At 63.4% G+C, this 54,887-nt stretch carries 59 protein-coding genes (2 of these 59 cut by a window edge); 19 read left to right on the top strand and 40 right to left on the bottom strand.

Annotation, left to right across the window (positions count from 1 at the left end; genetic code table 11):
• Together corA and FJ951_RS19930 are read right to left on the bottom strand one after the other, a co-directional pair.
• Positions 1–609, bottom strand: the 5' portion of a protein-coding gene (corA, locus tag FJ951_RS19935; protein ID WP_140516906.1) for a magnesium/cobalt transporter CorA. Its footprint begins 366 nt before the window's first position; the window shows 609 of its 975 coding nt (coding positions 1–609); it begins with the start codon at positions 607–609; the stop codon falls past the left edge of the window.
• Between the two features lie 267 nt (positions 610–876).
• Positions 877–2,211: a solute carrier family 23 protein gene (locus tag FJ951_RS19930; RefSeq protein WP_140516904.1), complete on the bottom strand. Its 1,335-nt coding sequence runs from the start codon at positions 2,209–2,211 to the stop codon at positions 877–879.
• Between the two features lie 134 nt (positions 2,212–2,345).
• Between FJ951_RS19930 and guaD the strand changes: the two genes are divergently transcribed.
• Positions 2,346–3,710 (top strand): guanine deaminase, encoded by a 1,365-nt coding sequence (gene guaD, locus FJ951_RS19925; protein WP_140516902.1) that lies wholly within the window; start codon positions 2,346–2,348, stop codon positions 3,708–3,710.
• Positions 3,711–3,735: 25 nt separating this feature from the next.
• Here guaD and FJ951_RS19920 read toward each other — a convergent pair whose 3' ends face one another.
• From FJ951_RS19920 to FJ951_RS19900, 5 genes are all read right to left on the bottom strand, one after another.
• Positions 3,736–4,641, bottom strand: a complete 906-nt coding sequence (locus tag FJ951_RS19920; protein ID WP_140517002.1) for an EamA family transporter — start codon at positions 4,639–4,641, stop codon at positions 3,736–3,738.
• A gap of 143 nt (positions 4,642–4,784) precedes the next feature.
• Entirely contained in the window at positions 4,785–5,888 is a 1,104-nt protein-coding gene (gene ychF / locus FJ951_RS19915) for a redox-regulated ATPase YchF (RefSeq protein ID WP_140516900.1), read from the bottom strand.
• 95 nt (positions 5,889–5,983) lie between these two features.
• Complete coding sequence (gene pth / locus FJ951_RS19910) at positions 5,984–6,697, bottom strand: aminoacyl-tRNA hydrolase (RefSeq protein ID WP_140496026.1); 714 nt, start codon at positions 6,695–6,697, stop codon at positions 5,984–5,986.
• A gap of 23 nt (positions 6,698–6,720) precedes the next feature.
• Positions 6,721–7,359, bottom strand: a complete 639-nt coding sequence (locus FJ951_RS19905) for a 50S ribosomal protein L25/general stress protein Ctc (RefSeq protein WP_140496025.1) — start codon at positions 7,357–7,359, stop codon at positions 6,721–6,723.
• 379 nt (positions 7,360–7,738) lie between these two features.
• Positions 7,739–8,773, bottom strand: a complete 1,035-nt coding sequence (locus tag FJ951_RS19900; RefSeq protein ID WP_140496024.1) for a class I SAM-dependent methyltransferase — start codon at positions 8,771–8,773, stop codon at positions 7,739–7,741.
• Between the two features lie 321 nt (positions 8,774–9,094).
• Between FJ951_RS19900 and FJ951_RS19895 the strand changes: the two genes are divergently transcribed.
• Complete coding sequence (locus tag FJ951_RS19895; protein WP_140517000.1) at positions 9,095–11,065, top strand: EAL domain-containing protein; 1,971 nt, start codon at positions 9,095–9,097, stop codon at positions 11,063–11,065.
• Between the two features lie 197 nt (positions 11,066–11,262).
• On the opposite strand, the gene FJ951_RS28510 is transcribed toward FJ951_RS19895, so the two are convergent.
• Complete coding sequence (locus FJ951_RS28510; protein WP_181167704.1) at positions 11,263–11,415, bottom strand: hypothetical protein; 153 nt, start codon at positions 11,413–11,415, stop codon at positions 11,263–11,265.
• A gap of 91 nt (positions 11,416–11,506) precedes the next feature.
• On the opposite strand from FJ951_RS28510, the gene msuE reads away from it, so the two are divergent.
• Genes msuE through FJ951_RS19870 form a run of 5 tightly spaced genes read left to right on the top strand, consistent with a single transcriptional unit; the run spans position 11,507 to position 16,153 of the window.
• Positions 11,507–12,064 carry an FMN reductase gene (msuE, locus tag FJ951_RS19890; protein ID WP_140516898.1) on the top strand — a complete coding sequence of 186 codons (558 nt, stop codon included), beginning with the start codon at positions 11,507–11,509 and terminating at the stop codon, positions 12,062–12,064.
• A 34-nt stretch (positions 12,065–12,098) separates the two neighbouring features.
• Complete coding sequence (locus tag FJ951_RS19885) at positions 12,099–13,457, top strand: LLM class flavin-dependent oxidoreductase (RefSeq protein WP_140516896.1); 1,359 nt, start codon at positions 12,099–12,101, stop codon at positions 13,455–13,457.
• Positions 13,458–13,481: 24 nt separating this feature from the next.
• Positions 13,482–14,330, top strand: a complete 849-nt coding sequence (locus tag FJ951_RS19880; RefSeq protein ID WP_140496422.1) for an ABC transporter permease — start codon at positions 13,482–13,484, stop codon at positions 14,328–14,330.
• Between the two features lie 48 nt (positions 14,331–14,378).
• Complete coding sequence (locus FJ951_RS19875) at positions 14,379–15,377, top strand: ABC transporter substrate-binding protein (RefSeq protein WP_140516894.1); 999 nt, start codon at positions 14,379–14,381, stop codon at positions 15,375–15,377.
• A gap of 17 nt (positions 15,378–15,394) precedes the next feature.
• Positions 15,395–16,153, top strand: coding sequence for an ABC transporter ATP-binding protein (locus FJ951_RS19870; RefSeq protein WP_140516892.1), 759 nt, complete (start codon positions 15,395–15,397; stop codon positions 16,151–16,153).
• A 40-nt stretch (positions 16,154–16,193) separates the two neighbouring features.
• Here the strand turns inward: FJ951_RS19870 and FJ951_RS19865 are convergent, their stop codons facing one another.
• Positions 16,194–17,417, bottom strand: coding sequence for an MFS transporter (locus tag FJ951_RS19865; RefSeq protein WP_140666080.1), 1,224 nt, complete (start codon positions 17,415–17,417; stop codon positions 16,194–16,196).
• Positions 17,418–17,568: 151 nt separating this feature from the next.
• Here FJ951_RS19865 and FJ951_RS19860 point away from each other — a divergent pair, with 151 nt between their 5' ends.
• Positions 17,569–18,438, top strand: a complete 870-nt coding sequence (locus FJ951_RS19860) for a helix-turn-helix transcriptional regulator (RefSeq protein WP_140496018.1) — start codon at positions 17,569–17,571, stop codon at positions 18,436–18,438.
• Positions 18,439–18,554: 116 nt separating this feature from the next.
• Here the strand turns inward: FJ951_RS19860 and FJ951_RS19855 are convergent, their stop codons facing one another.
• From FJ951_RS19855 to FJ951_RS19825, 7 genes are all read right to left on the bottom strand, one after another.
• Entirely contained in the window at positions 18,555–19,490 is a 936-nt protein-coding gene (locus FJ951_RS19855) for a ribose-phosphate pyrophosphokinase (RefSeq protein WP_019860650.1), read from the bottom strand.
• 239 nt (positions 19,491–19,729) lie between these two features.
• Positions 19,730–20,359 carry a hypothetical protein gene (locus FJ951_RS19850; protein WP_140516888.1) on the bottom strand — a complete coding sequence of 210 codons (630 nt, stop codon included), beginning with the start codon at positions 20,357–20,359 and terminating at the stop codon, positions 19,730–19,732.
• A gap of 43 nt (positions 20,360–20,402) precedes the next feature.
• The gene (locus FJ951_RS19845; protein WP_140516886.1) at positions 20,403–21,554 is read right to left on the bottom strand and encodes a Xaa-Pro peptidase family protein; all 1,152 of its coding nucleotides are present in this window, start codon (positions 21,552–21,554) and stop codon (positions 20,403–20,405) included.
• Positions 21,554–22,348 (bottom strand): peptidoglycan editing factor PgeF, encoded by a 795-nt coding sequence (pgeF, locus tag FJ951_RS19840; RefSeq protein WP_140516884.1) that lies wholly within the window; start codon positions 22,346–22,348, stop codon positions 21,554–21,556. The genes FJ951_RS19845 and pgeF overlap by 1 nt, the downstream gene beginning before the upstream one ends.
• A 357-nt stretch (positions 22,349–22,705) precedes the next feature.
• Positions 22,706–23,803 (bottom strand): class I SAM-dependent methyltransferase, encoded by a 1,098-nt coding sequence (locus FJ951_RS19835; protein WP_140516882.1) that lies wholly within the window; start codon positions 23,801–23,803, stop codon positions 22,706–22,708.
• Positions 23,800–24,660 (bottom strand): prolipoprotein diacylglyceryl transferase, encoded by an 861-nt coding sequence (gene lgt, locus FJ951_RS19830; RefSeq protein ID WP_140496012.1) that lies wholly within the window; start codon positions 24,658–24,660, stop codon positions 23,800–23,802. Before lgt ends, FJ951_RS19835 begins: the two co-directional genes overlap by 4 nt.
• Positions 24,661–24,791: 131 nt before the next feature.
• On the bottom strand, positions 24,792–25,031 hold the full coding sequence (locus FJ951_RS19825) for a BrnA antitoxin family protein (RefSeq protein ID WP_031250360.1): 240 nt from the start codon (positions 25,029–25,031) through the stop codon (positions 24,792–24,794).
• Positions 25,032–25,245: 214 nt separating this feature from the next.
• On the opposite strand from FJ951_RS19825, the gene FJ951_RS19820 reads away from it, so the two are divergent.
• The 3 genes from FJ951_RS19820 to FJ951_RS19810 all read left to right on the top strand — a co-directional run bounded on the left by FJ951_RS19820 (position 25,246) and on the right by FJ951_RS19810 (position 26,741).
• Positions 25,246–25,548, top strand: a complete 303-nt coding sequence (locus FJ951_RS19820; protein ID WP_140516880.1) for an accessory factor UbiK family protein — start codon at positions 25,246–25,248, stop codon at positions 25,546–25,548.
• 316 nt (positions 25,549–25,864) lie between these two features.
• Positions 25,865–26,365 carry a YbjN domain-containing protein gene (locus FJ951_RS19815; RefSeq protein WP_127855850.1) on the top strand — a complete coding sequence of 167 codons (501 nt, stop codon included), beginning with the start codon at positions 25,865–25,867 and terminating at the stop codon, positions 26,363–26,365.
• 16 nt (positions 26,366–26,381) lie between these two features.
• Positions 26,382–26,741 carry a tRNA-binding protein gene (locus FJ951_RS19810; RefSeq protein ID WP_140496010.1) on the top strand — a complete coding sequence of 120 codons (360 nt, stop codon included), beginning with the start codon at positions 26,382–26,384 and terminating at the stop codon, positions 26,739–26,741.
• A gap of 13 nt (positions 26,742–26,754) precedes the next feature.
• Here FJ951_RS19810 and FJ951_RS19805 read toward each other — a convergent pair whose 3' ends face one another.
• The 4 genes from FJ951_RS19805 to FJ951_RS19790 form a co-directional block, all read right to left on the bottom strand.
• On the bottom strand, positions 26,755–27,777 hold the full coding sequence (locus tag FJ951_RS19805) for a glycosyltransferase family 1 protein (protein ID WP_140516878.1): 1,023 nt from the start codon (positions 27,775–27,777) through the stop codon (positions 26,755–26,757).
• A gap of 249 nt (positions 27,778–28,026) precedes the next feature.
• On the bottom strand, positions 28,027–29,442 hold the full coding sequence (locus FJ951_RS19800; protein ID WP_140516876.1) for an ATP-binding protein: 1,416 nt from the start codon (positions 29,440–29,442) through the stop codon (positions 28,027–28,029).
• Positions 29,443–29,490: 48 nt separating this feature from the next.
• Entirely contained in the window at positions 29,491–30,210 is a 720-nt protein-coding gene (locus tag FJ951_RS19795) for a response regulator transcription factor (RefSeq protein WP_140496007.1), read from the bottom strand.
• Positions 30,197–30,730, bottom strand: a complete 534-nt coding sequence (locus FJ951_RS19790) for a MarR family transcriptional regulator (protein ID WP_181165219.1) — start codon at positions 30,728–30,730, stop codon at positions 30,197–30,199. Before FJ951_RS19790 ends, FJ951_RS19795 begins: the two co-directional genes overlap by 14 nt.
• A gap of 258 nt (positions 30,731–30,988) precedes the next feature.
• Here FJ951_RS19790 and FJ951_RS19785 point away from each other — a divergent pair, with 258 nt between their 5' ends.
• From FJ951_RS19785 to FJ951_RS19775, 3 genes are all read left to right on the top strand, one after another.
• Positions 30,989–31,882, top strand: a complete 894-nt coding sequence (locus tag FJ951_RS19785) for a branched-chain amino acid aminotransferase (protein ID WP_140496006.1) — start codon at positions 30,989–30,991, stop codon at positions 31,880–31,882.
• 146 nt (positions 31,883–32,028) lie between these two features.
• Positions 32,029–32,343 carry a hypothetical protein gene (locus FJ951_RS19780; RefSeq protein WP_140496005.1) on the top strand — a complete coding sequence of 105 codons (315 nt, stop codon included), beginning with the start codon at positions 32,029–32,031 and terminating at the stop codon, positions 32,341–32,343.
• 170 nt (positions 32,344–32,513) lie between these two features.
• Complete coding sequence (locus FJ951_RS19775) at positions 32,514–33,152, top strand: MBL fold metallo-hydrolase (RefSeq protein ID WP_140496004.1); 639 nt, start codon at positions 32,514–32,516, stop codon at positions 33,150–33,152.
• An 87-nt stretch (positions 33,153–33,239) separates the two neighbouring features.
• On the opposite strand, the gene FJ951_RS19770 is transcribed toward FJ951_RS19775, so the two are convergent.
• The 3 genes from FJ951_RS19770 to FJ951_RS19760 all read right to left on the bottom strand — a co-directional run bounded on the left by FJ951_RS19770 (position 33,240) and on the right by FJ951_RS19760 (position 34,600).
• On the bottom strand, positions 33,240–33,662 hold the full coding sequence (locus FJ951_RS19770) for a BA14K family protein (RefSeq protein ID WP_140516874.1): 423 nt from the start codon (positions 33,660–33,662) through the stop codon (positions 33,240–33,242).
• Between the two features lie 190 nt (positions 33,663–33,852).
• Entirely contained in the window at positions 33,853–34,065 is a 213-nt protein-coding gene (locus FJ951_RS19765) for a cold-shock protein (RefSeq protein ID WP_006202521.1), read from the bottom strand.
• Between the two features lie 322 nt (positions 34,066–34,387).
• The gene (locus tag FJ951_RS19760) at positions 34,388–34,600 is read right to left on the bottom strand and encodes a cold-shock protein (protein WP_006202520.1); all 213 of its coding nucleotides are present in this window, start codon (positions 34,598–34,600) and stop codon (positions 34,388–34,390) included.
• A 581-nt stretch (positions 34,601–35,181) separates the two neighbouring features.
• Between FJ951_RS19760 and FJ951_RS19755 the strand changes: the two genes are divergently transcribed.
• Positions 35,182–35,586, top strand: a complete 405-nt coding sequence (locus FJ951_RS19755; RefSeq protein WP_140516872.1) for a Kazal-type serine protease inhibitor — start codon at positions 35,182–35,184, stop codon at positions 35,584–35,586.
• Between the two features lie 78 nt (positions 35,587–35,664).
• On the opposite strand, the gene FJ951_RS19750 is transcribed toward FJ951_RS19755, so the two are convergent.
• The 5 genes from FJ951_RS19750 to FJ951_RS19735 form a co-directional block, all read right to left on the bottom strand.
• Positions 35,665–35,889: a hypothetical protein gene (locus tag FJ951_RS19750; RefSeq protein WP_140496001.1), complete on the bottom strand. Its 225-nt coding sequence runs from the start codon at positions 35,887–35,889 to the stop codon at positions 35,665–35,667.
• A gap of 89 nt (positions 35,890–35,978) precedes the next feature.
• The gene (locus FJ951_RS28505) at positions 35,979–36,116 is read right to left on the bottom strand and encodes a hypothetical protein (RefSeq protein WP_181165218.1); all 138 of its coding nucleotides are present in this window, start codon (positions 36,114–36,116) and stop codon (positions 35,979–35,981) included.
• A 42-nt stretch (positions 36,117–36,158) separates the two neighbouring features.
• Positions 36,159–36,440, bottom strand: coding sequence for a hypothetical protein (locus FJ951_RS19745; protein WP_140496000.1), 282 nt, complete (start codon positions 36,438–36,440; stop codon positions 36,159–36,161).
• Positions 36,437–36,706, bottom strand: a complete 270-nt coding sequence (locus FJ951_RS19740) for a hypothetical protein (RefSeq protein ID WP_140516870.1) — start codon at positions 36,704–36,706, stop codon at positions 36,437–36,439. Before FJ951_RS19740 ends, FJ951_RS19745 begins: the two co-directional genes overlap by 4 nt.
• Before the next feature lie 168 nt (positions 36,707–36,874).
• The gene (locus FJ951_RS19735; protein WP_140495998.1) at positions 36,875–37,081 is read right to left on the bottom strand and encodes a cold-shock protein; all 207 of its coding nucleotides are present in this window, start codon (positions 37,079–37,081) and stop codon (positions 36,875–36,877) included.
• Between the two features lie 425 nt (positions 37,082–37,506).
• Between FJ951_RS19735 and FJ951_RS29030 the strand changes: the two genes are divergently transcribed.
• Both FJ951_RS29030 and FJ951_RS19725 read left to right on the top strand, forming a co-directional pair.
• Positions 37,507–37,629, top strand: a complete 123-nt coding sequence (locus tag FJ951_RS29030; protein ID WP_263487657.1) for a hypothetical protein — start codon at positions 37,507–37,509, stop codon at positions 37,627–37,629.
• Positions 37,630–37,816: 187 nt separating this feature from the next.
• Positions 37,817–39,451, top strand: coding sequence for a sulfotransferase (locus tag FJ951_RS19725; RefSeq protein ID WP_140516866.1), 1,635 nt, complete (start codon positions 37,817–37,819; stop codon positions 39,449–39,451).
• 51 nt (positions 39,452–39,502) lie between these two features.
• Here FJ951_RS19725 and FJ951_RS19720 read toward each other — a convergent pair whose 3' ends face one another.
• From FJ951_RS19720 to FJ951_RS19680, 9 genes are all read right to left on the bottom strand, one after another.
• A complete protein-coding gene (locus FJ951_RS19720; RefSeq protein WP_140495995.1) occupies positions 39,503–39,856 on the bottom strand; it encodes a DUF1428 domain-containing protein in 354 nt (117 codons plus the stop codon).
• Between the two features lie 113 nt (positions 39,857–39,969).
• Complete coding sequence (locus tag FJ951_RS19715; RefSeq protein ID WP_140516864.1) at positions 39,970–40,395, bottom strand: glyoxalase/bleomycin resistance/extradiol dioxygenase family protein; 426 nt, start codon at positions 40,393–40,395, stop codon at positions 39,970–39,972.
• 154 nt (positions 40,396–40,549) lie between these two features.
• Entirely contained in the window at positions 40,550–40,732 is a 183-nt protein-coding gene (locus tag FJ951_RS19710; RefSeq protein ID WP_140516862.1) for a hypothetical protein, read from the bottom strand.
• A 129-nt stretch (positions 40,733–40,861) separates the two neighbouring features.
• A complete protein-coding gene (locus FJ951_RS19705; protein ID WP_140516860.1) occupies positions 40,862–41,170 on the bottom strand; it encodes a HigA family addiction module antitoxin in 309 nt (102 codons plus the stop codon).
• A gap of 27 nt (positions 41,171–41,197) precedes the next feature.
• On the bottom strand, positions 41,198–41,476 hold the full coding sequence (locus FJ951_RS19700; RefSeq protein ID WP_140516996.1) for a type II toxin-antitoxin system RelE/ParE family toxin: 279 nt from the start codon (positions 41,474–41,476) through the stop codon (positions 41,198–41,200).
• A gap of 64 nt (positions 41,477–41,540) precedes the next feature.
• On the bottom strand, positions 41,541–43,067 hold the full coding sequence (locus tag FJ951_RS19695) for an ABC-F family ATP-binding cassette domain-containing protein (protein WP_140516858.1): 1,527 nt from the start codon (positions 43,065–43,067) through the stop codon (positions 41,541–41,543).
• Positions 43,068–43,483: 416 nt separating this feature from the next.
• Entirely contained in the window at positions 43,484–46,645 is a 3,162-nt protein-coding gene (gene uvrB, locus FJ951_RS19690) for an excinuclease ABC subunit UvrB (RefSeq protein WP_140516856.1), read from the bottom strand.
• Positions 46,646–46,772: 127 nt separating this feature from the next.
• The gene (locus FJ951_RS19685) at positions 46,773–48,431 is read right to left on the bottom strand and encodes a tlde1 domain-containing protein (protein ID WP_140516854.1); all 1,659 of its coding nucleotides are present in this window, start codon (positions 48,429–48,431) and stop codon (positions 46,773–46,775) included.
• A 618-nt stretch (positions 48,432–49,049) separates the two neighbouring features.
• The gene (locus tag FJ951_RS19680) at positions 49,050–50,306 is read right to left on the bottom strand and encodes a hypothetical protein (RefSeq protein ID WP_140516852.1); all 1,257 of its coding nucleotides are present in this window, start codon (positions 50,304–50,306) and stop codon (positions 49,050–49,052) included.
• A 143-nt stretch (positions 50,307–50,449) separates the two neighbouring features.
• On the opposite strand from FJ951_RS19680, the gene FJ951_RS19675 reads away from it, so the two are divergent.
• Both FJ951_RS19675 and FJ951_RS19670 read left to right on the top strand, forming a co-directional pair.
• Positions 50,450–51,478: a CapA family protein gene (locus FJ951_RS19675; protein ID WP_140516850.1), complete on the top strand. Its 1,029-nt coding sequence runs from the start codon at positions 50,450–50,452 to the stop codon at positions 51,476–51,478.
• A gap of 182 nt (positions 51,479–51,660) precedes the next feature.
• The gene (locus tag FJ951_RS19670) at positions 51,661–52,611 is read left to right on the top strand and encodes a DUF3137 domain-containing protein (RefSeq protein WP_181172259.1); all 951 of its coding nucleotides are present in this window, start codon (positions 51,661–51,663) and stop codon (positions 52,609–52,611) included.
• A 16-nt stretch (positions 52,612–52,627) separates the two neighbouring features.
• Here FJ951_RS19670 and FJ951_RS19665 read toward each other — a convergent pair whose 3' ends face one another.
• From FJ951_RS19665 to FJ951_RS19655, 3 genes are all read right to left on the bottom strand, one after another.
• Positions 52,628–53,122: a DUF2314 domain-containing protein gene (locus tag FJ951_RS19665; RefSeq protein WP_140495986.1), complete on the bottom strand. Its 495-nt coding sequence runs from the start codon at positions 53,120–53,122 to the stop codon at positions 52,628–52,630.
• 151 nt (positions 53,123–53,273) lie between these two features.
• A complete protein-coding gene (locus FJ951_RS19660) occupies positions 53,274–53,789 on the bottom strand; it encodes a hypothetical protein (protein ID WP_140495985.1) in 516 nt (171 codons plus the stop codon).
• A 208-nt stretch (positions 53,790–53,997) separates the two neighbouring features.
• Positions 53,998–54,887, bottom strand: partial view of a hypothetical protein gene (locus tag FJ951_RS19655; protein WP_140516848.1) — the 3' portion only. The gene runs 241 nt beyond the window's last position; only the last 890 of its 1,131 coding nucleotides appear in the window; its start codon lies off the right edge, out of view — the gene reads right to left on this strand; the stop codon is at positions 53,998–54,000.

The following is a 54,887-nucleotide window of genomic DNA, read 5'->3' as shown; positions in this document are numbered from 1 at the left end:
CAGCCGCTGCAAGGAGATCAGGCTGTCGCGCACGGAGGAAGCGATGTCCTCCTTGCGGCCGATGCCCTTCAAGAGTTCCTGGAAATCACGGTTGCGCTTCGACACCTTGGTCGATCGCGCCTCGAAAATGTCGCGCGAGATCGCTTCGACGTCACGGCCGGCGCGCTCGAGGATGTCGGCGAGCCGGTCGACGATCGCTTCCAACAGGCCGATCAGGATGGTGTCGCCGCTGGTGCAGCCGGTCGCTACCTTCTCGGCGCGCAAGGGGAAGGTCTTGAACGCTTTCGGTTCGTGATAGCGCACGGTGACCAGCCTGTTGCCGGCGAGTGCGAAGGTGACCGGCGAGATCAGGGGATCGTCGACGTCGGTCTGGGCGGGCAAGGTGGCGGTCATGAAGTAGGCGCCGTCCTCGATATAGAGGCGGCTGGAAATCTCGATCTCCTCCATCTCCTCGCGGGTCGGAATGGCGATGCCGAGCCAATTCTCGATTGTTGCCTCTTCGTCCTTGGTCGGATTGAAGAGATCGGCCCAGACGACCTTGTCGCCATTGGCCAGGAGATCGTCCGTGAGACGCAGGCGATCATTGTCCACGACGAAAGCCTTGATCATCGCCAGATCTCCCTGCCGGAAAGCGCGTTCGGATTGCTGCGTCGTATCGGATCGCACTAGCCTTCGTGCGCCGAGCCTGTGCCCGCCGCTTAGACTTGCGGCATGACAAAATCAAGACAAGCCGGACTTGGGGCCGACACCAGGGGCGCTCAGAAAATTCGTCGAGCAGCCGGCAGCATGAAAGCTTCGACGGGTCGGGTCATCGACCGCGCTTCGGGCTTATCGTGGAGAGCTGGCCGGACCCGCGGGGGCCGGCCTGCGAATCCCCTATCGGGCGCTCGGCAGGATCTGGTGCAGCACGATGGCCCAGACGGCGCCAAAGGCGATGGACGAGCCCAGAATGTACTGCACGATATCGGGAAGCGTCTTGACGAAATCCGGCGGCGCAAGCGTAGCAAACAGGGCCATCAGGATCGGCAGGCCGACGACCAGCATGTTCCTTTCCGTCAGCGGCGTGCCGCGCACGACGCGGAACCCGTTCATGGCGATGACGACGCAGAGCACGCCGAACACGCCGCCGATGACCGGGCCCGGGATCGAGGCGATCACCGCCGACAGTTTGCCGATCAGTCCGAACAGGACCAGGAAGATGCCTGCCGCGGCGAAGGCGGCGCGGCTGGCGATACCGGTGATGGCGATGATGCCGGCATTCGACGAATAGCCGGTGACCGGCGTGCTGCAAAGCAGTGCGCTGACCAGGCAGCCGAGGCCTTCGCCGGTGGCGCCCCTGTCGAGCTGTTCGTTCGACAGGGGCTTGTCGATGACGGCGCCGACCGCGAACCAGGTGCCGGTGGTTTCGGCGAGGACCACGATATAGACGATGAGCATCGTGAGCGTCGCCGAGAGCGAGAACGTCACGTCAAGATTGAGGAAGGCGATGCGCGGCATCGAAAACCAGGTCGCCTCGGAGACCGCTCCCATGTTGAGTTGGCTCATGGAGGCGGCGGCCACGCAGCCGGCCACAAGTGCGATGATTACGGAGAGCAGGCGCAGCCAGGCGCCCTTTGCGCCGAGTGCCATGCCGGTCAGCATGCAGCCGACGAGCACCGCCGCCGCAACAAAGGCAAGGATGATATTGCCGCCGACGGTGGCCGTGCCGTGGACCGCGAACACGCTTTCGCGGAGTGCGACCGGCATCAGCGCGATGCCGACGACGATGATGATGGCGCCGCCGACGATGGGCGGAACAAAGCGGTCCACCAAGCGATGGAAGATTCCCGTGGGCGAACCGAGCAGCATGACCAGTATGGCGCCGGGAATGAGCGCTCCGATCACCGCGGAAAGACCGGCAATGCCGCCGCCGGCGCCGAAGGCGATAGCCAGCACCGCGCCGATCGGCACAAAAGACGGCCCCTGCACCACCGGCAGGCGCATCAGAAGCTGCGACTGGATCAGGGTGGCGATGCCCGCCGCGACGAAGGCCGACTGGATGAAGGCGCCGGCATCGCCCGCGCTGAAGGCCAGGACCGATGCGATGATGAACGGCACGATGTAAACATCCATCGCCAGCACGTGCTGGAGGCCGAGCAGGGCGGCCTTGCCCAGTGGCAGCGGATCGTCCGGCTGAGCAATCAAAGTGATTTCCGGTGCAGTGCGTTCCATGATGTCCCCTCTGGAATTTCCCGGCCGATCATGGGATCAGTCGGCGCCAAAGGACAGCGGCGCAAAGGTTTGCCAACTGTTTTCTTGCGCGCATGCAATAACGGCCACACGCGCCAGCGCAACCGGAGCGATCCATGACAAGAGAGGCCTTCACGCTGCTTGGCACCGCCTTCCACACGCCGGAGCGCGGCCGGCTGGAGGTGCTGAAGGACCATCTGTTCAGCATCGATGCACAGGGACGGATCGCGGAGATTCTCGCACCCGGCCATCCCGAATACGCGGCGAGGAAGACCGATGCCCGCCAGGCGGGCAGGCTGGTGGAGCTCGGCGAAGGCCAGTTCCTGCTGCCCGGCCTGATCGACCTGCACATCCACGCGCCGCAATGGCCCCAAATGGGCAAGGCACTGGACGTGCCGCTCGAGGTCTGGCTGCAAAAATATACGTTTCCGCTCGAGGCGCGCTATGCCGACACCGGCTACGCCCGCGAGGTCTATGCCGACCTGGTCGACAATCTTCTCGCCAACGGCACCACCACGGCGCTCTATTTTGCCACCGTCCATGTCGAGGCCAGCTTGGCGCTTGCCGAGATATGCCTCGAAAAGGGCCAGCGCGCTTTGGTCGGCAAGGTGGCGATGGACGATCCCGAGCAGTGCCCGTCTTTCTATCGCGATGCCGACGCGGCAAGCGCCATTTCCGACACCAGACGCTTCATCGAGGCGGTCAGATCCTTGGATACCGGCGAAAGACCGCTGGTCCGGCCGGTGATCACGCCGCGCTTCATCCCAAGCTGCACGGATGCGGCGCTGCAAGGCCTGGGCGAACTCGCAACGGAATTTAGCTGCCACGTGCAGACACATTGCTCGGAGAGCGATTGGGCAAGGCAATTCGTCGAGACGCGCTTTGGCTGCGCCGACGCGGCGAGCCTCGACGGTTTTGGCCTGCTGACGCGCCACACCATCCTGGCGCATTCGAACTTCATCGACGGGCGGGATATGGACCTCATCAAGGGGAAGGGGGCTGGGGTCGCGCATTGCCCGCTGTCCAACTTCTATTTCGCCAATGCGGTGTTTCCGCTGCGCGACGCGCTTGACCGGCACATGCATGTCGGGCTCGGGACGGACATTTCCGGCGGCTACAGCCCGTCGCTCTTCGACGGCTGCCGGCATGCGCTGTCAGCCTCGAGGACGCTGCAGAGCGGTGTCCATGCCGGCCTGGACGCAGCGCAGCGCGGCGCGCCCGGCGCGCCGATCACGCATCAGGAGGCGTTCTGGCTGGCCACCGCCGGCGGTGCCGAAGCGCTCGACCTGCCGACGGGCAGCTTTCGCGTCGGCCATGAATTCGACGCGCTGCTGATCGACACGACGGCGAAGGCCTCGAACATTCATGTCAGCATGGCGGACGACACGCTCGACGATGTCTTCCAGAAGATCGTGCTCAACGCGGCACGCGCCAACATCGCTGCTGTCTGGGTGAGTGGACGGGCGGTGGTGGGGCAGTAGCCACGTCGCAGTCTCAGATCGGGCCCTATGCGCGCGATGGTTCCTCGGTAAGAGGTTGTTTTTGCGACTTCAGCAACATGTCCTTGGCGGCGATCACCGCGCCGACCGTGATCAGGACGCAAGCGAGCGCAACAGACCAGTGAAAGATACCGAATCCGGCCAGCAGCAGCACGATCACCGAGAACAGCGGCGCGGCATAGGAAAGCGCGCCCAGGATCATGATGTCTCCATGCTTGCAGCCATAGTCCCATGCGTAGAAGCCGGCGCCGAGCGGTATCACGCCTAGAATGACGATAGCGCTCCATTGCGTCATTGTCTGCGGCCAGACAGTGATCTCGAGCGCGAGATGGAGAGTGAAGGCCACGGCCGCGGTGATCAGGCAGTACACCGCCACCACATCGGTCGGCACCTGGCCGAAACGGCGCGACAGGACGGAATAACCGGACCAGACGAAGGCGCAGAACAGGGCAATGACGTGGCCCGGCTTCACGCCGTCAGCAAGGCCCACGCTGCCGCCTTTGGTGATGACGACGATGGCACCCGCCAGGCCGAGCATCACACCGGCTATGTGGTGAGACCTCAGCCGCTCTCCCGGCAGGAAAGCGGCGAAGACGACGATCAGCAATGGCCAGAGATAAGCAATCAGGCTCACCTCGACCGGCGGGGCGGACTGGATGGCGAAAAAGTACGCGCAGTGATAGATGCACAGCCCTGCCGTGCCGATTGCCCAGACCTGCCATGGCTGCCGCAGCGACTTGAGCGCCGACGGGCGGACAATCCAGCTGGCCGCCCCGACTGAGCCTCCCAGCAGAAACGTCATTGCCGCCAATTGAAAGGGCGGGATCGGCCCCGCGGCGGTCGAAAGCAGCGCGAGGAACGACCAGGTCAGAATGGCCGAGAAACCGATCAGGGTCGGGATGGTCCTTTTCATATGGTCCCCTTCCGCGTTCACTGAGCCAATAGCGGAAAGGCCTAGCGAGGGCAGCCCGTGCACGGCCTTACCCTGTCGGGAATGCGACCCGGCCTGGTCTGTTCACGCTCCGGTCTGTGGTCCCTGCGGAGATGACCGAAGGATCACGTATTAAACTTGAACAGCATGATGTCGCCGTCCTGGACGACATACTCCTTGCCTTCGTCGCGCGCCTTGCCGGCTTCCTTGGCCGCTACTTCGCCGCCCAGCGTGACGAAATCATTGTAGGCGATGGTCTGGGCGCGGATGAAGCCGCGCTCGAAATCGGTGTGGATGACGCCGGCGGCCTGCGGCGCCTTGGCGCCCTTGTGCACAGTCCAGGCGCGCGTCTCCTTCGGCCCGACGGTGAAATAGGTGATGAGCTGCAACAATTCGTAGCCGGCGCGGATCACCTTGTTCAGGCCGGGCTCGTCGAGGCCGAGCGAGGACAGGAATTCCATCTCTTCCTCGTCGGAGAGCTGCGCAACCTCGGCTTCGATCGCGGCCGAAATAACGACGGTGCGTGCGCCCTGCGCGGCGGCCATCTGCTCCACGGCCCTGGTGTGCTCGTTGCCGGTGGCCGCGTCAGTCTCGGCGACGTTGCAGACGTAGAGCACGGGATGCGAGGTCAGAAGGTTCAAGCCTTGCAGAATGCGCAGGTCTTCCGCCGAGATGCCGTTGAGCAGGATGCGGGTCGGCTTGCCTGCCTGCAGAAGCTCAAGCGCTGCCTCCATCATCGGCAGCACGGTCAAGGCTTCCTTGTCCTTGCCGGACGCGCGCTTGCGGAATTGCGCGATGCGGCGTTCGAGGCTCTCGAGGTCGGCGAGCATCAGCTCGGTCTCGACCGTCTCGGCGTCGGCGACCGGGTCGATGCGGCCCTCGACATGGGTGATGTCGTCATCCTCGAAGCAGCGCAGCACATGCACGATGGCATCGACCTCGCGGATGTTGGCGAGGAACTGGTTGCCCAGGCCTTCGCCCTTCGAGGCGCCGCGCACCAGGCCGGCGATGTCGACAAAGGAGATGCGGGTCGGGATGATCTCCTTCGACTTGCCGATCGCGGCGATCTTCTGCAGGCGCGGATCGGGCACCGCCACCTCGCCGGTGTTCGGTTCGATGGTGCAGAACGGGTAGTTGGCGGCCTGCGCGGCGGCCGTCCTCGTCAGCGCGTTGAAAAGCGTCGACTTGCCGACATTGGGCAAGCCAACGATGCCGCATTTGAAACCCATTTTGTCCGGTCCTATCGGGAATTTGAGATTTGGTGAGGGCTATGGGCGATAGGGGTGATGAACGTCAAGCCCTGTAACGCCGTATGGACCCGAGCTCAGTCCTTGTTGCCGAACAGCTTCTTCAGCATGGCGGCCATCGGGCCGCTCTCCGGCAGCTTGGCGGGCGCCTGTTGCGGCCGTGCCTGGCGGATGTGGCTTTGCTGCTTGGGCGCCGGCTTTTCCGGTTCCACGCCGGCCTTGCCCTGAAGGGCGAGGGCGGCCTTGTTCATGAAGCCGGATTCGTCGCCCTTGACGATCATCGCCGCGTTGTCGGCGACCGCGTCGAGCAGCGGGTCCAGCCAGTCGCGGTCGGTCTTGCCGAAATCGCCGAGTACATGATGCTGCACCATCTCCTTGACGCCGGGATGGCCGACACCGATGCGCACACGCCGATACGCGTTGCCGACATGGCCGTCGATCGAGCGGATGCCGTTGTGGCCGCCGGCGCCGCCGCCGGTCTTGATGCGCAGCTTACCTTCGGCAAGGTCGATCTCGTCGTAGAAGACGGTCAGCGCCCCGGGGCCGAGCTTGTAGAAGCGCAGCGCTTCGCCGACCGACTGGCCGGACAGGTTCATGAAGGTCTGCGGCTTGATCAGGATGATCTTTTCACCGCCGAGCGTGCCCTCGGCGATCAATCCCTGGAATTTCTTAGACCAGGGCGAAAAGGAGTGGCGGCGGGCGATCGCGTCCACCGCCATGAAGCCGACATTGTGCCGGTTGGCGGCATATTTCGCGCCCGGATTGCCGAGGCCTGCAAAGACAAGCGGCATCGTCAGCTCCGGGCGTGAAAAAGTTACTTCTCTTCGGCGGCGGGAGCCGCCTCAGGTGCAGCCTCGACCGTCTCTTCCGTCTCCGGCTTCATCGCCGACGAACCGGCGACGGTCGCGATGGTGAAGTCGCGGTCGGAGATGACGGGCTTGACGCCGGCCGGCAGCTTGACCGACGAGATATGGATCGAATCGCCTATGTCGGCGCCGGTGAGATCGACGGTAATGAATTCCGGGATCGCATTGGCCGGGCAGTGGAACTCGACCTCGTGACGCACGATGTTGAGCACGCCGCCGCGCTTGATGCCGGGCGACTTGTCCTCGTTGATGAAGTGGACAGGCACGTCGACATTGACCTCGGTGTCCTTGCCGATGCGCAAGAAGTCGACATGGACAGGGAAATCCTTGACGGGGTCGAGTTGGAAGTCCTTCGGCAGGACCTGGATCTTCTTGCCGTCGACATCGATCGTGGCGATCGTGGTCAGGAACCCGCCGCCGTGGATCTTGTAGTAGATGTCCTTGTAGGTGAGAGCGATCGCCAGGGGAGGCTGCTTGTCACCGTAAATTACTGCAGGCACTTTACCGTTGCGGCGAACTGCACGGGCGGACCCCTTACCGACCTGTTCGCGCGCTTCGGCCTTGAGCTCGTAAGTATCGTGGCTCATGGCACTTCCTTTCGCGTTGTTCTGGAGCGTTTGCGGTTGGCAATGGGCCTGGACCGTAAACGTCGAAAGCCGCCGGGTGAGGCGGCCTTCCGCCGCGTTGCCTCCAAGGGTGTCTACGCGGGTGGCGGCTCTATAGCGGAAGGCGGCCGGAGGTGCAAGCCAAAGGCAGTCATCCAAAGGCAATGGTCCGGGACGGGACGCCTCGCCCGGCCGAAAGCGCTCGAGGCTTCACGCCGGCGCCGGTCCAAGGTTGTCACTGGAGCGGTTCAGCGTCGATAGGATCGCCGACCCGCTCCAGTTCTTTGTCTTAGGCAATTGCCCGGGAAGGCGCTACGCACTTTCTCCGGGAAAACCGCTGCACATTTTTCCTGGAATTGCCCTATCCGCGCTTTTCGATGACGCCATACAGCACGTTGCGGTTTTCGCCAAAGAACACCTGCGCCTCGACGGTGTTGCGGTCGACGCTGGCATTGATGATGTTCCACATGTCGGCCTCGGAGCGCAGCAGCAACACCCAGTCCATGAACGTTTCCCTATAGCCGGCGTCGGGATTGCCCTCGGCGTAGTTGGCAAAAAGGAACCTGCCGTTCGGCTTCAGCATCTGCAGGCAAGTCTTCGTGAGTTTCACGGCGACGTTGTGCTGGAGGTAGTCGTAAAGACCGGAGGCGTAGATGAGGTCGAACTTGCCCAGCTTGTGGCCCCTGGTGAGCACAGTCCGCACCGAGCCGTCGACGGCCTCGACCGCGGTGCCCTGGAAGTCTCGCGCGATCAATCCAACGCTCTGGGGATCCTGATCGAGCGCAACCCAACGCTTGAGGCGGCCCTCAGCCAAGGCGGTCGAACGATTGGCCTCGCGCAAATGACCGGCGGCGATCGCCAGGACCTCGGCTTGCGGTCCGCTCTTGTCCGCCGTCTCGTCGACATACCGGGTCAAGAGATCGCGCCGTTCCCGCGCCGCCACGCAGGACGGTACGTCCTTGGTATGGCTGTAGAGTGCCTTCCCTGTGTCCGAGGCGCTCGCCACGCTTTCGGCCACGTGCGGATCACAATAGATGTAGTCAAGCAACTGCGCGTCGCCGGAATAGCCCCTGGGCTTGGTGAATGACCACCGGGTGAGCGGGTCCTGGAGAAAGTAGTCAAGGATCGGATGGTTCTGCGCCACCGGGATCAACGACTGCCAAACGTCGGGGTGAACCTTGGCCCGCAGGGCGTTAAGATAGGACAGCAGGCGACGAACGATCTCGGCAGGGTCTTTCTCTTCCTCGACCTGCTGGTGTGTCGCATGGAGAATGAGCGCGAGTTCCGCGCGGGCGGTTTCGAACGCCTCGCCGTGATGCTCCGGCTTTCTTCGAGGAAAACTGCCGGCAATCATCTCGGCAGTAATCAGGCTTTTGCCATCAAAGACACTTTGCACTCGAGCACTCCATAGTTAACAGTCAGTTAACTTATTGCGTACAATGCTCGATTTGCCAATGTCGTCCCGAACGCATTTTAACGGTATGCTTAATTTCCCGCCAACCATGTTCGCGCGTTAAAACCTGCCGCATTGGATTCCCGGCCTGAATTAACCGAAATTTGTTTCGCGCCGTTGCATTGTCGTGCGAGGTGCGCAGTCGCCGTCGCGTCCAAGGAGTTGGCCCGCGTGGGGGCAGAAGCCAAAAAAGAACTTGGAACGCAAAATCCCCTTCAACCAGGATTTGTCGAGAGCGAACGCGTGTCATCCAGACTGGCCGACATGGCGCATGTAGAGCCGTACGAAGCCCGCTACGAGCCGGGGCCCGACGAGCTCCGCGTCCTTTACCGAAGGGAAGCCCAGGCGAAGCGAAGACTGGAAGCCCGGCCTGGGCTTTGGATCGCCGTGGCCATCTATCTCCTGTTTTCGGCAACGGATCTGCTGCTGATCCCGGACGTGGCGGCCTATACGATCATGGCGCGCTTCGCCGTCGGCGTGACCGCACTGTCGATCCTGGAGGCGCAACTTCGCCGGGGAGTGGCCACGGAATGGCTCGACGTGACTTGCGCCGGGGCCATCATTTTCGGCTATATCGGCTGGTTGTTCCCGGCCTTTATGAGCGCGGACAAGGAAAGCGTCGCCTACTATATGGTATTCGGCACCATCTTCATGATGAGTGCAAATCTATTCTTCACATTCAGTTTCAATCTATCGATCGTGACATCAACCATCATCATGTGTGTCTTGTATGCCGTGAATTATTTTGTGCCCGCCACGGTAACATACAAGATGGTATTTGGCGCCTTCTACGTTTCGTGTTTCACATTCACGTCCTATGTGAACTGGAAGCTGAACGAGGAGCGCTACAACGTCTTCCTGAACGCGCTGGAAGCCAAAATCCAGCACAAGGAAGCCACCGAACGCGGCAAGGCCCTGCTGCGGCTGTCGCGGACCGATCCGCTTACGGGTCTGGAGAATCGACGGGCGATCGATGAAAAGCTCAGGGACTACTGGGGGGAGTGGCAAAGGGTCGGTACCAGTTTCGTGGCGATGCTCATCGACGTGGACTTCTTCAAGAAGTTCAATGACTGCTACGGCCACCAGGAAGGCGACCGTTGCCTTATCCATGTCGCCAATGCCCTCCGGGATATGATCAGGGAATACAATGGCTCGATCGGCCGCTACGGCGGTGAAGAATTCATCGTCCTGGCCCGCATGGAGAACAAGGATCAGATCATAGATATCGCGGAAGCCATTTGCCGCACCGTCGAGAACCTGGCGCTTACCCACGAATTGCGGCGCGACGGTATCTCGGTTGTGACGGTAAGCGTTGGCGCTGCATTCACCAGGACGCAGACCGGTGCCAAGCTGGAGAAGATCATCCACGAGGCCGATCGCGCACTCTATCTGGCAAAGGCAGGCGGTCGAAACTGTGCCCGGCTGTTCGACCCAACCGATCCCCAGAGCAGCGACGAGAGCGAGAACATTGCGGCTTTGCTGAAGATCGCGATCGGCCAGGATCTCGTTTCACTCGTTTATCAACCTATCCAGGATGTCGCGACGGACCGGGTTGAAGCGGTGGAGGCCCTGATGCGCCTCAAAATGCTGGACGGCACATCGGTTCCGCCGAGCCTGTTCATTCCCGTAGCGGAGCGAACCGGCGCCATCCTGGAACTCGGGCGCTGGGCCATCAGGACTGTTTGCGCCGAGCTCCTGGCGCACGATCATGTGCGCGTCGTCAGCGTCAACGTCTCTCCGATTCAGCTCAAGACCCCCGGCTTCGCGGCGTCGGTCGCGACCATCCTGGGCGAGACCGGCGTAACCGGCAACAGGCTGGCCTTCGAGATCACCGAGGGGCTGGAGATGGAGATGCACTCGGACATTCTTCGCTGCATCAGCGACCTGAAGCTGCTGGGGATCAAGATCTGGCTTGATGATTTCGGCACCGGCTTCGCTGGCCTCTCGTGGCTTCGCCTGATCGATTTCGATACGGTGAAGATCGACCGCTCCTTCCTTCACGACTGCGCCACCCCGAACGGCAAGGCAATGCTCCAGGACATTGTCGCCCTGGTCCGAAACCGCGGCCACAAAATCCTGGTCGAAGGGGTGGAAACGGACGAGCAGATGGCTCTCATGCGCGAATTCGGCATCGACAAGGTCCAGGGTTTTCATGTCGGCCGTCCCGCTCCGGCCGGGAGTTTCCAGGTTAAACGGACCGTCAAGCGCCCATTCACCGTGCTGAAATCCGCCTGATCAGTCTTGGCTCAGGTCCCGCCGACCCGCACGGCGGGTCGTCGATTTGATCCTCGCCCCGCACAATTCACCGTCGGAACGGCTGCCAGGCGCGGGTGTGGCCAACGATCGCTCGTCAACGCCGCGCACAGCGCCTGGATCTCTCGGTTCAGGCATCGAGTTCGGCCAGCGTCATGCCCGAGCGTTCGGTCGGGGTCTCATTCGGGCGTTGCAGTGGACGGGCAGCTTGCGGCGGCGGTCGGGTCGACCTGGATCTGTCGCTCGTCGGCCTGGCGTCCGAGAATGGCGACGCCCTTGGCCGAAACCGCGCATCTGCCGAACCACTGAAGGGCGCCGCGGCGCAAACTCAATCTCTCTATTCCGCCAGTTTTGAAATCTTCTCGCTCATTTAATTCTACAAAATTGGTAGTCTTAATGAATAAGGACCGCGAGGAGAGCCCGATGACGAACAAGCTGGTGGTGGGAATATCCGGCAACCTGACCCGCCCATCGAAGACCAAGGCCTTTATCAGCCATATCGCCGGCGAGACGGCGAACCGCATCGGGGCGACCTCGGCTATATACGACATTGAAAATCTCGGTCCGTCGCTGCCCGCGGCTCGGCGCCTCGGCGATCTCGATCCGGCGGCCCGCGCCATCATCGAACAACTGGTCGGCGCCGACGTGCTGGTCGCGGGGTCGCCGACCTTCAAAGGCAGCTATACCGGGCTCTTCAAGCATTTGTTCGATCTGCTCGATCCGTCGTCGCTGCGCGGAAAACCGGTCATCCTTGCCGCGACGGGCGGCGGCGAACGCCACTCGCTGATCGTCGAACATCAGCTGCGGCCGCTGTTCGGTTTTTTCGAGGCGCTGACCGTGCCGACCGCGATCTACGCATCGGACAGGGATTTCGCCGACGGCGTCCTGGTGTCGGAGGCCATCCATGCCCGCGCCCGGCAGGCGGTTGCCGAGGTTTCCCGCGTCGTCGGGACGGCACGCAGCGTCGGCCTCGCCGCCTGAACTCCAAATGGTTTTCGAACAAAGGGACCCAGCCATGACCATCAAATCAAGACAGATCAAGCTCGGCGCCTTTCTACCCGGTGGCGGCCAGCATGTCGCCGCCTGGCGCCATCCCGACGCTCCGGCCGACGGCGCGACCAATTTCGAGTTTCACAAGCAGCTCGCGCTGACCGCCGAACGCGGCTTGTTCGATGCCTATTTCCTCGCCGACAACCTGACGGTCGGGCTTGGCGCCCGTGAAGGCGGCAACGCCAAGATCGCGGGTTTCGAACCGGTGACGTTGTTTGCGGCGCTGGCGCCGCTGACGACGCATCTCGGATTCATCGCCACGGCCTCGACCACCTATGAGGAGCCCTACACGCTTGCCCGCAAATTCGCCTCGCTCGACCTCTTGTCGAATGGCCGGGCCGGCTGGAACGTCGTCACCTCGGCGGGCGACGACACGGCGCGCAACTTCAACCGCGACATCCAGCCCAACCATGCCGAGCGCTACGCACGAGCGCATGAGCATGTCGAGACGGTCAAGGCGCTGTGGGACAGCTGGGAGGACGACGCCTTTATCCGCGACAAGAAAACGGGCCGCTTCTACGACAAGGACAAGCTTCACGACATCGACCACAAGGGTGAGCATTTCAGTGTCAAAGGGCCGCTCAACGTGCCCCGCCCGGTGCAGGGCCACCCCGTGGTCGTGCAGGCGGGCCAGTCCGAGGATGGGCGCAAGCTCGCGGCCGCCTCGGCCGAGGTCATCTTCACCGCGCATCAGAACCTTGCCTCCGCGCAGGAATTCTATCGCGACATCAAGGCCCGCGTGGCGGCGGCCGGCCGCGATCCCGAACAGGTGCTGATCATGCCGGGCGTGGCGCCCTTTGTCGGCCGCACCGAAGAAGAGGCGCGAGCCAAGTATCAGCAATTGAACGACCTGATCCTGCCCGAGGACGGCGTCGCGCTGCTCAACGGACTTGCCGGGCAGACGCTCGATCTCAGGGGCTATCCGCTCGACGGACCGCTGCCGCCGAGCCGCGAAACCGAAGGCATGAAGAGCCGCCAGGCGCTGATCCGCCAGATCGCCGACGAGCACAACTTCTCCATCCGCCAGCTCTATCAATGGGTCGCGACCGCACGAGGCCACTACACCGTGATCGGCAGCGCCATTCAGGTCGCCGACCAGCTGGAGGAATGGTTCAGCAACGAAGCCGCCGACGGGTTCAACGTCCTGCCGCCATGGCTGCCCGGCGCGCTAGACGATTTCGTCGACCTGGTGGTCCCCGAATTACAGCGGCGCGGCCTGTTTCGTACAGCTTACGAGGGCAGGACGCTGCGCGAGAATCTTGGCCTCAAGCGGCCGCAGAACCCCTGGACGGTTGCCCGTTCGACCGTGCTCGCCGCCGAATGATGCGTTGAAGCGAAAGGCATGACGATGACTTTGCAGCACATTGAACGGCCGACCGGCATCGGCGCGCATGAAAACGGCAACGGGCTCGGCGCCGATATTCTGAGCCTGGCTGGCCGAACCCTCACGCGTCTGCTGTCGCGCTATGGCGTGCTTTTGGGGTTCCTGGCGCTCTGGCAGGCGGCGGCGAGTGGCGGCTGGGTCAATGCCGCGGTATTGCCGCCGATCGACATGATCGTCGTAGCGCTCTGGAAGGGCCTCGCCGGGGGCAGCCTGCTCGGCGACATCGCCATCAGCCTGCAGCGCGCCGGCCTCGCCTTCGCCGCGGCGGCTACGGTCGCCATCCCGCTCGGCCTCGTCATGGGTCAGACCCGCAGCGTCGAGACGGCGCTCGATCCGATCCTGCAACTGTTCCGGCAGACCTCGGCCCTGGCGCTCTATCCCGTCTTCATCCTGCTCCTGGGTCTGGGTGAGGCCTCCAAAGTGTTCGTCATCTTCTGGGCGACGCTGTTTCCGCTGCTGCTCAACACGATCAGCGGCGTCAAGGAGGTCGATCCGAAGCTGCTCGAAATGGCGCGCGTCTACGGCGCCCGGCGGCTGACCATATTCCGCCGCGTCGTGCTGCCGGGCGCCGTGCCTTCGATCTTCGTCGGGTTGAGGCTCGGCGCGACCACCGCGCTGCTGTTGCTGATCGCCTCGGAAATGATCGGCGCCAACAAAGGCATCGGCTTCCAGGTGATGAACGCGCAGTACAATTTCCAGATCCCGCTGATGTTCGCGTCCATCGTCATCCTGGCCGCGCTCGGCCTGATCGCGAACCAGGTGCTGGTCAGCCTGCAGCGGCGGCTTTGCCGCTGGAGCAGTTCCGCCGGCTGAACAGCCGCCCCCATCATCGTCATTTTTTGAAAAGTGAAAGGCCGGATCATGACCATCACACGCCGCTCCCTGCTTCTGCGCGCTCCTCTTGCCGCCGGCATCATCGCCGTCGGGCTACCGTCGATCGCGCGCTCGCAGGCCGCTTCCGTCAAGATACGCTATCTCGCCAGCCGCGGTGGCATCTCTCCGCATGAGCTCGCCGACCAACTCGGCTACTTCAAGGGCCTCGGCATTGAGCTTGAGAATGTCGGCTATGCCGGCGGCGGCCCGGAATCGCTGTTCGCGCTCGCCTCCGGCAGCGTCGACCTGGGTTCGGCCGCCACGCCGGCCGTGATCAACTCGATCGCCGGCGGCAACGACTTCGTCGCCGCCTATCCGAGCAACGGCATCAACAGCCAGGTCAAAAGCGTCTTCTATGTGCTGGAGGACAGCCCGATCAGATCGATCGCGGACATCGCCGGCAAGACGATTTCGGTCAACACGCTCGGCGCCCATCTCGATTACGCGGTGCGTGAGGCGCTGCACAGCGTCGGCCTTCCGCCGGACGTCGCCAAGCTCGTCGTGGTGCCCGGGCCGCAACTCGAACAGACGTTGCGCTCGCATCAGGTCGATGTCGCCGGGCTCGGCTACTGGCAGGCGACTTTCGCGGGCGCCCTTGTGGCTAATGGCGGTGTGCGCGGCGTGTTCAACGACGCCGACGTGCTGGGCGAGATCGCGGGCGGCTTCGTCGTGCTGCGGCGGGATTTCATCGCCGCCAATCGCGACGCCGCCAAGAACTTCGTCGAACAGTCCGCGCGTGCGGCCGACTGGTCGCGGCAGAATCCCGACGAGGCCCGCGAGGTGCTGGCCGAAATCCTCGACAAACGCGGCGAGAACGGCGAACTGGCGCGCTACTGGACGGGTTTCGGTCTGCGCGAAAAGGCGGTGGCGACCGACCGCGACATCGACTTCTGGGTGGCTGTGCTCGAGCGCGACGGCCGCCTGCCGAGAGGCAAGCTCAAGGCTGCCGACATCCTCTACCGGCCAGGCGAAAGCAAGACCAATTGAGCAAGGAGGCACCCAGCATGGCCACAGCACGCGGCGAGGTCACGATCCGCGACCTGTCGAAGTCCTTTGCGCTCGGCGGGCGCTCGCTCGCCGTGCTGCGTTCGCTCAATCTCGACATCCGCTCCGGCGAGTGCCTGGTCATTGTCGGCGCCAGCGGATCGGGCAAGACGACATTGCTGCGCATCCTTGCCGGGTTAGAGATCGCCGATGAAGGCGCCGTTGCGATCGACGGCAAGCAAATAAAAGGCGTCGGCGCGGAGCGGGCGGTGATCTTCCAGGAACCGCGCTTGCTGCCGTGGCTGAGCGTACTTAGCAATGTCGCCTTCGGCCTCGAAGTTCGCGGCGTGCCCAAGGCGCAGGCCGAGCAGAGGGCGCGCTTCTACATAGCATTGGTCGGTCTTGCCGAGTTCAGCGATGCTTACCCGCGGCAGCTTTCGGGCGGCATGGCGCAACGCGTCGGCATCGCCCGGGCTCTGACGGTGCAGCCCGAGATCCTGCTGCTCGACGAGCCGCTCGGCGCCCTCGACGCCATGACCAAGATCTCCATGCAGGAGGAACTGGCGCGCATCTGGAGCGAGGAAAACGTCACCATGGTCATGGTCACCCACGATCTGGAGGAGGCGATCTATCTGGCCGACAGAGTGCTGATCCTGCCCAAGGAGAAAGGCGGCGCGGCGCGGCTGATCACCGTCGACCTGCCGCGTCCCCGTGACCGCAGCGAAAGCCGCTTCGTGCGCCACCGTGAAGAGTTGCTGCGCGAATTCGGCCTGCACTGAGGCCTCGACGCGCTCGCACGTGTCGAGACGCTTTCCCAGGCTAGGCCTTTCGTGCTTCCTTCATATTGGGCAGGAACACCGTCAACAGGCCCAGGAACGGCAAATACGAGCAGATCTGGAAGACGAAGTCGATGCCCTTCATGTCGGCCACGATGCCGAGCACGGCTGCCGCTATGCCGCCGACGCCGAAGGCGAAGCCGAAGAAGATGCCGGCGATCATGCCGACGCGGCCCGGCACCAGTTCCTGCGCGAAGACGACGATGTTGGAGAAGGCCGACGACAGGATCAGGCCGATCAGCACCGTCAGCACCATCGTCCATTCCATGTTGGCGTAGGGCAGCGCCAGCGTGAAGGGCAGCACGCCGACGATGGAAAACCAGATCATCGCCTTCTGTCCGTAGCGGTCGCCGAAGGGACCGCCGAGCAGGATGCCCAGCGCCGAGGCGCCGAGGAACAGGAACAGCATGACCTGCGACATCTGCACCGAGACGCCGAACTTATGGATGGCGTAGAAGGTGTAGTAGCTGGAGAGGCTGGCGATGTAGGCGTTCTTGGTCAGCACCAGCAGCGTCAGCACGGCCAGGGCCCCCATCACCTTGCGGCGCGGGAAGGGCGAGACGAAACTGGACGTCTTGCGGTTCGCCTGCGTGGCGCGCAAGCGGCTGTACCAGCCGCCGACCTGCCACAACACGACGATGCCGATCAGCGAGCCGACGGCGAACCATGAAATGCTGGTCTGGCCGAAAGGCACGACGATAAATGCCGCCAGCAGCGGTCCCATGGACTGGCCGAAATTGCCACCGACCTGGAACAGCGACTGCGCCAGGCCGAAGCGGCCGCCTGAGGCGAAGCGGGCGATGCGCGAGGATTCCGGATGGAAGATCGCCGAGCCGATACCGATCAGCGAAGCGCCGATCAGGAGCAGCGTGTAGTGGCCGGCATAGGCAAGCACGATCAGGCCGATCAGCGAGGAGGCCATGCCGTAGGGCAGGGAATAGGGCATTGGCCGCTTGTCGGTGATCATGCCGATCACCGGCTGCAGCAGCGACGCGGTCACCTGGAAGGTGAAGGTGAGAAGGCCGATCTGCCAGAAATCGAGGCCGTAATTCTCCTTCAACAGGGGATAGATGGCCGATAGCAGCGACTGCATGATGTCGTTGATGCAATGGCAAAAACTCACCGCCAGGATGACGGTGAAGGCCGTCGCCTGGGCTGAAGCATGGCTGGCGGTCGCGGGAGGGGCGACGGCTGTCGTATCGGTCAAGGTAGGCTCCGTAGTCTTTTTGGCGGGCATACCCGCGGGCAAGCTGGCGGACGCTCCTGCGGCCGCCTTGGGAACGGATGGCTTATAGGCCGCTTGCGGGACGACTTCTTTCGTGGTTTGGTCCAATAGTTTCGCAAGTGGGCCATAGCTTATGCCGCATGGCAGGGAAATTTTTCACGCTGGCAATGCCGACCTCGAGCAGTTGCACGAGCGTCGCTGGCTATGGCTGGAGCAAGTGGCCGGGCCGGCGGTGGCGTTGCCGACCGAATATCCCGACGGCTACCATGTGCCGCGGCACCGCCACAGCCGCAGCCAGTTGCTGCATGCGCTGGTCGGTGTCGTGCTGGTGACGACGCGGCACGGGCGCTGGATGGTGCCGCCCGATCACGCCATGTGGATCCCCGCGGGCACCGAGCATTCCGTCGAGATGCTGGGCGATGTCTCGATGCGCTCGGTCTATGTCATGCCGGGAGCGATCCCCGGACTGCCGGAAGGCTTGCGCGTCGTCGGCGTCACCGACCTGATGCACAGCCTGATCGTTGAATCGGAAAAACTGCCGCAAGGCGGCGTGCTGGAAGGGCGTGGCGGGCTGATCATGAATCTCCTGCTGCACGAAATTCCGACTTTGCCGGAGCGGCCGCTTGGCCTGCCGTTCCCCTCCGATCCCAGGCTGGCGGCGCTGTGCCGGCGTTTCGTGGCGGCACCGTCGCCGCGCGCGACGATCGACGAGTGGGCGGACGCCGCCGGCATGAGCCGACGCTCCTTCACGCGCGCCTTTCATCGCCAGACCGGACTGTCGCTGTCGACATGGCGCCAGCAAGCATGCCTGTTCGCGGCGCTGCCGAGGCTCGCCGATGGGGAGCCGATCACCCGGGTGGCGCTCGATCTCGGCTATGACAGCGTGCCGGCCTTCATCACCATGTTCAAGCGCATGCTGGGTGCCTCGCCGCGCGGCTATATGCGCGGCGCGCGAGATGCCGGCGAAAACCCGCGGCGCATAGGCGGTCCGATCGCCGCTTGAGGCATGCCGATGGCATCAAGCTGATGCGGCAACCCTCGGTCTGAGGTCCATTGCAGGAGCACTGATTGCACGTTGTAATCTGTTTTGCTGCGCTACGCGCCCGCCGGGATCGACAATTAGTCGAACAGGCTCGACACCGATTCCTCGGTTGCCGTGCGCGAGATGGCTTCGCCCATCAGATCGGCGATCGAGATGACGCGGATATTGGGGGCGTCGAGCACGCCCTGGGTCGGCTGGATGGAGTCGGTGATCACCAGTTCCTGCAGCTTGGAGCCGCTGATGCGGGCGACCGCGCCGCCCGACAGCACGCCATGAGTGATATAGGCGGTGACGCTGGTGGCGCCGTTAGCCAGCAGCGCATCGGCGGCGTTGCACAGCGTGCCGCCGGAATCGACGATGTCGTCGATCAGCAGGCAGTCCTTGCCGGCGACCGCGCCGATGATGTTCATGACCTCCGATTCGCCGGGACGCTCGCGGCGTTTGTCGACGATGGCGAGCTGTGCGTCGAAGCGCTTGGCCAGCGCGCGTGCACGCACCACGCCACCAATGTCGGGCGACACCACGACGACGTTGCCGAGCTGCTTGTATTTCGCCTTCACATCGCGGGCCATGACCGGCACCGAGAACAGATTGTCGGTCGGAATATCGAAGAAGCCCTGGATCTGGCCGGCGTGGAGGTCGAGCGTGAGCACGCGGTCGACCCCGGCGCGGGTGATCATGTTGGCGACCAGCTTGGCCGAGATCGGCGTGCGGCCGGAGGCGCGGCGGTCCTGCCTGGCATAGCCGAAATAGGGGATCACCGCCGTGATGCGCTTGGCCGACGAGCGCATGAAGGCGTCGATCATGATGAGCAGTTCCATCAGGTGATCGTTGGTCGGAAAGGAAGTCGACTGCAGGATGAAGACATCCTCGCCGCGCACGTTTTCCTGGATCTCGACGAAGATTTCCTGGTCGGCGAAGCGCCTGACGCTGGCCTTGCCCAGCGGGATGTTGAGATAGCGGGCGACCGCCTCGGCCAGCACCCTGTTGGAATTGCCCGCGAAGAGTTTCATGCACCGTTCCTGGTGGAGGATGGAGAGCCCCAACAGACTCGCCTACGCCCTTTAACCGGGCTTTTAGCGGCCCGCGCGGCTATTGCAAGCACCGTGATTGGAAATCCGCCGGCTAATCCTGGGAAATGTTCGCGCCATCGCGTATGGGCAACACCGGGCAGCGGACCCGGCGCCGCTGCTCCTTCCCCTTGTTCAAGCATCGGATTTCCCCGCGGCCGTTTCCATTCGGGTCCGATGGTCTAGCCCGCCTTGCCGCCGAGCCATGCCGCGAACTGGTCGATGGTCTGGTCGGCGATCGCCTGCATGGTGGCTGGCGCCACCGCTTTCCAACTGTCGCCGCCCCCGCTGGCGCCGGAATTGGCCGAAGTCGCCTTCTGCTGGCCGTTGATGCGATGCAGGCGGTTGCCCGAGGGATCGTAGACGTCCCACACATAGATGACGGTGGTGTCCTTGCCTTCGGAGATCACCGAGAAATAGCCTTTGAGCACATGGGTCGCGGTCTGGTCGGCGCTGCCGGCCAGCGTGATGCCGCGCTGCCTAGCGCGCGTCTGCAACTCCGCCGTCAGCGGCGTCGCCGCTTCCACCGAAGCGCCGACGATCGGCGCGATCTGCAGGCGCGTCCTGGCAAGGATTGCGGCGGTCTGTGCGGGCGTGGCTGACGTCGTGGTCGTTGCTGGAGCGCCCGCCGTGGTCGTGGCAGGGCCAGCGGGCGCCGGGGTGGCGGCGCTGCCCTGGGTTGCCGGCGTGGCCGGCGCCGCGGCCGTGGGCGGGGTGATGGCGGAGGGTTCGAGGACGTCTTTTGCGTTGGTGCAGGCGGCGAGCGCCAGGACCACGAGCAATGACACGGTCGTCAGCTGCGATCGTCTCATTTGCCTTCTAACTCCTTGGCGAAGAACGCCTCCCATCGTGGATTCACTGTACGATCAAGTCGAGATCATGGCGGGAAAGCGGCTTCGGCTGTGATTCGGTCGTGAGATAGGTGCGGCCAAGCGTCATCGCCGTCTCGGTTTCGGAATCCATGATGATCATGTGGGCGAACAACGTCATGTTCGGCGCGATCGGCTCGGGATTGCCCTGGTAGAACATCGGCATGTCCATCCAGGACGGGGTGAAGCGGGCGCCGACCGAGTAGCCGCAGGCATTCAGCCGATGCTTGGTCAGTCCACGTGCCTCCATGACACGGGCATGCGCGTCGAACACGTCGCCGAAACTGTTGCCCGGCGTCATCGCCTTCTCGACCGCCAGCAGCGCGGCACGGGCCGCGTCGAACAAGTCCTGGTGACGCTTCGAGGCCTTGCCGGTCAGCACCGTGCGCATCATCGGCGCATGATAGTGATGAAAGACTCCCGCCCATTCGAGCGTCAACTGGTCGTTCTTGGTGAGCTTGCGGCGACCGGCCTTGTAGCGGCACAGCAGCGCGTCGACGCCGGAGCCGATGATGAATTCGTTGGCCGGATAGTCGCCGCCACCGGCAAAGATCGCGCCTTGCATGGCGGCAAGGATCAGCGCCTCGTCACCGCCCTGCTTGATCAGCGGCAAGGCGGCATCCAGCGCGTCGTCGGCCAGGTTCGCCGCCTTCTCGGCCTTGGCGATCTCGGCCGGGCTCTTGAACAGGCGCAGCCGACCGACGATGCCGGATGCATCGGCGATCTGGCCGAAGGTCTGCAGCTGCTCGTCGAGGCGGCGGCCATTATAGGCGGTCAGCCCATGAGTGTCGTATTCGACCCCGATGCGGGCGCCGAGCAGGTCGAGCTCGTTCAGCAGATTGCGCAGGTCGACGGCCGGATTGGCGCCATCGCGATCGGTCCACAGCACGATGTTGTCGATGATTGAGGTGTGGCGCGCCTGACGCAGGTCGGCCGAGCGGGTCAGCAACACCATGGACCCGTCGGCTTTCACCACCAGGCACTGGAAGAAGCAGAAACCGAACGTGTCGTAGCCGGTCAGCCAATACATGCTTTCCTGCGCGAAGAGCAGGATGGCGTCGAGCTTCTTCTCGGCCATCTCGATCACCAGCCGGTCGCGGCGCGCGTCGAATTCGGATCGTTCAAAATGCAGCGCCATCATTCACTCTCCAAAACAATTGCCGACACCTGACGGCCGTAATCGGGTTCCTTGCGGTGCGTCGTGCGCCGGTAGGAGTAAAACAGATCTTCCTCGGCATAGGTGCAGCGGCCGAGACCTTGCGCGGTCACACCCGCCCTGTCGAGCCGGTCCAGCGTGTAGCGGTTGAGGTCGAACATCGAACGACCGGGATTCGCCGAAGGCGCGAAATATCTGTCATTTTCGCCATCGGCCTCGACGAAGCGGGCGACGAATTCAGGCCCGACCTCGTAGTTTTCCGGGCCGATCGAGGGGCCGAGCACGGCGACGATGTTTTCACGCCTGGCGCCGAGACTTTCCATGGCGGCAATGGTGTTCTCGAGCACCCCCGTGAAGGCGCCTTTCCAGCCGGCATGCGCCGCGCCGATGATACGCGCCGCGGCATCCGCGAACAGCACAGGGCCGCAATCGGCGGTCGAGGCGCCGATGGCGATGCCCGGCCGGTCGGTGACGATGGCGTCGGCCTTGGGACGCTCGCCTGCAAAGGGTCCCCTGGCGACGACGACATCAGGCGAATGGACTTGCCAGGCGGTCAGGAGATGGTCCGCCGGCACGCCCATCCAGGCGGCGACACGGCGGCGGTTCTCGGCGACCAGCGCCTGGTCGTCATCCGAGCCGGTGCCGATGTTGAGGCCCTGATAGATGCCGGGCGAGACGCCGCCGACGCGGGTGAAATAACCGTGGCGGATGCCTTGTGCCTGCGCCAGGTCCAGCAGCGGCGACCGCACGGGATCCAGTTTGGTCTGATTCAGCATGTGGGCGTTGTTGTCCGTGTGGGCGGTTTCGTCAAGAAAAAGTCCGAAGCGAGACGGCCGGCGTTCAGCCGCTCTTTTACCGGACGGGAGATTGGGAGGGGTGACGATGAAAAGTCAATCCGGCGTTGCGAAGGGGCAACGCAACGAATCCGGGGTAACGGTTCCTTCGCCGCTGTGCGGTGAGGGAGCATTGAACGGAAAAACCCGCCTGTGCGGCGGGTCCCTGGCGCAACTCAGCACCATAACCAAATATCTACCATAGTTGCCTTCACCCTGTCAAGAAAAAATTCCTATCATGAGAAGTTGCCGGCCATGAAAAGCTACCGACACAACCGGACTGGCCGTCGTCACGCCTTGTCAATCCGAGCTCGGAGCCTGGGCAAAGGGGCGAACGGCAACGCCGCGCGGCACTATGGCAAGCACCTTGAACAGGTCGCCCATGGCCTGCGGCCCGGCGAGGCGTTCGACATCGCCAGCGATCTTGTCGCGTGCCGCCTGGCTGGCGTCGGCGCCAAGCCGGCCGGCGCGCTCCAGAATGCCCAGGCCGAGCAGGAAATCGCCCTGCGTCGATAGATGGGCGTCCAGACCATGCGCGCGCACCACCCCGGCAAGGGCGGCGAAATCGACATGGGAGGTGAGGTCGGCTTCGCCGGGATTGGCCAGCACATCTTCGTGATCATGACGGCGCAGGGCCTGCAACGTGTCGCCGACACCCGGCCGCAGATGGCCATAGTCGACAAACAAGCCGGAGCCGCCATGAGCGGCTATGCGCTCGGCGATGGTCGCCATCAGGGCGCTGCGCGCCGGCGCCACTTCGACGATCGCGCCTTGCGGTGCCTCGCCGGCATCGGCGGGCAGCAGCGTCGGGTCGAGCGAGCCGGCGCCGGCGAAGAAGGTAAGATTGTCAGCGCCGTCGAGGCCGACCACGCGCTCGCGCCAGCCAGTGCCGACGCGGACGAACTGGCGGATGGGGATGGCGTCGAACAATTCGTTGCCGACGATGAAGAGCGGCTGTGGCAGCAGCGTATCGATGGTCTCGTGCCAGCGAATCGAGAACGGTGTGGCGCCGAGCGTCTGTTTCTGCACCTCGGTCAGGCGCGGGCTGGTCTCGATCATGGCGAAAGCGGCGTCGTTGGCCAGTGCCGGTTCAAGCCGCGACAGGGTGCGAAGCATGTCCTTCATCAGCGTGCCGCGGCCAGGGCCGATCTCGCCGATGGTGACCGGCGTCGGCCGGCCGACCGCCAGCCAGGCCTGGTAGAGCCAAACGGCGACGAGCTCGCCGAACATCTGGCTGATCTCCGGCGCGGTGACGAAATCCCCGGCGGCGCCGAACGGTTCGCGCGTGGTGTAGTAGCCCGCCTCGGGATCGAACAGGCACAATGCCATGTATTCGTTGACCGGGATCGGCCCCGTCGCCTCGATCAGATCGACGATGCGTGCCTTCAGCCGCGTCATGTCGCCTGCGGCCGTGACTGCGGCACCGGCTTGGCTGTCGTCATCGCCCAAATGCCGGCCAGCACCATCGGCGAGGACAGGATCATGCCCATGGTCAGCCAGTTGGTGCCAAGGAGATAGCCGAGCTGCTGGTCGGGCTCGCGGAAGAATTCGACTGCTATGCGCGACAGGCCATAGCCGCAGATGAAGGCGCCGCCGACGAAGCGCGGCGTTTTCAGCTTGAGGCGAGAATGGGTGAGGAAGCGCAGCACGAGAAAGAGCACCAGGCCTTCAAGCAGGGCCTCGTAAAGCTGGCTCGGATGGCGGGTAAACGGCCCGCCATTGGGAAACTCGATCGCCCATGGCACGTCGGTTGGCCGGCCCCAGAGCTCGGAGTTGATGAAGTTGGCGACGCGCACGAGGCCAAGACCGACCGGCACGCCAGCGGCCACGACGTCGAACAGCGACCAGGTGCGGATGCCGCGCTTGATCGAAAACAGCGTCATGGCGAGGATGACGCCGAGCAGGCCGCCATGGAACGACATGCCGCCCTGCCAGACGGCGAAGATGTCGAGCGGATGCGCGATATAGCGCGGCAGGTCATAGAACAGCACGTAGCCGGTGCGCCCGCCCAGCACGACGCCGATGGCCGCCCAGATGATGAAATCATCGAGGTCCTCCGGCTTCATCGGCAGGATGCCGTCGGGCCAGAGTTTCGGATTGGCGGCGAGCCGCTTGGCGTACCACCAGGCGAACAGGATGCCGACGATGTAGCCGACGCCGTACCAGTGCACCGCCAGCGGCCCGATCTGAATCAGCACCGGGTCGATGTTGGGAAAGGGCAACGAGGCCAGCGGCAGCAGGAAATATTCGTTCAACGGGGAGCTCTCGGTTGCGTTTGGCGCGGACCATGCGGCAGGGTTTTGGCGGGGTCAAGGCAAGGTGGTCGGCCTCAAAGATCGGATCGGATCACCGCTTGCAGGCCCATCGCGCCGTGCGGGCGGTGAGCTCAATCCCTTGGCTTGGCGGCCACCAACTGCCGCAACGCGTCGTTGATCCTGTCCTGCCAGCCGGGGCCATCTTCCTGGAAATGATCGAGCACGGCCCGGTCGATCCGGATCGAAACAAGCTCGCGGACGTTCGGCGCGGCCGAAGCTTCGCGAATTGGCGGTGCCGGCTTCTTCACCGGTTTGAAGGCAGCTTCGGCGGCTGCCATCGGATTGGTCGGTCGGCGCGGAGGGGTTGCCATTGGTGACCTGACTGAAGTGTGCTTGAGGCAATACGAGACGAGAACACAATAGGCGAGCTTGCGCCCTCAAGTACAGCTCTGGCGCCGTTCGGGAGCTTCTTACAGGAATGGCACTGCCATGCGCCACAGCAACGCAGATGGAACGGCAACCCTCAACGTTCTTGCATTCGGCGCGCGGCACTACTAACTCAATTTCAGCAACCGAGGATTTGCCATGTCGACCGGACCGAACCGCATTCTCGACGAATTCGCCAAGCTGATGACCGATGCCGCGGGCGCCGCGCAGGGCGTGCGGCGCGAGGTGGAGACCGCCTTCAAGGGACAGGCCGAACGCATCCTGAATTCGATGGACGTGGTGCAGCGCGAGGAGTTCGAGGCCGCGCGCGAGATGGCCGCCAAGGCCAGGGAAGAGAATGCTCGCCTTGTCGACCGCATCGAGGCGCTTGAGGCCAGGCTTGCCGAACTGACCGGGCAGGCCACACCTGCGGCTTCCGCAAAGCCCAGGCCGAAAAAATAATTCGTTAAACTTTTCCACAAAGCACCAGCCTGAAAAGCGCTTTGCCGTGAATCGCTTACCGGCATTGCGTGACTCTGTGTGACAGCGCCTTTCCACATGCGAATGACGCAGCGCGAAAAATTGGGCTGTTCACGCGACTCCCGATCAATAGACTGAATTTGTTGCATGATTCGGAGCAGGGTCATGCGCCGGGCGGTGGGGTCCGGTCTGGGGTCTTTGCGTCGAGAAGTCCTGGCCGTCCGAGTTCTAGATCAGATTGTTCGTCGTGTGTGCCCCGCGGAGCGTGTGGCGCTCCCCTGAACACAGGAAGCATTCCATGGAACTTCTCGAACTCGAATTCTCCCGCGAAATCCATCCGGTGGATGTCATTGAGCAGGTGGCCCACAACAATGACTGGTCCTTCGAACGGGCCGGCGACGACGAAATCTCGATCTCGGTCGCCGGAAGCTGGACCGACTATCACGTCTCCTTCTCGTGGATGGAGGATTTCGAGGCGCTGCATCTGGCCTGTGCCTTCGACATCAAGGTGCCGGAGGCGCGCGCGCTGGAAGTGATGCGGCTGTTGTCGCTGATCAACGAACAGATGCTGTTCGGCCATTTCGACCTGTGGGAGCAGGAAGGCGCGATCATGTTCCGCCAGTCGCTGCTTCTGGCCGGCGGGGTCGAGCCTTCGAGCCAGCAGGTGGAGGTGCTGCTGTCGTCGGCGCTGGAGGCCTGCGAATGCTACTTCCAGGCGTTCCAGTTCGTCGTCTGGTCCGGCACATCGGCCAAGGACGCGCTGGCCGGGGTGCTGTTCGAGACTTTCGGCAACGCCTGACCAAGATGCCTTCGACATGAGTTCAAGCAGCGAGCGCAAGCCCGAGATCAGTTTCGCCGATTTCGATCGTGTCGACATCCGTGCCGGCACGATCATCGAGGCCGAACCGTTTCCGCAGGCGCGCAAGCCGGCGTTCAAGCTCAAGATCGATTTCGGCCCCGAGATCGGGGTGAAGAAATCGTCGGCGCAGATCACCAAATATTATACGCCCGAGACGCTGATCGGCCGGCAGGTGTTCGCGGTGGTCAATTTTCCGCCGCGCCAGATCGGGCCATTCATGTCGGAAGTGCTGACGCTCGGCTTTCCCGACGAGGAGGGCGCCGTGGTGCTCGGCGCCATCGAGCGCAAGGTGCCGGACGGCGGGCGGCTGTTTTAGCCGAGAGGGAGCGTCAGGCGGCCAGCTTCCGCGTCGTGCCCAGCGCCTCCTGGACCGTATCGAGAAACATTTCCGCACAGGCTTTCCAGCTGTAGCGCATGGCGCGTTCGCGCGCCTGGGCGCGGTCGACATCGAGGGCGGCGAGCGAGGCTTCGCGCAGGTCGCTGGAGACCGCGCCGCCGAAGCCGTCGCCGACGATGTCGATCGGTCCCGTGACCGGAAAGGCGGCGACCGGCGTACCGCTGGCCAGCGCTTCGATGATGACGTTGCCGAAAGTGTCGGTGCGGCTCGGAAAGACGAAGACGTCGGCCGAGGCGTAGATTTCGGCCAGTTCGTCGTTGGGGCGGTGGCCAAGGAAATGGGCGGCGGGGTAGCGCGCCTTGAGCTTCGCCAGTTCCGGGCCCTCGCCGACAATCACCTTGCTGCCGGGCAGGTCGAGATCGAGGAAGGCGGAGAGGTTCTTCTCGATGGCGACGCGGCCGACACAGAGGAACAACGGGCCGGGGAAGCCGAGATCCTTCCTCTTGTCGGGCCGGAAATGATCGGTGTCGACGCCGCGCGTCCATGGCCTCAGCTTGTTGAAGCCGCGCGCTGCAAGATCATCCGCCAGAGACTGCGTCGCGACCAGCGTGCCTTGGCCGGAATTGTGGAAATCGCGCAGCCAGCGATAGGCCCAGCTTTCCGGCACCGGCAGCCGGGCGCTGAGATATTCGGGAAAGCGTGTGTGGTAGCTGGTCGTAAACGGCCGGCCGGCATTGCGGCAGTAGCGCCGCGCCATGATGCCGAGCGGACCTTCGGTGACGATGTGGATGTGGTCTGCCTTGTAGGCCTCGATCAGGCGCGCGACATGACCTGGCGTGGTCAGCGCCAGGCGGATATCGGGATAGGTCGGCAAGGGCAAAGTGCGAAAGATGTTGGGTGTCAGGAAATCCACCGCGACGTCGAACGATTTCAGCGTCTCGGTGAGCCGCTCCAGCGTGTGGACGACGCCATTGACCTGCGGGCGCCAGGCGTCGGTGACCATCAATATGCGCATGGCGGGCCTTTGCTCGAAAGGTCGGCGGTTGCCTCGGTACGATGCCGGGACGGCGACCAGCCTGCGGCCCTCGCTTCGCTCCAGCGTACCCGGGCGGGCACGGGATCGAAGTGAGGCGGCGGGCTCGAATCAAGTGAGGTCGCGCGCTTCATGCGCGCTCTTCAGCATGGTTTCATGACGGGCCAATGAAATCGGCCGAGCATGACCTCGTCCGGAAACGGTTTCCGCTTCCCGCGATAAAAATCCCTGTCAGGCCGGAACCTTGATCACGGCGCGCAAGCCGCCGAGCGGGCTGACGTCGAGCGTGATGTCGCCGCCATGGCTGCGGGCGATGTCGCGGGCGATCGACAGGCCGAGGCCAGTGCCGCTGGCATCGAGATTGCGGGCCTCGTCGAGCCGCATGAAGGGTTTGAACACCTCTTCGCGCTTTTCGGCCGGAATGCCCGGACCGTCATCGTCGATGGTGACCACAAGCGAGCCGCGGCCATGATTGGCGGCCACGTCCACCGTCTTGGCGTAGCGGAAGGCGTTGCCGATGACATTCGACATCAGCCTGGCGAAGGCGTTCGGCCGCACATGCACGGTCGGATCGCCGGAAAGCGTCGTCGACAATTTGCATTTGCGCAACCGAGCTTCCTCGCTCAGCTTCTGGAAATAGGCTTCGAGATCGAAGCGCCCGGTGTCTTCCGAGGCCTCGCCGCGGGCGAAGGCAAGATAGCCTTCGAGCATCGACTGCATGTCGTCGATGTCCTGGTTGAGCGCGGCCTTGGTCTCGGCCTTGCCGCCCGCCAGCGCCAGCTGCAGCTTGAAGCGGGTGAGGATGGTTCTGAGGTCATGGCTGACGCCGGTGAGCATGGCGGTGCGCTGTTCGATCTGGCGCTCGATGCGCTCGCGCATCTGGATGAAGGCAAAACCGGCGCGGCGGACCTCCTCCGCGCCGCGCGGGCGGAAATCACGCGGCATCGGCCGGCCCTTGCCGAAGCTTTCGGCGGCTTCGGCCAGCGTCAGGATCGGCCGGATCTGGTTGCGCAGGAAGGGAATAGCGATCATCAGCAGCACCAGCGAGGTACCGACCATCCAGATCAGGAAGATGTGCGTGTTCGAAGCATAGGCCTGGCTGCGGCGCACGAAGACGCGCAACACCTTGCCTTCGAGCTGGACGCGCACCTCGATGATGTTGGAATTGCCGACCGTGTCGATCCAGAACGGCCGGTTGATCTGGCGGGTGATCTCAGCGGAGAGAACGTCGTCGAGGATGGAGAAGAACGGCTTTGGCCCAGGCGGCGGCAGCGGGTCGGGCGGCAGGAGGTCGACCTTCAACTGCATACGGTCCTGGGCGATGCGGATGATGTTGGCGTAGTCGGCGTCGTGCGGATAGGTCTCGATCAGGTCGATGATGGCGGCGATGTCGCGCACGGTCGCCTGCGACAGGCGCTGCGTCACGGTCGCCCAATGCCGCTCCATGAAGACGAAAGCGACCACCGATTGCAGCAGGATCATCGGCGCGATGACGATGATCAGCGAGCGCGCGTAGAGGCGCTTGGGCATATAGAGCGAAACGAGGCGCCAGAACCGGTTCCAGACGCGCGGAACCCTCTTGAGCAGCCGGGTGGAGCGCATGCTCAAGCCGTCAGATTCCGGCTGTTCCAGTTCCGTGGTCGCCATTCACCTTTCGCTCGCTCCGTGGCCGTCAGGCAGGCCGAAGGCGGTAGTCTATTCGACGCTGAGCCGATACCCAATACCGCGGACCGTCTGCAGCCAGACCGGATTGGAGGGATCGCGCTCGATCTTGCGGCGCAGCCGATTGATCTGGACGTCGATGGTGCGCTCGCCGACATCCGATTCGTCGCCGACCAGTTCGTGGCGCGGGATGGTTTCGCCGGCGCGCGCGGCGAATATCGCCAGGATCTCCTGCTCGCGATCGGTCAGCTTCAGCGCCTCGCCGCCACGCTTCAATTCGCGCCTGGCGATCTGGAATGTGTAGGGACCGAAGACGAGCTGCTCCACCTTGGGCGTGGTCGCAGGGCCGCCGCGGCGCAGGATGTTGTTTATGCGCAGGATCAATTCGCGCGGATCGAAGGGCTTTGGCAGGTAATCGTCGGCGCCGGCCTCCAGGCCGGTGATGCGGCTGTCGGTTTCCGATAGCGCCGTCAGCATCAGGATCGGCACGTTCTTCTCGGCCCGCAGCGCCTTGGTCAGGTCGACGCCGTTTTCGCCGGGCATCATCACATCCAGCACAAGAAGATCGAAGTCGAGGCCGGCGAGCTTGCGCCGGGCTTCGCCCGAATTGCCGGCGACGGTGACGCGAAAACCGTTTTCGGTCAGATATTGCTTGAGCAGGTTGCGGATGCGGGTGTCGTCATCGACCACAAGCAGATGCGGCGCATCGTCGTCCGGTGCGGCCGCGTGATCAGCGCGTTCAGTGCTCTCCATGGCTTTTCCCTGACATTTTTGCGGACCCAACGTCGATCTGGGCTCTCAGTTCCGGATTGACCATTGCTTCGAGGAAGCGTTCCACCTGGGTCCGTTCGGCGGCTCCGGAATCTTCCAATGCAGCATGGATGCGGCGCGACTGTGGCCGTGCCAGCGCCAGCGCCAGCGCGCGGCCCTTGGCGGTCGGATACAGTTCGCGCTGGCGACGGTCGCGCGGCCCTTGCAACTGCACGACATGGTCGGTGTCGATCAGCTGCTTCAGCACGCGCGCCAGGCTCTGCTTGGTGATCTTCAAGACATCGAGCAGTTCGGCGACCGTCAGGCCCGGCCTGCGGTTGACGAAATGCAGCACCCTGTGGTGGGCGCGGCCGAAGCCATAGTCGGCCAGGATCTGATCGGGATCCGAGGTGAAATCGCGATAGGCGAAGAAAAACAGCTCGATGAGGGCGAAATCAATGCCATCCTCGATTGACATCGCGGTCCTGATCGGTGTCCCGGCTGCTCGGCTTCGATCCGTCATCTTTTCTCCATGGGCAGGGAAGATTATGTCAGTACTATTGACGTAATTTCTCTGCAATGGTAATTTTTGACAAGGTTTTGGGCGGATTGCGAACGAAAAGGCAAGACAGGCCGGGTTTTCCGGAACTTCCTGAGTTTGCCAGAGCACGATTATCCGCCTACCTTTCCAGACAGCGGCAGGCGCCCCAACCAGTTGGCGCGGCCGACAAGAGCACGCAACGAACAACGATATGCGGGCTGCCGCCCGCGGGAGGTTACCATGGCATCCGTTCCCTTTGATCAACTGGACGGCTTCATCTGGATGAATGGCGAGTTCGTGCAATGGGGCGAGGCCAAGATCCATGTGCTGACCCACGGCCTGCACTATGCCAGCGCGGTGTTCGAGGGCGAGCGCGCCTATGGCGGCGAGATCTTCAAGCTCAACGAGCATACCGAGCGCCTGCATGAATCGGCGCGGCTGCTCGGCTTCAAGATCCCCTATTCGGTGGCCGAGCTCAACGACGCCTCCAGCACCCTGCTGAAGAAGCAGGGCTTCAAGGATGCCTATGTCAGGCCGATCGCCTGGCGCGGCAGCGAGCAGATGGGCGTTTCGGCGCAGAACAACCGCATCAATTGCGCCATCGCCATCTGGCAGTGGCCTAGCTACTTCGATCCGGCGCAGAAGCTGAAAGGCATACGTCTCGATATGGCTGAGTGGCGCCGGCCCGACCCGCGCACGGCGCCGTCCAAATCGAAGGCTGCAGGCCTCTATATGATCTGCACCATGTCCAAGCACGCCGCCGAGGCCAAGGGCTATGCCGACGCCATGATGCTCGACTGGCGCGGCCAGGTCGCGGAAGCCACCGGCGCCAACATCTTCTTCGTCAAGGACGGCAGGATCCACACGCCAAAGCCGGACTGCTTCCTCGACGGCATCACCCGCCGCACGGTCATCGGCCTCGCCAAGGACCGCGGCCTGGAGGTGGTGGAGCGCGCCATCATGCCGGAAGAACTCGAGGGCTTCGAGCAGTGCTTCCTGACTGGAACGGCAGCGGAAGTGACCCCGGTTTCGGAGATCGGGCCGTACCGATTCGAGGTCGGCGAGATCGCCAAGACTCTGATGAATGACTATTCTGCGGCCGTTCAGCCGAAGCACGCGATCGCCGCAGAATAACGAAAGTCACAGCTTTTCACGCAAGCAGGGGCGGTTTTCGGGCCGCCCCTTTTATTTCAGCGTTTCTGCATTTGACTTTCGCCGAATTCAGCGTCTCCATGATGGTGTCGGCCCGGGAGGCTGGCAGCTATGGAGGGACTGGTAAGATGGACATGAATACGCTTCTTCCGATCATCGTTCAGATCATTACAGGCATCATCGGTGGTCAGGCGGTCGGCGCGGCGATCAAGACGGCGGCGCTGGGGCAGCTTCCCAAGATCCTGGGCGGCGCCATTGGCGGCGTCGGCGGCGCGGCGATCCTCGGCAGCCTGCTCGGCGGCACAGTCGATCCGGCAGCGGCTGCGGCAGCGACGAGTGGTCTGGGCAGCGCGCTCAACCTGCAGAACATCGTCGGCGGCGCCGGCGGCGGCGCGATCCTGACCGGCATTATCGGCGCGGTCATGGGCGCCATGAAGAAGTAAGCCTGCGATCTCGGGCTGGCCAAATGGGCGGCTTCGGCCGCCCATTTCTGTTTCCAGAGCGCGCCGCATGAATGCGTTTCGACGCGACGCGCTTTGGAACGACCGATCCCAAGGGTGGACGCCCTTCGCTCGCGCCTCTACATCACGGCGAGAACATCGAAAGGACGATCATGGGTCAGCTCAATGCCGGCATCGTGCCGGTCACGCCTTTCCAGCAGAATTGCACGATCCTGTTCGACATGGACGACAAGCACGGTGTCGTCGTCGATCCGGGCGGCGATATCGACAAGGTGCTGGCGGCGCTGAAGGACAATGCGATATCGGCCGGCGCGATCTGGATCACGCATGGTCATATCGACCATGCCGGCGGCGCGATGGAGTTGAAGGAAGCGCTCGGTGTCGAGATCATCGGCCCGCACGAGGCCGACAGGATGTTGCTCGACAATCTTGAGAACCAGGGCGAGCGCTATGGCATTGCCGGCGTGCGCAACTGCGTGCCCGACCGGTTTCTCACCGAAGGCGAGACGGTCTCGTTCGGCTCGCATCTCTTCGAGGTGCTGCATTGCCCCGGCCACGCGCCCGGCCATGTCGTCTATTACAACCGCGCGGCCAAATTCGCCCATGTCGGGGACGTGCTGTTTCGCGGCTCGATCGGGCGCACCGACCTGCCGGGCGGCGATCATGCGGCACTCATCGCCTCGATCAAGGACAAGCTTTTGCCGCTCGGCGACGACATCGGCTTCATCTGCGGCCACGGTCCGGGCGGGCGTTTCGGCGAGGAGCGGCGGAGCAATCCGTTTTTGACGTGAAGCGCGTCGCGCCGAAGCCGGTGCCGGCTTGACAAAAAAGCGCCGGCCTTGCGGTCAGCGCTTTTGTTGAGGCAGGGAAGCCCTTGATCAGTTAGCGGTGCAGAAATGCTGCTCGCCGTCATTGCCGGTGAAGGTGCCGGTGCGGGCGTTGAAGGTGCGGTACCGGTCAGAGCAATAGTCGTACCAGCCGCGCGTCCACGGTTCGGCATAGCGGTCGGCGTAGACCACTTGCGGTTCGGCATAGTAGCGGCGGACCGGCGCCGGGCGAATCCGCACATCGCGATCGTAATAGCCATCATCGTAGTAGTCGCGGGGCGGCGGCTGCTGGTTGGCCAACGCACCGCCGATCAGCGCGCCGGCCGCGAGGCCGAGGACGCCGGCGGCAATGGCATCGCCATGGTCATGATGGTGGCGGTGACGCCAATCGCCCGCATTGGCCGCGGGCAAGGCCGCGAACGTGGTGGCAACCACTGCGGCGGACAGCACGGCTGTCTTGAAAATTCGGTTCATGTCGATCTCCTTCGTGCCGGCCCGTAAGAATTCCGGGGATGCGGTCCGGCTTTACGAAAGATTAATATGAGACCGTGGCTGAACGGGGGCTGAACGAATTTTTGCCTGACCGGAGGGCACGGGCATCAACTATCGAACGCTCCAGGGAGCGAAGCTGTCCTGCCAGAACAGCCGCCGTTCCGGAGCAGGCTCAGCCGATCGACAGGTTGACGGCCTTGGGACCCTTGCCGCGCTTGTCAGGCTCGGTGTCGAATGTCACTTTCTGCCCATCCTCAAGACCGGGAAGACCCGACGCCTGCACGGCCGAAATATGAACGAAGACATCCTTCGCGCCATCATCCGGTGTGATGAAGCCGAACCCTTTGGCATGGTTGAAGAATTTGACGGTGCCGGTCTGCGGCATGGGAAGCTCCTTTGATCCCATAAACTCCAGTCTCGGGCCGGCAAATGCCCGAATGGAAATTTGTCCTTTATTTTAGCGTCATCGGCAAGAGAAAGTTTTGCGGGCACTTAAAGCGCGTCGCGCTTTAAGTTTTCATTATGATGCATGTCGTTGACCCGACACCGGATCCACTTTGGGGCGACAGCATTTTTGCTGCGCTGCGACATGAAAAAGGCGCGACGAAAATCGCCGCGCCTTCAAAATTCGTTTGCCTCTTCCGAAGTCATTCAAGCTTCGGAGCCTCAGTCGCACGGCCAGGAAGGGCGTGCTGCTGGCCGATGGCTCAGGCGGCGCGGAGGTTGACGGCCTTGGGGCCTTTGCCCATCCGATCCGGCTCGACGTCGAAGGTGACCTTCTGGCCGTCGACGAGCGTGCGCAGGCCCGAGGCCTCGATCGCGGAAATGTGGACGAATACGTCCTTGGCGCCACCGTCGGGCGTGATGAAACCGAAGCCTTTGGTCGCGTTGAAGAATTTAACGGTGCCGGTCTGGGCCATTGGGGAAACTCCTTCACCCGTTCAGTCTTGATGGTCCTGCCCGCCACCTCGCGTCGAGGGCAGTTCCCGGTGGTAGCTTTCGGCAGTCATGCATTGGCGCATGGTCAAACCCCCCGCCGAAAAACGGGGCCGTCAGAGATTCACAGTATCGGGGAAAGGTCGTCCAAAACGTTCCGCTCTCCGGGTCGCAAATGCCCGAACACGGAATTTATCGCACGGAAAAGTGAAGGTTGCAAGATAGCGCCGCGGGCCGCCCCCGATGGGCGCGTCCCGACGCATGAATCGACCAATCCGAGCATCGACGCGCCGCAAATAGGCCTCGTTGCCTGAGGGGTCATCGGCCACAGCCCCGTCACGCATGGGCCAGCGGCGGCGACGGCTGGCGGTGCGAGGCGCCGGGATAATCCAGGCGACGTTCTTTTTAGCAGCCGGCTGCAAACGAGGGTTGCAATCGGCGATGGAATGCGGAGGATCGCAACAGCGCGACTGGTTTGAGCCTTTGCTTCGTGAATATCATTGTCCCGAACAGCTGCGTATTTGGAGCGGCACGCAGCGAGGCGAGGATCGAGGGAGAGACGATCATGAGGTTTCTTGCGGCAATCTTCTCGCGACAGGGTTTTGTCGTCCTGTTCCTGTCGGCTGTTCTTGCCGCCTGTACAGTGGTCGTCGACGACGGCCCGGGACCGCGGCCACGGCCGCCGCGGCCGGGACCGCAATTCTGCACCAAACAGTACGAGCCCGTCTGCGCCCGGCGCGGTGGCGACCGCCAGACCTTCGCCAATGCCTGTCTTGCCGACCGGGCGGGTTATCGCATCGTGCGCGACGGTCCCTGCCGTGACGGCGGCGAGGGTGGCGGCGAGCAGACTTTCTGCACCCGCGAATACGCGCCGGTCTGCGCCCGGCGCGGCGGAGAGTTGCGAACCTTCCCCAACGCCTGCGAGGCACGCGCCGCCGACTACCGCATCGTTGGCGGGGGCCGCTGCTGAAAGGCCGGGTGTTCGTCTTTTCCGCACCTTGGGAAAACGCGGATGCCGTCTAAAACAAATTTCGGGGACGTGTGACGGTCACAACGCGGATGGATAAGCGCCGTCGGCCGGCCCGGAGTAAAGCTCGCTGCCGTGCTCATCGCAGATGCGCACGCGATCGGGGATTTGCGGCATTGCGAGCGTATGGAAGAGCGCGGTGGCGCCCTGCCAGGCTGCGCGCAGGGTAGGGGCTTCCAGCGACACCTTGTCGAGCGTCGCTTCCTCGGCTTCGCGCGATCGGTAAAACTCGATGACGAAATTCAAGGACGCCTCCATGATGCGTTGTTCCGCCAGGGAGATTCTCCGGCAGGAGATTCTGCGGCAGGGATGGGCGCGGAAGAAGTCGTCCGCGATCAGCTCTTCGATTTCGGCTTCAGGCCGCTCTCGGCCTGCTTGACCGACGAGCCGAACGGGGAGGCGGGCTTGGCCACCACCTTGTCCTTCTTGGGCTTTCGTGTTTCGCGGTTGCTGCGCTGTTGACCCTTGGCCATCTTGTCTGCTCCTCGTGCTGGTGGTCTGGCGGCGCCGGGGTCTCAGACCGCCGGATTGTTGCCAACAGTCGGATTGTCACCAATCGGATTGTCGGCTGGTTCGAGATTGTCTTCCGTGGTGACCCGCTCGTGGGTCTCCTGCTCGCTGCGGATGCGGTACTGCGGGGAGCCGTCCTTGACCGGCAGCCTGCTCTTGATCTCGAACAGTTCCGTTGTCTTGTTGAGGAGCCCTGTGCGGCTCTTCATGCGCACGGTCTGGCCGACGGCGAAGAGATGCGAGGGCGTGTCGGTGCGCGGACGCGCATTCTGCTGGAAACGGATCATGCTGCATTCTCCCTGTCGCGCTTCAGCGCTGTTTCGAGGTCCAGGTAATCGATGGCGACGAGTTGACTGGTGGTCGGGTTTTTCACCGCCCTTGCCGGCAAATGGATGAAGGTGGCGACGCGGCGCCAGGCAAGCCGCGACATGCCCTCGATCAGCTCTTCGTCGTGATCGATGTCGTAGTCGCCCGCCGGCAGTTGCCCTTCCAGCCCGCCGAGTACGAAAGGAGCCATGAAATGTGCGACGGAATGGGTCGTGCGGTCCGGCATTGTCCTGCCTTGATGTTTTAAGCCCTGTGGCGACATGCGAGGCGGAGAGCCTCAAAGCAAAAAAGCGGGGACGAGCCCCGCTTTCCTATTTCCGGCAATCGCTGGAAATAAGCCATTTTCGAGAGCTGCCAGTACATCCGTGGTCAGCGGTCATCGAATTCGGCCGGATCAGATCAGTTGCAAATTGGCGGCCGACTCGCGGCCCTTGGCATCACGCTCCAACTCGAATTGCAGCTTCTGGCCTTCGGCGAGGCCAGGAAAGCCCGCGCGTTCCAATGCGCTGACGTGGACGAAAACGTCCTTGCCGCCGTCGGTTGGTTGAATGAAGCCAAAACCCTTCTGGCCATTGTAGAATTTCACGGTTCCGGTGTTCATGGGTGTCTTTCGAAGAATGAGAACGGTCGCGGAGCAAATGCGCCGCGCTGCCGATATCGATGATTTGGAGTGAGATTGGCGGGTCGAGAACCTCTGACGCCGCGAAATGCCAATTCTGGCCCAAACGCTCATATATATGTAGCTCGACTTTGCATGGTTTTCAAGAAGATTTGGAAAAATAAGTAAGCCAACGGAAAAAGATTGCTGCGTTCATTTGAAAAACTCTGCTATGGTTTGATGATATTTTCCAAAAATTCTCAAAAAATCATTTTGGGGTCCACTCCCGAAATTTGCGTTTTATTTCTCCAAAAAGGACAAAAACCATGGTTTCTGCGAGAAGCTCAAGAGGTAATACCACAGCGATCAACCCGCCCATCAGGCCGGCCACCGCATATGCCGTCGCCATCGGGCGTACCGGCAAACCTATGATCGTCAAGTCGGCGCGGCTGACCGTCAGGAGCGACGAGGCTGAAAGGCGGACGATCGCCGATACTGACGGAACGGTTCGGCGCGCCAGGCAGACGGCCGAGACCAACCGGCTGATTTGATCTTGTCCGCGCCGATGGCAAGCGCAAGAAACCAAGCAAAGCCTTGAACCCGCCGCGCCAATGGCCTAGATCGCGGCAGGCGGACAAACACGGCAGGTTTCCCATTAACAGAGATCAGAGACGAGCGGCGGGTGCTGGCGCCAACTCCGGCTCGGGCGGACAGCCGCCGTCGAGTCTCGACCAGCATGTGCAGAGGGCGCTGCAACTGCATCAGGCGGGGCGGCGGCAAGAGGCCGAGGCGCTCTATCGGCAAGTGCTGACGCACAAGGTCAACCATGCGGCGGCTGCGCATTTTCTCGGTCTTTTGCTGCACCAGACCGGGCGCAGCGCCGAGGGGCTCGGTCTCCTCGAGCAATCGGTGCGCTTGCAGCCGAAGAATCCGGATTTCCTCAACAACCTCGGCACGGTGATGCGCGATCTCGGCCGTGTCGCGGCGGCCGCCGACTTCTTCCGCGGCGCGGTGGCGCTGCGGCCGGACCAGCTCGCGGCGCGCGACAATCTCGGCTCGTCACTGAAACAGCTTGGGCAGTTCGAGGGCGCCGAGGAGATCTATCGCGGCACGGTCGCGCGCAATCCCTTCCATTTCCGCGCCCGCATCGGGCTTGCCGAAACCTTGCAGGAAGCGGGGCGCCTGGACGAGGCGCTGGCCGTCTTTCGCGAGGCGCTGTCGATCCGTCCGAAGGACGCCGAACTGCTGCACGGGCTGGGCGTCGGGTTGATGGAAAAAGGCGAGCTCGACGAGGCGGCCGAGCTGTTCCGGCAGGCGCTGGCGGCCGATCCCGGCATGGCGCGCGCCTGGCTGATGCTGACGCAGGTCAAGCGTCAGAAGGAGCGCGATGCCGAATTGACCGGGATGGAGGCCCAGCACGCCAAGGCGCTGCCGGACAGCCTGGCGCGCATGCAGCTTGCCTTCGGCCTCGGCAAGGTCAATGACGATCTGAAGGATTATAACAGAGCCTTCGACTATTTCGCCGAAGGCAATGCCATCCGCCGCAAGGGCATCGACTACGACGCGGAAAGGACACGCGCCGAATTCGAGGCTATGAAAACGGTGTTCGACAGGGATTTCTTCCAGAAGCACAGGCCCAGCGCGATCTCCGACGATACGCCGATCTTCGTCGTCGGCATGCCTCGTTCGGGCACGACCCTGGTCGAGCAGATCATCGCCAGCCATCCGCAGGTCTACGGGGCCGGCGAGCTCGGTATCCTGAAGACGGCGGTCGGCAGGCAGTTCCCGGCGACCATGCCCGGCGGCTTCCCCTGGGGCGTTTCGGATGCGCCCGATACGGATTTTGCCGAGGCGGGACGCGCCTATCTCGACATGCTGCATGCCCGCTATCCGCACATGCGCCACGTCACCGACAAGATGCCGGGCAACTTCCTGCTTGTCGGCTTCATCCACATGATGATGCCAAAGGCCAGGATCATCCATTGCGCCCGCGATGCGGCGGCAACCTGCCTTTCGATCTACAAGGTGCATTTCCGCGGCGACAGCCACCGCTACGGCTATGATCTGGGCGAACTCGCCGATTTCCACAATCTCTACACGGACATCATGGCGCATTGGCACAAGGTGCTGCCTGGCGTCGTGCACGATGTGCGCTACGAGGATTTCGTCGCCGACCAGGAAGGCCAGAGCCGGGCGCTGATCAACTATCTCGGGCTGCCATGGGACGATGCCGTGCTGTCGTTCCACCAGACCGACCGGCCGGTGCGCACGGCTTCCGCCGCGCAGGTGCGCCAGCCGATGTATCAAGGCTCGGTCGACCTGTGGAAGCGCTACGGCGACAGGCTGAAGCCCCTGCTGGACAGACTGGCTTAATGCGGCTCGGCATTTCCGGCGGAGCGCTCCCGCTCCGCCCAAGTGCGTTGCCTACAATTCCATGAACGTCTGGAATCCGCCGAAGATCATGCGCTTGCCGTCGAACGGCATTGTCGACATATCCGGCTGCAATCGTGGATCGGCCATCACCTTGGCCATGACCGCGTCGCGGTCCTGCCTGGATTTGTAGACGATCCAGGAAAAGATGACGACTTCGTCGTCCTTGGCCTGCACGGCGCGTGGAAACGACGTGACCTCGCCATAAGGCACATCGTCGCCGACGCACTCGACATAGGCGAGCGCGCCGTGTTCCTTCCAGACGGCGCCGGCGGTGTTGGCCAGCTTCTTGTAATCGTCGAGTTTTGCCTTTGGCACGGCAAGCACGAAACCGTCGACATAGGACATGGCAATCTCCTTGTTTGCTGCATCCGGCGCCGGGCCGGCAGGGATGCGACCCGGGGCAGGTGGGCGCGCACTTCTCGCCGAGAGTGCTGACGCCCGCTATCGAATTGCGACGGTTATTGCTCCACTGGAGCGTTCATCGCCCATGCGACTCCGAAAGGGTCCTTCACCTGGCCCCAGCGGTCGCCCCAGAACATCACCTGCAGCGGCGTCACGATCTCGCAGCCGGCGTCGACCGCGCGCTGCCACCAGCCGTCGATCTCGTCGCTGCCGAGATGAAGCTGGAGCGTATAGCCCTGCGGCGCCTGGTGCGGGTGGCCGTGCTCGGGATAGGCGTCGCCCAACATCAGCGTCGAACCGTTGATGTGAAGATGGATGTGCATGGTGCGGTCTTTTTCGTCCGCAGGGTAGAAAAAGACCTGCTTGGCGCCGAACGCCTTCTGGTAGAATTCGGCAGCCTTGAAGGCGCCGTCCACCTGCAGATAGGGGGTCAATCCGCCGAGCACTTTCGCCTTGGGCTGCACAGGGGTCTGGTCGGTCATTGCGTGTTCCTCTTCACGTTTGATTTGGCCTTGCGGACCATAGGACGCGCGAGGTGACGGCGGTCCTACATGGGCTTGAAATTTTTCTCGAGGGCCGGGCCCGGACTGGCCGGGCGACCGGAGAACTCAAGCGATAGATGCATGGCTCGGCCGCTCATATGACCTTGGCCGAGACGGCGGCTGAGCGGCGGCTGTTCTGCGCGTCGAAGAGCTCCGGAAAGCCAACGTCCTTGCGCAGTTCGACGGGCAGCGAAAGCAGGATGCGCTCGCTACGATGGCGGGCACGCGCCGCCGCATATCGGGTTGCGATGCGGCCGATGGAGGAAAGGACGGACATGATGCATTCTCCCTGGGTTGGCGCCGGCATCATCGTGTCGGCATCCCAAGGACGAGGCAGATTCAGGCGATCCGACAGGTCGTCGTTTTTTTTCTCGCAGCGTTTAATTTCTCATTCGAGCGCCACGGCCTACGCAACCTTGAGCGTCGGAATAGCCGAAACATCCACCTCACGTTCGGCATGCCAGGCATCGAAAGCTGCCTGCATGCGAAGCCAGATCGCGGCCCCGTCGCCGAACAGCTTCCCAAGGCGGGCGGCTACAGCCGGTGAAACCGGCTTCTTTTCGCGGATGATGTCATAGAGCTGCTGCCGGGAGATGCCGAGCAGCTTTGCAATTTCCACCTTGGTCTTTCCAGTTGCCGGGATAATGTCCTCAAGCAGCGCTCCCGGGTGGGAGGGACAGCGCTCGATAGGACGCGTCGGCTCGTGCACGCTCATAGGTCGAACTTCTCCAATCTGGCCGCCTCAGTGGTATTGCTCGAAATCGACGCGGGCGGCGTCTTTGCCGTCGAATTCAAACGTGATGCACCACGGGACGTTGACGTGGACCGTGTAACGGATGGGATCGAAGCCTCTCAGCGCATGGAAGGCAAAGCCAGGAAGGTTCATCTCCTCCGGCTTTTCTGAAGCTTCCAGGCGGTCAAGCCGGACAAGAATGCGCTTGTGCATCTTGGCGTCGATCTTGCCGGTTTTCCTGGTTTGAAAGAGCTCTGACAGGGCCTTGTTCCTGAAAGACTTGATCATGACGTATGTAAACAGATCGCTTACAAGATTCAAGGACCTGTAAGCGGATAATTTACAATCCGATCTATCCCGCCCCCTCAGCCACTGAGCGGAAGAACTCCTCGGGATCGTCGACTTCGGTCAGCCGCCGCCTCTCGATCAGCCAGAAGCGGTTGCCGATGGCACGGATGAAGGAGCGATCGTGCGAGGCGAGCACGCAACTTGCCTGGTGCTTGAGCAATTCCTCCTCCAGCGCTTCCTGGCCGTCGATGTCGAGATGGTTGGTCGGCTCGTCGAGCAGATAAAAATTCGGATTGGCGAGCCTCAGCGCCAGCATCATCAGCCGCGCCTTCTGGCCGCCGGACAGCACACTGATCCTGCGTTCCTGCATCTCGATGCCGACGCCGGCGCCGGCAAGCAGAGAGCGGGCGCGCTGTTCGCCGACATCGTAACGGCGCGACACCATCGCCAGTGGCGTATCGTCGCCGCCGATGCCGGACAGCGCCTGGTCGCTGTAGCCGAGCACCGTCGACGGCGTCACCTTCACGTTCTGAACCGTGTCGGGTTCGATAATGGCGTTGCGGATCAGCGTGACGAAGCGCGACTTGCCGACGCCGTTGCGGCCAAGCAGCACGATGCGGTCGCCCTGGCAGATGTGGCGCTTGCCGGTCCTGAACAAGAGCGTGCCGTCGGGCGTTTCCACCGCCGCGTCGTCGAGCGTGATCAGCACCTTGGCGTGCGTGCCGCGATTGGCCAGCCGGATCGCCCCCGCCGATTTCTCGTGATGCGCCGGGGCCGCCGCGTCCTCAAGTCGCTCCGCGCGCTGCTTGAGCTGCTTGGTCTTGACCGTGAGAAGGTCGCTGCCCGAATTGATGCCGATATTGTTGAGCTTGGCAGCCTGGCGTCGCAATTGCTGCGCCACCTTCATGTCGCGCTGGAATTTTCGCTCGGTCGAGGCATCGACCTCATCGAGGGCCTGCCGGGCGCGGGAGTAGGGAAGGGAAAACACCGGCGACTGGTCCGGGCGCAGGAACAACGTGCGGTTGGTGGCGGCGTCGAGAAAGGCGCGGTCGTGGCTGGCGATCACCACCGGCACCTCTCGCGGTAGCGCGTTCAGCCAAGTTTCGAGCTGGCTGATGCGGGCAAGGTCGAGATGGTTGGTCGGTTCGTCGAGCAGCAGCATGTCGGGATCGGTGACCCAGACACGCGCGATCAGTGCCAGCCTCTGCCAGCCGCCGCTCAGCGCCTGCATCTCTCGCTCGCGCATCGCCTCAGGGACGTCGAGCGAATCCAGCACCACATTGACACGCCATAGTTCGCTTTCGGCTTGCTCGGGCGGCAAAGCGTCAGCCACCACCTGATGAAAGCTGCGGCCAAGCAGGGCAGCAGGAACGGACTGCTCGACATGGCCGACGCGTAAGCCGCGCGTGCGGGTAATGTCGCCGGAGGTCGGCTCCATCTCGCCGGCCAGGCATTTGAGCAAGGTCGACTTGCCGCGACCGTTGGCGGCAACGATGCCGAGCCGGTCGCCGCTGCCGATGGTGAGGTCGAGATTGAAAAAGAGCGGCGCACTCATCGTGACGCCGAGGGATTTGAGGCTGATCAGGGCCATGTCGATTTCTCTGGTCTATCCGGAAAGTCCGGCTCAATGCACTTTGTCAGTGCGCAAGCGGCCATCAGGCTCGGCAATGCGCACCACGAAGGGCAGACCAAAAAATCGAAGCGGGAAAAACCCGGACCGTCCCTGGTCAGCCCTGCAAGCAAGCTCGCAGGGCGGAAATCGGGCCACGCTGACGATGGTGATCGATAAACACGCAGCACTCCTTTCAAGACGTTTGGGTGTGGGGACTGAGTACACCAAAGGTCATGCGCTGGGCAAGAGGAGGGTAGCGTCGAGCGGGGCGCTGAAGCTGCCAATCTCCCCACTCGCGGGGGAGATGTCCGGTCCACCCTCCGCAGCTGCAGCGCAGCTGCTGCGGAGGACGGGCAGGACAGAGGGGGCGCCGTCCCGCCGGCCTTTCGAACGAACTACTTTCCGGGCCGTCCTGTCTTCGCGGGCCGGCGCTTTTCGCGGCGGGCGTCGCCGGGGTCTTCATAAGAACCAATGCCGGCGCGTTGGCGCACGACGGGTTTGTCCTCGCGTTCCTTCGCGCCCCCGTCTGTCCTGCCGGCCCCAACAACGGGAGAGATCGGCTGAGGCTTCGCCGGCACTTTTCCCTCGACCGGTTTCTCGGTGCGGCGCACGGTCATCTCGTCGAGAGAGTTTTTCTTGAACAGCGGTTTGGTCGGCTCGCCGGGAATGCCGAAATCCGAGCCGTGTGCTTCGGACGCCGATTGTTTCTTGAACAGCGAGCGCGACACGGCACCGGCCGGCGTCGGCATGTCGGTGCCTGGGCCCATGTCGTCGATCGACGGTTTGGCGAACAGGGGCTTCTTCACCGGCACCGCGCCATCGGCGCCCATCTCGTCGAGATCGGGCTTGCGGAAGAGATTGGGCCGGGCAGCCTTGGCTGCCTCTTCGGCGGCGCGTGCTTCGTCGAGCTTGCGGAACCGCTCCTGTTCCTCCGATGTACGATGCCTGGCCACGCCCTTGTTGTGCTTGCCTTTTTCGCGGCCCGAGACCGGGCTTTCCATATCGGCGTATTTGGCCAGCGGATCATCGGAGATCGACATCTCCATCTCACGCAGCCGCTTGATCTCGTCGCGAATGCGGGCCGCCTTCTCGAAATCAAGGTTGGCGGCGGCGTCGCGCATCTGCTTCTCAAGCGCGTCCAGATGGGCCTTGAGGTTGTTGCCCATCATGGCGCCGGCGCTGTCGGTGAACTGCGAGATGTCGGCGCGGACATGGTCCTTCTCGTAGACCGAATCCAGAATGTCCGAGATGCGCGACTTGACCGATTCCGGCGTGATGCCGTTGGCGGCGTTCCACTCCATCTGCTTTTCGCGACGGCGATTGGTCTCGGCCATGGCGCGTTCCATCGATCCGGTGACCTGGTCGGCATAGAGAATGACCTTGCCGTCGACATTGCGAGCGGCGCGGCCGATGGTCTGGATCAGCGACGTCTCCGAGCGCAAAAAGCCTTCCTTGTCAGCGTCGAGAATGGCGACGAAGCCGCATTCGGGAATGTCGAGGCCTTCGCGCAAAAGGTTGATGCCAACCAGCACGTCGAAGGCGCCGAGGCGCAAATCGCGCAGGATTTCGATACGCTCCAGCGTGTCGATATCGGAGTGCATATAACGCACCCGCACGCCTTGCTCGTGCAGATATTCGGTCAGGTCCTCGGCCATGCGCTTGGTCAGCACGGTGACCAGCGTGCGGTAGCCGGCCTTGGTCGTCTCGCGGATCTCGCCGACGACGTCGTCGACCTGGGTCTTGGCCGGGCGCACCTCGACCGGCGGGTCGATGAGGCCGGTCGGTCGGATGACCTGCTCGGCGAACACGCCGCCGGACTGCTCCATCTCCCAGCCGCCGGGGGTTGCCGAGACAGCGACCGAGAGCGGGCGCATGGCGTCCCATTCCTCGAAGCGCAGGGGCCGGTTGTCCATGCAGGAAGGCAGGCGGAAGCCGTATTCGGCAAGCGTCGCCTTGCGCCTGAAGTCGCCGCGATACATGCCGCCGATCTGCGGCACGGTGACGTGGCTTTCGTCGATGAAGACCAGTGCGTTGTCGGGGATATATTCGAACAGTGTCGGCGGCGGATCGCCCGGCTGACGTCCGGTGAGATAGCGCGAATAGTTCTCGATGCCGGCGCAGGAGCCGGTGGCTTCCAGCATTTCCAGGTCGAAGCGGGTGCGCTGCTCCAGCCGCTGCGCCTCCAGCAGGCGGCCGGCGCGCTCGAGCTCGACCAGACGGTGCTTGAGCTCTTCCTTGATCGACTTGATGGCCTGGTTCAGCGTCGGGCGCGGCGTCACATAGTGCGAATTGGCGTAGATCTTGACGCTTTTCAGCTCGCCCGTCTTCTGGCCGGTCAGCGGGTCGAATTCGGTGATCGCCTCGATTTCGTCGCCGAACATGGAGATGCGCCAGGCGCGATCCTCAAGGTGGGCCGGGAAGATCTCGATCGTGTCGCCGCGCACGCGGAACGAGCCGCGCACGAAATTGATGTCCTGGCGCTTGTATTGCTGGGCGACGAGGTCGGCGAGCAGAGCGCGCTGGTCGAGCCGGTCGCCGATCTGCATCTGGAAGGTCATAGCCGTATAGGTCTCGACCGAGCCGATACCGTAGATGCAGGAGACCGAAGCGACGATGATGACGTCGTCGCGTTCGAGCAGCGAGCGCGTCGCCGAGTGGCGCATGCGGTCGATCTGCTCGTTGATGGAGGATTCCTTCTCGATGAAGGTGTCGGTGCGCGGAACGTAGGCTTCCGGCTGGTAATAGTCGTAGTAGGAGACGAAATACTCCACCGCATTGTCCGGGAAGAATTTCTTGAACTCGGAATAAAGCTGCGCCGCCAGCGTCTTGTTCGGCGCCAGGATCAAGGCGGGACGCTGCGTCTCCTCGATCACCTTGGCCATGGTGAAGGTCTTGCCCGAGCCGGTGACGCCCAGCAGCACCTGCGTGCGGTCGTTGTTCTGGACGCCCTCGACAAGGTCCTTGATGGCGGTCGGCTGGTCGCCGGCCGGCTCGAAATCCGACACCATCTTGATGGTGATGCCGCCTTCGGACTTTTCCGGCCGGGCAGGCCGGTGCGGCGTCCACAGCACGCCGTCCTTGTGCAGCGGATTGCCGGATTCAATCAATGCCGAGAGAGCCGCCACCGTCGCTGTCACGCCGCTCGACGTCATCGTCTCGGCTTCCTCGAGCGAGACGTCGAGGCCGGCGACGGGATTGAGGCCGGCCGCCGCGCGCTCGCGGGCTGTCGCCGCGCCGCCCATCGAGGTGCCACGCGCCGTGCGCCCGGGCGCCGCGGAGCGCTCGGGGATCTTCTTCGACGGCTTCGGCGACTTGCCGCCGTCCTTGCCGGCCTGGCGCCCTTCGCGTTCGGCTTCCTGCTCGATCTGCTCGGCCCAGTCCGCGACCGAACCGGTGAGTGGAGTGCCCGACAATTCGGGCTGCGGCATCTCGGCGAAGCCGCCTTTGTGCAGCGGTTCCGAGGCGTCGAGGAAATCGGTCAGCGGGCTGCGCCGCTTGGGCGCGGCGCGGTCGTCATTCGCCGTCGGCGGCGTTCTCTTTTCGGTGGATTTGGCCATGTCCGGAATATGGGAGGTCTTGGCGAAAATGGAAAGAGCGCGATCAGCCGAGGCGCACCGCCAGATGCAGCTCCTGACAGGAGGCTGTCAGGAGGAGGCAAGTGCCGGTGATGCCTGCCGATTGCGGTCAGGCGCCGCGTGCGTTGTCCGCCACGCGTGTCGGCGATCCGTTCAGGCGCGGCACCACGACGAGGCGCTTGATTTTGCCCTTCTTGAAGGCGGCTAGGAAGCGCGCATAGTCCTTGAAGGCGACGCAGCCACTGGACTGTGCGTAGCGGCCCCGAAGCAGGTAGGTGTGGGCCAGCAGGCCGTCACGATTGTATTTATTGCGGCCATCGACGGGTGTCAGACGCAAAGCCTCGACACCATGAAAGCGCGACTCGCGCAGCGACAGATTGTAGGTGTTGGGCGGTGTCGGTCCGCGGTTCTTCTGATCGGCATAGCGCGGCTGGTCCGCCATGGCGCCGATGCCCGAATGCGCTTCGAGCCTCGAACCGTCGGGCATGTAGACGGTCTTGGCGCTGATGTCATAGATGGCGACACCGCTGCCGGCTCCGCTCCTGGAGCCGCCCGGCGCATTGAACAGGTTCCTGAACGCCTGGCCGAGGCCGCCCGAAGGCGTGTCTGGCTTTGCATAGGCCAACGCGTCGCCGCCATCCGCCGGCCGGCCCTGCCGGGCCGGCTTTGCCGGCTGGGCTTGCTGGATCGGCTTTGCCGGCTGGGCTTGCTGGACCGGCTTTGTCTGAGGTGCCGGCTTCTGCTGCACGACCTTGGGCTGTTGAGCCGGCTTTTCCTGCTCCACGGACTTCAACGGCTCCGGCGCGTCGAATTGCGGCCGACGGGTCGGCAGCGGCACGTCATCGGTGAGCGCGTCGGGCAAGGCCGCGGCATCGCCCGGCTGTTCCTGCTGGGTTTCGACAGGCGAAACCGCGACATCGGCCGAAGAGTCCGTCATCGGCAATGGCGAGGCGAATGCCTCGTCCTCGACAGGCAGCGAGCGGGCAAGCGCCAGGGCCAGTTGCGAATTGTCCGGCGTGCCGGCATCCGGCTGGGCAAAATGCATCGGCTGCGGCGCTGTCTGGACAACCACCGAGCCGGTGTCGATCCGGGCGAAGCGCTCCGCCGCGGGTGCCGGCAAGTCTTCAGACAGGCTGGCGACGAGCTTGGCGCCCGGCACCAGCGATGCCTCGGCGACCTGTGGAGCGGAGGTCGAGATGATAGGACGGGCGGGTGCGCCGGCCGTGGCCACGGGCTTGGCCGCGTTGGCGAAGGCGGCGGCGAGCTTGCTTGGCGAGAGAGATGCTTCCATGCGCTCGAAGCGCTCCTGCGAGGTCGTCTTGGCGACCGGGACCGGGTGTGCCGTGGACGCGGCCACGAGGCGCGCCGACTTTTCCGCTCGAGGAGCGAGCGCGGCCAGCCTGAAGCATCCGGAGCCGCATTGCACGGCGTGGTTCTGCAGCGCCTGCGTGCCGCCATCGGCGTTGGCCAGTGCGAATGGCGCAGCGGGCATCAGAAAATGCTGTTTCAGCGGATCGGCAAGAGCGAGCGAGCCCGGCATGGCCAGCCTCTGCGGCAGGACGCTCGACGTCGACGACAGCGAAGCGCCGACGGAGCTCAGACCAGCCATTGTCCCGACCAGCCACAGGCCAACGGCAGCGCTGACGCCGGGCACGGCGACCCAGCGGACGATCCGCTTAGAGTTGAAGGATGAGGCACGTGACGCGTTGTCGGCAGCTTCGCCGTCCCAACGCCTGTCCCCGACAATTTTCTTACTCAAGAACGCCATTCAACCAATCTTGCTCCAATCGGCTCCCACGTCCGCGGCTGTGATAGCCGCGACGACCATTCTGTGAGTGATCCCAGGTGGTCCCCGACGCGTTTGCCGCGCCTGTCTTTGGTTGCCGATTGCTTCAAAATATGGACAAAGTTGGTTAACCAATCCCTCTCAAAACCAACCGAGAGACGTGGACTTTGTGCCAAAAAAGGCTCGTCCACGACCATGAACGCGGTATTGCAGCCCTTCCAAGAGTATTTTGCTGCCTGCTTTTAACGGCCGAGTCAAGCAAAACAGCTCTCGCTAATTGAAGCGAATGGCCGTTTCAGCGGGGCCGCGACGGTGGCGCGTGTCAGTCCGTACTCCCGAGAAGGCCCAGCGCGTCGCCCCAAAACTGCTACCCGCCCGCAGCAGATAACCGGCCCGTACCCCGGTTTCGCGGCGACCATTGATCGGCCACCGTGTTGGCGCGGCGGTTCGCGCCGGAGGAGGCGGAAGCGGTGCTGTACCAGGGCGCGATTTTCTAGGGTTTGCAATGGAGCTTCTACCTCCCCCTTGTGGGAAGGTCGGAGCGCAGGTCCGGGTGGGGGGCTGGCGCCGACCGCCCAGGAACGCAGCCCTGTTAGGCCGTCAATTGAACCACAGCGCAAACGTCAGGAAACCACCGCCGCCGAATTCGCTCTGGATCTGGTCGAAATCGTCGCTGGTCAGGATTGTGCCGCTTTCGAGATACGGCGCGATGGCCGGGCCGGTGATCGACAGCACCAGGTCGAACGGTTTCGGCTCGTCGAAGAAGCGCTTCATATTAATGCCCTTGCCGGTGATGCGGAAATGCGGCAGCAGCACGCGGCCTTGGAGCAGGTCCTCGGCCATGGTCAAGGTGGCGAGCCAGGCCGCGACCTGCTGCTCTCCGACTTCGAGGCCGGTGAGCGGGTTTTCGCCCTTCTGTTGCGGTCCCGGCAGCCATTCGCGGTCATTGTCGGTCTCGGCGCGGATCGCCTTCCAGTCCTCGCGCGACAGCCGGATCATCTCCAGCAGGTGACGGCGCGCCGCCTGCCGCCGCTCGGGCTCGACCACCGGCCAGTTGACGAGATGTACCAGCGAGATGAAATCGGCGATGCGCCATTCCGAGGAGAAGATGCTGCTGCCCATGTCGCCAGCCGGCGGAACGAGGATGTCCTGCAACGGCAGTTTTGCGCGCGGGAAGAGCATATGGAAAGAACCGTCGAACGTGCTCCTGAAATCATGTGCCAGCCAGAAATCGGCCTGCGCCATCAGGAACTCGGCATAGCCCTGCAGCCAGTAGCCGTCGGCGCGGTCGAAGCGGAAGGTGAGCGCAGGCGCGGCATCGTCGGGCGCCACGCCGCCACGCGACAGCGAGGCCATGATGGCGGCCATGCTCTCATCCGGCGCGATCGTGCCGTCCTCGTCGAGGTCGATGCCGACCTGGGTGAGGTCGATGACAATGCCGATACCGGCATCGGCCGGCACCGACCCCAGCGTCGCGGCGGATTTTTCCAACCGGTTGCGGAAGGCGACCAATATGGCGCGGAACTGTTCGTAGGTCAGCGGTTCGGGGTTCGGATTTTCCGGCACAGGCAGCCGCATCAGCGGCAGCATGAAGGATCGCGGGCTCTCGAAGCCATGGCGGTGCAGGCCGCTGGCCAGCAATTCCAGCGCGGTAAAGAATTCGCCGGCGCCGGCGGCATAGGCGGATGCCGGGTCGGTGGATGCCGCTGCCTCCAGCGTCGAGAGCGCCGTGTCGCGCGCGACCACGGTTTTGGCCTCGAACAGAGCGGCCGCGGTTTCGGGCATGGCGGCCTGCGCCGAAGACATCGGCAGAACCAGAGCAAGTGCCAATGCCAGCAGACTTGCCAGTAGTGTCATTTTCCCCCTCCCATGCGCGTCGTGCCGGCAATCATACACGCATTTGCAATGCCGCGTCTGCCGGGCGCTGATGCATGATTGCCATTGGCTGGCTTCAACGCGCCCGGCAGACGGTCTACACAGGGCAAACGATTGGACATCGCGTGTCGAACTATCCGCTCTCCTACAAACTGTCGTGGCTGCCGCGATTCCTGAAACCGTCGCTGTCCGGTGGTGTGCAAGGCTTCGCGCCCGTGGCCGGAACGATGGTGGATCGGGCGCCGAAACGGACGGTGCGGCTCGCCTTCGTCGGCGACATTTCGGCGGTGGCCAACCGCAGCGCGCCCGACTGTGATCCGGTGATCAAAACGCTGCTTGGCGCGGCCGACCTGGTGATCGGCAATTGCGAAAGCCCGATCGTGGACAAGCCAAGCGCCGTGCTCGGCACCAGGCTCGGCACCCATCACGCGATGAGCGAGCGCTTTCTCGGCGACGCGTTGGCGGCAGTCGGCATCTCGCGTGAAAGACTGGTGCTGTCGCTGGCCAACAACCATGTGCTCGACCAGGGCGTCGCCGGTTTCGATGAGACCGTGGCGGCGCTGAAGCGGCTCGGTATCGGCACTATTGGCCTCGCCGGCAACGGCCCGGTACAGCCTGTCGAAGTCGGACCGCTGACTGTCGGGTTCGCCGCCTTCACGTTGTGGCGCAATGCGGGCGAGGACCTGTTCGCCGGCCGCGTTTCGATGGAAAGCGATATTGCCCGCCGACGAGGTGACGGGTTCGATCTCCTCTGCGCCGTGCCGCATTGGGATTGGGAGTTCCGCCACTTTCCGCGCGCCGAAACGCGGAGACTGGCGAGGCGCCTGGCAGGGCAGGGCGTCGGGCTGATCGTCGGCCACCACGCCCATGTCGTGCAGCCGGTGGAGCGGATCGGCAATACGATCGTCGCCTATGGACTTGGCGATTTCCTCGGCACCGCCCTTGTCCGCCAGCCTTGGCCGGGACGCATTGGCGGGATCCTTGTCGCCGATATCAGCGCCGATGCGGAAACGCGGGGGTCTGTCGTTTCCTACCGAATGCATCCGTTTGTGCGGCTGCGCGCCGGGGATCATGAGCGGCTGGCGCCGGTGGAGGGATTGGAGGGCCGCATGCGTGACAAGGTGGAGAGGCGGTTGAGCGCGGTCTTTCCGTAACCACAGGTGGTGGACATCGGCCAAGATCGCCATGTCGGCGCTTTTCCAAGCGCTGATGATTGGCGAAATGAGGGGCGGCGCAAGCATCTGTTGAAGAGGCGCTACAGTCGATACTTCAGACAAAACCGGCTATCATGAACCGGTCCAGGCAAGCGGGGGTGGCGGTGGAAACAGCGGATTTCATGCCTGGCGACGCCGTGGTTGCCGGCATCCGGAAAAACATCGAGGCTTATGAAGCGGCGCGGGCCTCCGTGGTGCGGCAGGTACGCTGGCGGGTGCCGCTGTTCGTCGGTTTGGTGCTGGCGACAGTGGTGCTGATCGCCTGGCTGTTCAACAAGGTCGCCGATCCCAACGAGCAATGGTTCTCGACGCCGCATGTGTTCCTCTATGTCGTCGGTTTCGCAGCTTCGATCCTGCTTTATTTCCAGGCGATGAAGCCGGCGACGCGGCTGCAGCAATCATTTCGCAAAACACTGCTGCCCATCATCTTCGGCTTCATCCGCGACGTGCGCTACGCGCATGGCGGGCGGCCAAATTCCTTCGACCGGCTGCCGCGCGAGGCGGTCGGGCCGTTCAACCGGCAGTCGTTCGACGATGTCGTTTCCGGCCGCTACGAAGAGTTTTCGTTCGAGCTCTACGAAGCGGAACTGCGGGAAGCGACAGGCAAGGGCTCATCGACGGCTTTCAAAGGCGTGATCGTCGCCTTCGAAGCCATCGAACCGTTGCCGGGAATCCTGGTGGCGACGCGGCGGACCAATGCCGTCGTCGGCTTCTTCCGTGGCATGTTCGCCAGCAAGATGCAGGAACTGTCATCCGGCGTGCCGGAACTCGATGCCGCCTATGAGTTCCGCACCGACAATGCCGAGGCGGCGCAGCCATTGGTGAGCGGCCGGTTGGCGCAAGCGCTGAAATGGCTGGGCGAAACCTGGCCGGAGGAACCGGCGCGCGTGGCCCTCAACGGCAGCGACGGTTTTCTGCTCCTGCCGCAGGCGAAGAATTTCTTCGAATTGCCCGCCATTTCGGTGCCACTGGACTACCAGACCCATGTCGCGCCGATGATATCGGATATGGGCGCGATGCTGGCGACGGCAGCGCTGGTGCGCAAGATCGGCGCCAGGGACGAAGCGGCTTGATCAGCCGGCGTTCCCGTCAGCAATCGAAGCCGTACTTTTCGCGCATGTTGTCCGCCTCTTCTTTCGACATTCGCTTGAACATCACGCAGATCGTGAAGCTGCCGACCTGATGGCCGTCCCGCGTATATCCCCAGTCGGAAATGTCGTCCCTGGTGAATTCTATGTTTTGGCCGAGCACGACGTTGTGCACTGCCTCCGGCTCATTGGCCAATATGCCGACAAACCCTGTCCCGGCACGGCGGAACGGTATGACCCAGAAGTGCTCGGTGACATGCCCATCCCGCACCTTGACCTTCAACTTGAACCTACCTGTGCCGGAGGGAGGCATTTCGGACAGTGCCAGGAATTCATCGAGGCCGGCGAGCGCCTGCGCGGTCGCCGCCGCCATGTCGGGATCGCCCGGAGCGAAGATGATCCCCTTGTCGTCACCCGGATCCACGCCTTGCGCGCCGACCGATCCCGGAGCAAGCGCCAGCATCAAGGCTGCCGCAGTTCGAACCGCTGGTTTCATGGAAGGCCCCCCTTCATCGTTGCGGTCGACACAATGCTGCATCCCCATCCGGTTTGCAACCTTTGCGCGAGTCTTGTCTCTTCAGGTCCAAGGTGGCGGCGACCGTTGATGACAGACCGGGATGGTGACGCCGGTGAAGAAAGTTTCGTCCCTACAGCTTGCTCGGCACCAGGCCAGCCAGCCAGTTGGCTGACCGCTTGGCCATGTCGGCGGTCGCCGATACAGCGCGGCCAAGATCGGTCTTGACGACGGCATAGCCGTTTTTCGTACGATAGAGCACGCCGGTGCCGCCATCGACCACCTGTTCATAGGCGACCGGCCGCGCGGCCGCCGCTTCCATCGCCGTCGTCGGCGAGCCGACCGGGACCGTCGGCCTGTGGCTCAGCTCGGGCGGCAGCGTCGGTTCAACGGCGCGGCTGGCGGGCCTCAGCTCCGGGCGCGAAGCGGTCGCGGCCAGTTGCGAGGAGGACGCGGAACCTTTCGCGCGGCAGATGCCAGAGACGAGCGGATAGTTGAAATTGCGCTCGTGCAGCATCTGGCTCTTCATCGCCGCTTCGCACTCGGCGATGGTCGACCACTTGGCCGGCGTCTCGCCGATATATTCGCAAAGCTTGGCGTCGCAGTCGCAGCCGACGATGGTCATGGCGACAAGGGCGGTCTTGATCACGGTCTCGTCCCCTCGATGTGCCCCTCGGCAGCCCATTCAGGTGCATGTCGCTGTCCAAACCGGTCCCTGAGCGGAGCCCGCGGGCACGCTTTGGGCGACATGCGACAGTCCATCGCGCGCGAACAAGGCGGGATTTGGCCGCGATTGTGAAATGAGCGTGGCGGGGCGCTCGACACGGCCGTTCTCCGCGCAGCGTGGCCGAAAGGCCTCAGTAGTCGTAGACGTGCTCCAGCCTGGCGCCTGACTTGATCAGCGCCGGCAATACCAGATGCAGCCTGGGTACGGCTACGACCATGCCGGTGCGGCGTGTCGATGGATCGGCCGGCAGCGGATAGCTGAACAGGATGCGCATGCCTTCGGGGACGGCGATCGAATCCGTGGAGAGCACGGTGATCATGATCTCGTCGTTGCCGCCGATCTCGACGAATGAGACGCCCTTGTCGATCAGGCGCGGAATCATGTCGGTGAACATCTGGTAGCGCTTGGTGACGAAAACGGTGCCGTCGGGGCCGTAGTCGCGTTCGAGCAAGGTGTCGGCTTCGTTGCGCGTCGCTTCGCCGACCGGTCCCTTGGCCCAGACGTGGATGTCGAGCAAGGCCGGATCGGACGTTGCCGCGAGTGCCTGCCTGATCAGGCTGGCATAGAACTGCTTGATCGTGTCGGCGAGGCCGAAGGCAAGCTTTCGTTCGCTGGAGCGCACGGCGCTGTCGCCCGGCGCCGGCTGGACCGCGAAAAGCCCGGCGCGCTTCTCGGCATAGGGAAACTGGTACCACGGCCCCTGGTCGAGGAAGGCGGCGTATTCGGCCGCCAACTTGCCCTGGTAGATGTCAGTCGCCGTGCGCCTGCCCGCAATCGCCTCGGTGATGCGGCCGACCGTGTTTTCATAAGCCCATTGCACGGCATGCTCGATCGTGTGGCTGGTGCCGATGACGACCGGCATCTGGTGGTTGGCGTAGTTGAACTTGTAGGCGGAGCTGGCGCGGATCACCATGGCGTAGTCCTGCCAGAAGCGGCCGACATAGGCGAAATAGGGAAAGCCGCTCGGCTGGTCCTTGGCGACGAAGCCGGCATATTCGCGCGCGGCATAGACGATGGCCC

This window comes from Mesorhizobium sp. B2-2-3 (assembly GCF_006442405.1).
Lineage (GTDB): Bacteria > Pseudomonadota > Alphaproteobacteria > Rhizobiales > Rhizobiaceae > Mesorhizobium.
Note: the sequence above shows the minus strand (reverse complement) of the source record. Positions and strands in the feature narration are given on the sequence as shown.

Bases quoted from the DNA above. Each gene is read 5' to 3' on its own strand.
- ychF (WP_140516900.1), bottom strand. From the start codon at position 5,888: ATGGGTTTCAAATGCGGCATCGTTGGCTTGCCCAATGTCGGCAAGTCG.
- FJ951_RS19800 (WP_140516876.1), bottom strand. From the start codon at position 29,442: ATGGCGACCACGGAACTGGAACAGCCGGAATCTGACGGCTTGAGCATG.
- FJ951_RS19665 (WP_140495986.1), bottom strand. From the start codon at position 53,122: ATGAAACCAGCGGTTCGAACTGCGGCAGCCTTGATGCTGGCGCTTGCT.
- FJ951_RS19760 (WP_006202520.1), bottom strand. From the start codon at position 34,600: ATGGCCCAGACCGGCACCGTTAAATTCTTCAACGCGACCAAAGGCTTC.
- FJ951_RS19680 (WP_140516852.1), bottom strand. From the start codon at position 50,306: ATGACACTACTGGCAAGTCTGCTGGCATTGGCACTTGCTCTGGTTCTG.
- FJ951_RS19795 (WP_140496007.1), bottom strand. From the start codon at position 30,210: ATGGAGAGCACTGAACGCGCTGATCACGCGGCCGCACCGGACGACGAT.
- FJ951_RS19805 (WP_140516878.1), bottom strand. From the start codon at position 27,777: ATGCGCATATTGATGGTCACCGACGCCTGGCGCCCGCAGGTCAATGGC.
- pgeF (WP_140516884.1), bottom strand. From the start codon at position 22,348: ATGCTGAATCAGACCAAACTGGATCCCGTGCGGTCGCCGCTGCTGGAC.
- FJ951_RS19930 (WP_140516904.1), bottom strand. From the start codon at position 2,211: ATGGAACGCACTGCACCGGAAATCACTTTGATTGCTCAGCCGGACGAT.
- FJ951_RS19705 (WP_140516860.1), bottom strand. From the start codon at position 41,170: ATGAGCGTGCACGAGCCGACGCGTCCTATCGAGCGCTGTCCCTCCCAC.
- FJ951_RS19715 (WP_140516864.1), bottom strand. From the start codon at position 40,395: ATGACCGACCAGACCCCTGTGCAGCCCAAGGCGAAAGTGCTCGGCGGA.
- FJ951_RS19765 (WP_006202521.1), bottom strand. From the start codon at position 34,065: ATGCCGCAGACCGGCACCGTCAAATTCTTCAACCATGCCAAAGGGTTC.
- FJ951_RS19815 (WP_127855850.1), top strand. From the start codon at position 25,865: ATGGAACTTCTCGAACTCGAATTCTCCCGCGAAATCCATCCGGTGGAT.
- FJ951_RS29030 (WP_263487657.1), top strand. From the start codon at position 37,507: ATGATCGTCAAGTCGGCGCGGCTGACCGTCAGGAGCGACGAGGCTGAA.
- FJ951_RS19695 (WP_140516858.1), bottom strand. From the start codon at position 43,067: ATGGCCCTGATCAGCCTCAAATCCCTCGGCGTCACGATGAGTGCGCCG.
- FJ951_RS19710 (WP_140516862.1), bottom strand. From the start codon at position 40,732: ATGTCCGTCCTTTCCTCCATCGGCCGCATCGCAACCCGATATGCGGCG.
- FJ951_RS19775 (WP_140496004.1), top strand. From the start codon at position 32,514: ATGGGTCAGCTCAATGCCGGCATCGTGCCGGTCACGCCTTTCCAGCAG.
- FJ951_RS19720 (WP_140495995.1), bottom strand. From the start codon at position 39,856: ATGTCCTATGTCGACGGTTTCGTGCTTGCCGTGCCAAAGGCAAAACTC.
- FJ951_RS19770 (WP_140516874.1), bottom strand. From the start codon at position 33,662: ATGAACCGAATTTTCAAGACAGCCGTGCTGTCCGCCGCAGTGGTTGCC.
- FJ951_RS19810 (WP_140496010.1), top strand. From the start codon at position 26,382: ATGAGTTCAAGCAGCGAGCGCAAGCCCGAGATCAGTTTCGCCGATTTC.
- FJ951_RS19825 (WP_031250360.1), bottom strand. From the start codon at position 25,031: ATGGCAACCCCTCCGCGCCGACCGACCAATCCGATGGCAGCCGCCGAA.
- FJ951_RS19685 (WP_140516854.1), bottom strand. From the start codon at position 48,431: ATGGCGTTCTTGAGTAAGAAAATTGTCGGGGACAGGCGTTGGGACGGC.
- FJ951_RS19920 (WP_140517002.1), bottom strand. From the start codon at position 4,641: ATGAAAAGGACCATCCCGACCCTGATCGGTTTCTCGGCCATTCTGACC.
- FJ951_RS19820 (WP_140516880.1), top strand. From the start codon at position 25,246: ATGTCGACCGGACCGAACCGCATTCTCGACGAATTCGCCAAGCTGATG.
- FJ951_RS19880 (WP_140496422.1), top strand. From the start codon at position 13,482: ATGACTTTGCAGCACATTGAACGGCCGACCGGCATCGGCGCGCATGAA.
- FJ951_RS19850 (WP_140516888.1), bottom strand. From the start codon at position 20,359: ATGAGACGATCGCAGCTGACGACCGTGTCATTGCTCGTGGTCCTGGCG.
- FJ951_RS28505 (WP_181165218.1), bottom strand. From the start codon at position 36,116: ATGGCCAAGGGTCAACAGCGCAGCAACCGCGAAACACGAAAGCCCAAG.
- guaD (WP_140516902.1), top strand. From the start codon at position 2,346: ATGACAAGAGAGGCCTTCACGCTGCTTGGCACCGCCTTCCACACGCCG.
- FJ951_RS19785 (WP_140496006.1), top strand. From the start codon at position 30,989: ATGGCATCCGTTCCCTTTGATCAACTGGACGGCTTCATCTGGATGAAT.
- FJ951_RS19790 (WP_181165219.1), bottom strand. From the start codon at position 30,730: ATGACGGATCGAAGCCGAGCAGCCGGGACACCGATCAGGACCGCGATG.
- FJ951_RS19895 (WP_140517000.1), top strand. From the start codon at position 9,095: ATGGCGCATGTAGAGCCGTACGAAGCCCGCTACGAGCCGGGGCCCGAC.
- FJ951_RS19745 (WP_140496000.1), bottom strand. From the start codon at position 36,440: ATGATCCGTTTCCAGCAGAATGCGCGTCCGCGCACCGACACGCCCTCG.
- msuE (WP_140516898.1), top strand. From the start codon at position 11,507: ATGACGAACAAGCTGGTGGTGGGAATATCCGGCAACCTGACCCGCCCA.
- FJ951_RS19905 (WP_140496025.1), bottom strand. From the start codon at position 7,359: ATGAGCCACGATACTTACGAGCTCAAGGCCGAAGCGCGCGAACAGGTC.
- FJ951_RS19740 (WP_140516870.1), bottom strand. From the start codon at position 36,706: ATGCCGGACCGCACGACCCATTCCGTCGCACATTTCATGGCTCCTTTC.
- FJ951_RS19855 (WP_019860650.1), bottom strand. From the start codon at position 19,490: ATGAAACTCTTCGCGGGCAATTCCAACAGGGTGCTGGCCGAGGCGGTC.
- FJ951_RS19885 (WP_140516896.1), top strand. From the start codon at position 12,099: ATGACCATCAAATCAAGACAGATCAAGCTCGGCGCCTTTCTACCCGGT.
- pth (WP_140496026.1), bottom strand. From the start codon at position 6,697: ATGCCGCTTGTCTTTGCAGGCCTCGGCAATCCGGGCGCGAAATATGCC.
- FJ951_RS19875 (WP_140516894.1), top strand. From the start codon at position 14,379: ATGACCATCACACGCCGCTCCCTGCTTCTGCGCGCTCCTCTTGCCGCC.
- FJ951_RS19735 (WP_140495998.1), bottom strand. From the start codon at position 37,081: ATGAACACCGGAACCGTGAAATTCTACAATGGCCAGAAGGGTTTTGGC.
- FJ951_RS19835 (WP_140516882.1), bottom strand. From the start codon at position 23,803: ATGACGCGGCTGAAGGCACGCATCGTCGATCTGATCGAGGCGACGGGG.
- FJ951_RS19870 (WP_140516892.1), top strand. From the start codon at position 15,395: ATGGCCACAGCACGCGGCGAGGTCACGATCCGCGACCTGTCGAAGTCC.
- FJ951_RS19845 (WP_140516886.1), bottom strand. From the start codon at position 21,554: ATGGCGCTGCATTTTGAACGATCCGAATTCGACGCGCGCCGCGACCGG.
- FJ951_RS19780 (WP_140496005.1), top strand. From the start codon at position 32,029: ATGGACATGAATACGCTTCTTCCGATCATCGTTCAGATCATTACAGGC.
- FJ951_RS19755 (WP_140516872.1), top strand. From the start codon at position 35,182: ATGAGGTTTCTTGCGGCAATCTTCTCGCGACAGGGTTTTGTCGTCCTG.
- FJ951_RS19670 (WP_181172259.1), top strand. From the start codon at position 51,661: ATGCCTGGCGACGCCGTGGTTGCCGGCATCCGGAAAAACATCGAGGCT.
- uvrB (WP_140516856.1), bottom strand. From the start codon at position 46,645: ATGGCCAAATCCACCGAAAAGAGAACGCCGCCGACGGCGAATGACGAC.
- FJ951_RS19700 (WP_140516996.1), bottom strand. From the start codon at position 41,476: ATGATCAAGTCTTTCAGGAACAAGGCCCTGTCAGAGCTCTTTCAAACC.
- FJ951_RS19860 (WP_140496018.1), top strand. From the start codon at position 17,569: ATGCCGCATGGCAGGGAAATTTTTCACGCTGGCAATGCCGACCTCGAG.